The 57,671-nt window shown below is 38.1% G+C and carries 55 protein-coding genes and 1 riboswitch (1 of these 56 running past the window's edge); of the genes, 7 read left to right on the plus strand and 48 right to left on the minus strand.

Features of this window, described 5'->3' with window-relative positions:
- From ACQKNS_RS18750 to galU, 7 genes are all read right to left on the minus strand, one after another.
- Positions 1-1,769, minus strand: a 1,769-nt coding sequence (locus ACQKNS_RS18750; RefSeq protein WP_427644797.1) for a glycosyltransferase, incomplete at its 3' end; no start/stop codon positions are given.
- Positions 1,766-2,059 carry a hypothetical protein gene (locus ACQKNS_RS18755; RefSeq protein WP_427644798.1) on the minus strand — a complete coding sequence of 98 codons (294 nt, stop codon included), beginning with the start codon at positions 2,057-2,059 and terminating at the stop codon, positions 1,766-1,768. The genes ACQKNS_RS18755 and ACQKNS_RS18750, both read right to left, overlap by 4 nt.
- A 495-nt stretch (positions 2,060-2,554) precedes the next feature.
- Positions 2,555-3,559 (minus strand): NAD-dependent epimerase, encoded by a 1,005-nt coding sequence (locus ACQKNS_RS18760; RefSeq protein ID WP_427644799.1) that lies wholly within the window; start codon positions 3,557-3,559, stop codon positions 2,555-2,557.
- Between the two features lie 419 nt (positions 3,560-3,978).
- Positions 3,979-5,160: a hypothetical protein gene (locus tag ACQKNS_RS18765; protein ID WP_427644800.1), complete on the minus strand. Its 1,182-nt coding sequence runs from the start codon at positions 5,158-5,160 to the stop codon at positions 3,979-3,981.
- A complete protein-coding gene (locus ACQKNS_RS18770; protein ID WP_427644801.1) occupies positions 5,147-6,895 on the minus strand; it encodes a glycosyltransferase in 1,749 nt (582 codons plus the stop codon). Before ACQKNS_RS18770 ends, ACQKNS_RS18765 begins: the two co-directional genes overlap by 14 nt.
- Positions 6,896-7,217: 322 nt before the next feature.
- The gene (locus ACQKNS_RS18775) at positions 7,218-8,537 is read right to left on the minus strand and encodes a UDP-glucose dehydrogenase family protein (RefSeq protein ID WP_427645137.1); all 1,320 of its coding nucleotides are present in this window, start codon (positions 8,535-8,537) and stop codon (positions 7,218-7,220) included.
- A 1-nt stretch (position 8,538) separates the two neighbouring features.
- Complete coding sequence (gene galU / locus ACQKNS_RS18780) at positions 8,539-9,444, minus strand: UTP--glucose-1-phosphate uridylyltransferase GalU (protein ID WP_427644802.1); 906 nt, start codon at positions 9,442-9,444, stop codon at positions 8,539-8,541.
- 821 nt (positions 9,445-10,265) lie between these two features.
- Between galU and ACQKNS_RS18785 the strand changes: the two genes are divergently transcribed.
- Positions 10,266-10,457 carry a hypothetical protein gene (locus ACQKNS_RS18785; protein WP_427644803.1) on the plus strand — a complete coding sequence of 64 codons (192 nt, stop codon included), beginning with the start codon at positions 10,266-10,268 and terminating at the stop codon, positions 10,455-10,457.
- A 237-nt stretch (positions 10,458-10,694) separates the two neighbouring features.
- Here the strand turns inward: ACQKNS_RS18785 and ACQKNS_RS18790 are convergent, their stop codons facing one another.
- On the minus strand, positions 10,695-11,291 hold the full coding sequence (locus ACQKNS_RS18790) for a serine/threonine protein kinase (RefSeq protein WP_427644804.1): 597 nt from the start codon (positions 11,289-11,291) through the stop codon (positions 10,695-10,697).
- Positions 11,292-11,629: 338 nt separating this feature from the next.
- On the opposite strand from ACQKNS_RS18790, the gene ACQKNS_RS18795 reads away from it, so the two are divergent.
- From ACQKNS_RS18795 to ACQKNS_RS18810, 4 genes are all read left to right on the plus strand, one after another.
- Positions 11,630-12,097 carry an NUDIX hydrolase gene (locus tag ACQKNS_RS18795; RefSeq protein ID WP_427644805.1) on the plus strand — a complete coding sequence of 156 codons (468 nt, stop codon included), beginning with the start codon at positions 11,630-11,632 and terminating at the stop codon, positions 12,095-12,097.
- Positions 12,098-12,101: 4 nt separating this feature from the next.
- On the plus strand, positions 12,102-13,190 hold the full coding sequence (locus ACQKNS_RS18800) for a glycosyltransferase (protein ID WP_427644806.1): 1,089 nt from the start codon (positions 12,102-12,104) through the stop codon (positions 13,188-13,190).
- 545 nt (positions 13,191-13,735) lie between these two features.
- Entirely contained in the window at positions 13,736-14,524 is a 789-nt protein-coding gene (locus tag ACQKNS_RS18805; protein ID WP_427644807.1) for a HipA family kinase, read from the plus strand.
- A gap of 546 nt (positions 14,525-15,070) precedes the next feature.
- Positions 15,071-15,715 (plus strand): 2OG-Fe(II) oxygenase, encoded by a 645-nt coding sequence (locus ACQKNS_RS18810; protein WP_427644808.1) that lies wholly within the window; start codon positions 15,071-15,073, stop codon positions 15,713-15,715.
- Positions 15,716-15,907: 192 nt separating this feature from the next.
- Here ACQKNS_RS18810 and ACQKNS_RS18815 read toward each other — a convergent pair whose 3' ends face one another.
- From ACQKNS_RS18815 to ACQKNS_RS18850, 8 genes are all read right to left on the minus strand, one after another.
- The gene (locus tag ACQKNS_RS18815; protein WP_427644809.1) at positions 15,908-16,693 is read right to left on the minus strand and encodes a hypothetical protein; all 786 of its coding nucleotides are present in this window, start codon (positions 16,691-16,693) and stop codon (positions 15,908-15,910) included.
- Positions 16,694-17,317: 624 nt separating this feature from the next.
- Positions 17,318-17,740: a VOC family protein gene (locus ACQKNS_RS18820; protein WP_427644810.1), complete on the minus strand. Its 423-nt coding sequence runs from the start codon at positions 17,738-17,740 to the stop codon at positions 17,318-17,320.
- Positions 17,741-18,074: 334 nt separating this feature from the next.
- A complete protein-coding gene (locus ACQKNS_RS18825; protein ID WP_427644811.1) occupies positions 18,075-18,503 on the minus strand; it encodes a DoxX family protein in 429 nt (142 codons plus the stop codon).
- 69 nt (positions 18,504-18,572) lie between these two features.
- Positions 18,573-19,427, minus strand: coding sequence for a M56 family metallopeptidase (locus tag ACQKNS_RS18830; RefSeq protein WP_427644812.1), 855 nt, complete (start codon positions 19,425-19,427; stop codon positions 18,573-18,575).
- Entirely contained in the window at positions 19,427-19,843 is a 417-nt protein-coding gene (locus ACQKNS_RS18835) for a BlaI/MecI/CopY family transcriptional regulator (protein WP_427644813.1), read from the minus strand. The genes ACQKNS_RS18830 and ACQKNS_RS18835 overlap by 1 nt, the downstream gene beginning before the upstream one ends.
- Positions 19,844-20,081: 238 nt before the next feature.
- Positions 20,082-20,762 (minus strand): NAD(P)H-binding protein, encoded by a 681-nt coding sequence (locus ACQKNS_RS18840; protein ID WP_427644814.1) that lies wholly within the window; start codon positions 20,760-20,762, stop codon positions 20,082-20,084.
- A gap of 72 nt (positions 20,763-20,834) precedes the next feature.
- A complete protein-coding gene (locus ACQKNS_RS18845) occupies positions 20,835-21,404 on the minus strand; it encodes a histidine phosphatase family protein (RefSeq protein WP_427645138.1) in 570 nt (189 codons plus the stop codon).
- A 27-nt stretch (positions 21,405-21,431) separates the two neighbouring features.
- A complete protein-coding gene (locus tag ACQKNS_RS18850; protein WP_427644815.1) occupies positions 21,432-21,776 on the minus strand; it encodes a n-acetylglutamate synthase in 345 nt (114 codons plus the stop codon).
- Positions 21,777-22,017: 241 nt separating this feature from the next.
- Here ACQKNS_RS18850 and ACQKNS_RS18855 point away from each other — a divergent pair, with 241 nt between their 5' ends.
- Positions 22,018-22,539, plus strand: coding sequence for a DUF2179 domain-containing protein (locus ACQKNS_RS18855; RefSeq protein ID WP_427644816.1), 522 nt, complete (start codon positions 22,018-22,020; stop codon positions 22,537-22,539).
- Between the two features lie 41 nt (positions 22,540-22,580).
- Here the strand turns inward: ACQKNS_RS18855 and ACQKNS_RS18860 are convergent, their stop codons facing one another.
- From ACQKNS_RS18860 to pdxS, 27 genes are all read right to left on the minus strand, one after another.
- Positions 22,581-22,859 carry an HNH endonuclease gene (locus tag ACQKNS_RS18860; RefSeq protein ID WP_427644817.1) on the minus strand — a complete coding sequence of 93 codons (279 nt, stop codon included), beginning with the start codon at positions 22,857-22,859 and terminating at the stop codon, positions 22,581-22,583.
- 15 nt (positions 22,860-22,874) lie between these two features.
- Positions 22,875-23,279: a cytosolic protein gene (locus tag ACQKNS_RS18865; protein WP_427644818.1), complete on the minus strand. Its 405-nt coding sequence runs from the start codon at positions 23,277-23,279 to the stop codon at positions 22,875-22,877.
- A gap of 63 nt (positions 23,280-23,342) precedes the next feature.
- A complete protein-coding gene (locus tag ACQKNS_RS18870; RefSeq protein WP_427644819.1) occupies positions 23,343-24,098 on the minus strand; it encodes an exodeoxyribonuclease III in 756 nt (251 codons plus the stop codon).
- A gap of 75 nt (positions 24,099-24,173) precedes the next feature.
- Entirely contained in the window at positions 24,174-25,679 is a 1,506-nt protein-coding gene (gene cls, locus ACQKNS_RS18875; RefSeq protein WP_427644820.1) for a cardiolipin synthase, read from the minus strand.
- Positions 25,680-25,805: 126 nt separating this feature from the next.
- Positions 25,806-27,242 (minus strand): glycogen synthase GlgA, encoded by a 1,437-nt coding sequence (glgA, locus tag ACQKNS_RS18880; protein ID WP_427644821.1) that lies wholly within the window; start codon positions 27,240-27,242, stop codon positions 25,806-25,808.
- 16 nt (positions 27,243-27,258) lie between these two features.
- Positions 27,259-28,365, minus strand: a complete 1,107-nt coding sequence (gene glgD, locus ACQKNS_RS18885) for a glucose-1-phosphate adenylyltransferase subunit GlgD (protein ID WP_427644822.1) — start codon at positions 28,363-28,365, stop codon at positions 27,259-27,261.
- Positions 28,366-28,386: 21 nt separating this feature from the next.
- Positions 28,387-29,553, minus strand: a complete 1,167-nt coding sequence (locus tag ACQKNS_RS18890) for a glucose-1-phosphate adenylyltransferase (protein WP_098369561.1) — start codon at positions 29,551-29,553, stop codon at positions 28,387-28,389.
- Positions 29,553-31,493 carry a 1,4-alpha-glucan branching protein GlgB gene (glgB, locus tag ACQKNS_RS18895; protein WP_427644823.1) on the minus strand — a complete coding sequence of 647 codons (1,941 nt, stop codon included), beginning with the start codon at positions 31,491-31,493 and terminating at the stop codon, positions 29,553-29,555. Before glgB ends, ACQKNS_RS18890 begins: the two co-directional genes overlap by 1 nt.
- A 247-nt stretch (positions 31,494-31,740) precedes the next feature.
- On the minus strand, positions 31,741-32,754 hold the full coding sequence (locus ACQKNS_RS18900) for a glycoside hydrolase family 15 protein (RefSeq protein ID WP_427644824.1): 1,014 nt from the start codon (positions 32,752-32,754) through the stop codon (positions 31,741-31,743).
- Between the two features lie 327 nt (positions 32,755-33,081).
- Positions 33,082-33,408 (minus strand): AzlD domain-containing protein, encoded by a 327-nt coding sequence (locus tag ACQKNS_RS18905; protein WP_427644825.1) that lies wholly within the window; start codon positions 33,406-33,408, stop codon positions 33,082-33,084.
- Positions 33,399-34,139, minus strand: a complete 741-nt coding sequence (locus tag ACQKNS_RS18910) for an AzlC family ABC transporter permease (RefSeq protein WP_427644826.1) — start codon at positions 34,137-34,139, stop codon at positions 33,399-33,401. The genes ACQKNS_RS18905 and ACQKNS_RS18910 overlap by 10 nt, the downstream gene beginning before the upstream one ends.
- A gap of 30 nt (positions 34,140-34,169) precedes the next feature.
- Complete coding sequence (locus ACQKNS_RS18915; protein ID WP_427644827.1) at positions 34,170-34,688, minus strand: mismatch-specific DNA-glycosylase; 519 nt, start codon at positions 34,686-34,688, stop codon at positions 34,170-34,172.
- A gap of 741 nt (positions 34,689-35,429) precedes the next feature.
- On the minus strand, positions 35,430-36,329 hold the full coding sequence (locus ACQKNS_RS18920) for a sulfite exporter TauE/SafE family protein (RefSeq protein ID WP_427644828.1): 900 nt from the start codon (positions 36,327-36,329) through the stop codon (positions 35,430-35,432).
- A 154-nt stretch (positions 36,330-36,483) separates the two neighbouring features.
- On the minus strand, positions 36,484-37,116 hold the full coding sequence (locus tag ACQKNS_RS18925; protein ID WP_427644829.1) for an NAD(P)-binding protein: 633 nt from the start codon (positions 37,114-37,116) through the stop codon (positions 36,484-36,486).
- A complete protein-coding gene (locus ACQKNS_RS18930) occupies positions 37,097-37,858 on the minus strand; it encodes a sirohydrochlorin chelatase (RefSeq protein ID WP_427644830.1) in 762 nt (253 codons plus the stop codon). Before ACQKNS_RS18930 ends, ACQKNS_RS18925 begins: the two co-directional genes overlap by 20 nt.
- On the minus strand, positions 37,858-38,634 hold the full coding sequence (gene cobA, locus ACQKNS_RS18935; protein ID WP_427644831.1) for a uroporphyrinogen-III C-methyltransferase: 777 nt from the start codon (positions 38,632-38,634) through the stop codon (positions 37,858-37,860). The genes ACQKNS_RS18930 and cobA overlap by 1 nt, the downstream gene beginning before the upstream one ends.
- Positions 38,635-38,653: 19 nt before the next feature.
- The gene (locus tag ACQKNS_RS18940) at positions 38,654-38,869 is read right to left on the minus strand and encodes a DUF3906 family protein (RefSeq protein WP_260288293.1); all 216 of its coding nucleotides are present in this window, start codon (positions 38,867-38,869) and stop codon (positions 38,654-38,656) included.
- 20 nt (positions 38,870-38,889) lie between these two features.
- On the minus strand, positions 38,890-40,515 hold the full coding sequence (locus ACQKNS_RS18945; RefSeq protein ID WP_427644832.1) for a nitrite/sulfite reductase: 1,626 nt from the start codon (positions 40,513-40,515) through the stop codon (positions 38,890-38,892).
- Positions 40,516-40,531: 16 nt separating this feature from the next.
- Positions 40,532-41,131: an adenylyl-sulfate kinase gene (cysC, locus tag ACQKNS_RS18950; protein WP_427644833.1), complete on the minus strand. Its 600-nt coding sequence runs from the start codon at positions 41,129-41,131 to the stop codon at positions 40,532-40,534.
- Positions 41,132-41,174: 43 nt separating this feature from the next.
- A complete protein-coding gene (gene sat, locus ACQKNS_RS18955) occupies positions 41,175-42,323 on the minus strand; it encodes a sulfate adenylyltransferase (protein ID WP_427644834.1) in 1,149 nt (382 codons plus the stop codon).
- 29 nt (positions 42,324-42,352) lie between these two features.
- Complete coding sequence (locus tag ACQKNS_RS18960) at positions 42,353-43,057, minus strand: phosphoadenylyl-sulfate reductase (protein WP_427645139.1); 705 nt, start codon at positions 43,055-43,057, stop codon at positions 42,353-42,355.
- Positions 43,058-43,240: 183 nt separating this feature from the next.
- Entirely contained in the window at positions 43,241-43,384 is a 144-nt protein-coding gene (locus tag ACQKNS_RS18965) for a YezD family protein (RefSeq protein ID WP_082609336.1), read from the minus strand.
- Positions 43,385-43,554: 170 nt separating this feature from the next.
- A riboswitch (SAM riboswitch) is annotated at positions 43,555-43,663 on the minus strand.
- 268 nt (positions 43,664-43,931) lie between these two features.
- The gene (gene ssuE / locus ACQKNS_RS18970; RefSeq protein ID WP_427644835.1) at positions 43,932-44,465 is read right to left on the minus strand and encodes an NADPH-dependent FMN reductase; all 534 of its coding nucleotides are present in this window, start codon (positions 44,463-44,465) and stop codon (positions 43,932-43,934) included.
- Between the two features lie 208 nt (positions 44,466-44,673).
- A complete protein-coding gene (locus ACQKNS_RS18975) occupies positions 44,674-45,261 on the minus strand; it encodes a TetR/AcrR family transcriptional regulator (protein WP_427644836.1) in 588 nt (195 codons plus the stop codon).
- Positions 45,262-45,435: 174 nt separating this feature from the next.
- The gene (locus tag ACQKNS_RS18980) at positions 45,436-46,182 is read right to left on the minus strand and encodes an SDR family NAD(P)-dependent oxidoreductase (protein WP_427644837.1); all 747 of its coding nucleotides are present in this window, start codon (positions 46,180-46,182) and stop codon (positions 45,436-45,438) included.
- A gap of 154 nt (positions 46,183-46,336) precedes the next feature.
- Complete coding sequence (pdxT, locus tag ACQKNS_RS18985) at positions 46,337-46,933, minus strand: pyridoxal 5'-phosphate synthase glutaminase subunit PdxT (protein ID WP_427645140.1); 597 nt, start codon at positions 46,931-46,933, stop codon at positions 46,337-46,339.
- Positions 46,934-46,937: 4 nt separating this feature from the next.
- A complete protein-coding gene (pdxS, locus tag ACQKNS_RS18990) occupies positions 46,938-47,825 on the minus strand; it encodes a pyridoxal 5'-phosphate synthase subunit PdxS (protein WP_427644838.1) in 888 nt (295 codons plus the stop codon).
- Positions 47,826-47,959: 134 nt separating this feature from the next.
- On the opposite strand from pdxS, the gene ACQKNS_RS18995 reads away from it, so the two are divergent.
- Positions 47,960-49,354: a PLP-dependent aminotransferase family protein gene (locus tag ACQKNS_RS18995; RefSeq protein WP_427644839.1), complete on the plus strand. Its 1,395-nt coding sequence runs from the start codon at positions 47,960-47,962 to the stop codon at positions 49,352-49,354.
- Between the two features lie 269 nt (positions 49,355-49,623).
- On the opposite strand, the gene pabB is transcribed toward ACQKNS_RS18995, so the two are convergent.
- From pabB to pepF, 5 genes are all read right to left on the minus strand, one after another.
- On the minus strand, positions 49,624-51,372 hold the full coding sequence (pabB, locus tag ACQKNS_RS19000) for an aminodeoxychorismate synthase component I (RefSeq protein ID WP_427644840.1): 1,749 nt from the start codon (positions 51,370-51,372) through the stop codon (positions 49,624-49,626).
- A gap of 91 nt (positions 51,373-51,463) precedes the next feature.
- Positions 51,464-52,486 (minus strand): LLM class flavin-dependent oxidoreductase, encoded by a 1,023-nt coding sequence (locus ACQKNS_RS19005; protein WP_427644841.1) that lies wholly within the window; start codon positions 52,484-52,486, stop codon positions 51,464-51,466.
- Positions 52,487-52,579: 93 nt separating this feature from the next.
- Positions 52,580-53,578: an LLM class flavin-dependent oxidoreductase gene (locus ACQKNS_RS19010; protein WP_427644842.1), complete on the minus strand. Its 999-nt coding sequence runs from the start codon at positions 53,576-53,578 to the stop codon at positions 52,580-52,582.
- 278 nt (positions 53,579-53,856) lie between these two features.
- On the minus strand, positions 53,857-56,103 hold the full coding sequence (locus ACQKNS_RS19015; RefSeq protein WP_427644843.1) for an AAA domain-containing protein: 2,247 nt from the start codon (positions 56,101-56,103) through the stop codon (positions 53,857-53,859).
- A gap of 232 nt (positions 56,104-56,335) precedes the next feature.
- Positions 56,336-57,671, minus strand: the 3' portion of a protein-coding gene (pepF, locus tag ACQKNS_RS19020) for an oligoendopeptidase F (protein ID WP_427644844.1). The gene runs 461 nt beyond the window's last position; the window shows 1,336 of its 1,797 coding nt (coding positions 462-1,797); the start codon falls outside the window, past its right edge — the gene reads right to left on this strand; it ends in the stop codon at positions 56,336-56,338.

Here is a 57,671-nt window from a genome sequence, read left to right on the forward strand (position 1 = left end):
TTCTTTTCCGCTTTCTTTTTCTTTTCCGCTTCCTTTTCCTTTTCCATTTCCATTTTCTTTTTCTTTTCTGCTTCCTTTTCTATTTCCGCTTTCTTTTCCTTTTCCGCTTTCTTTTCCTTTTTCGTTTCCTTTTCCTTTTCTGTTTTCTTTTCCTTTTTCGTTTCCTTTTCTTTTTCTGTTTTCTTTTCCTTTTTCGTTTCCTTTTCCTTTTTCATTTTCTTTTCCGCTTTCTTTTTCTTTTCCGCTTCCTTTTCCTTTTCCATTTCCATTTTCTTTTTCTTTTCTGCTTCCTTTTCTATTTCCGCTTTCTTTTTCTTTTCTGCCTCCTTTTCCATTTCCGCTTTCTTTTCTATTTCAGCTTTCTTTTTCATTTCTGCTTCCTTTTTCTTTTCTGCTTCCTTTTCCATTTCCGCTTTCTTTTCTATTTCTGCTTCCTTTTCCATTTCTGCTTTCTTTTTCATTTCTGCTTCCTTTTCCATTTCCGCTTTCTTTTTCATTTCTGCTTCCTTTTCCATTTCTGCTTTCTTTTCTATTTCTGCTTCCTTCTCCATTTCTGCTTTCTTTTCTATTTCTGCTTCCTTTTCCAATTCTGCTTTCTTTTTCTTTTCTGCTTCCTTTTCCATTTCTGCTTTCTTTTCCATTTCCGCTTTCTTTTCCATTTCCGCTTTCTTTTCTATTTCCGCTTCCTTTTCCGTTTTCGATATATTAACAAGAGAATATAATCTTTGTTGCTCCATAATTTGTTTATTGATATCAAATTTTTCTTCAATGACTTTCCGTGCTCTTTCCGTATAGTCGTTCCAAATATCTGGGTGTTCTAAAAAGAATTGTATGCCTTTCGCTAACTCAATATCATTTTTTTCTGGTGCTAGGTATCCTGTTCTCTGGTGTTCTATTAATTCAGGGATTCCCGCATGTTGAGTGGAAACGACCGGTAAACCGCTGGCCATTGCTTCTTTTAAGGCATTTGGAATGCCTTCGATATCCCCATTTTTACCAGTCTGACTTGCAAGGCAAAAGATATGAGCTTTTTTCAATTCGTTTGAAACTTGTTTAGAATTCATAGCTCCTCTAAGAATCACAGCATCTTTAAGGTTAAATTCTGTAATGACCGATTTAATTTTATTTTCATCTTCACCCGCTCCAATAATATGCAGTCTAGCATTTGGATATTGAGTGTAAATCCTCTTAAATGCTTTTATAAGTGTAAAAAATCCTTTTTTGTCTACAAGTCTACCTACAGATAAAACCCTTATTTCGCCTTCTTTAGGTAGTGTGGGGGGAGAATAGGTGAAAAGATCTAATTCGATACCACCATATAACAAATGAATTTTATTGTCCGGAATTCCTAAATTTCTTAATCCTTGTGCAAGATATTGGCAAACAGAAAAAAAATGGGCACCATGTTTAATTAATGATGAATATCGCTGAGCATTTTTTTCAAAAATTTCTGGTCTGTCAGAACCATCGCGCCCTCTAATACTAACAATCAATGGGATATTATATTTTTCACATACTGGAAAAATATCTTGTCCGTGTTTTCCGTGATGAGCATGAATGGCTATGACCTCTTGTTCTTTGAAGAAACTTTCTAGATCTTTAATCTTGTTTAAATTATAGTAGTTTTCAAAGGGGAATTCCGTCTGGATGGTATTGTCGAATGGACCGATTACAATTGTACGGTAGCTACTTATTTTTACGATTTGATTATAGATAAAACGTTGGTGTGTTTTAATGTTTTCACTTACAAAATAAGCAATGGTTTTCATCCTGCCTCAGTCCCTTTAACAAGAAATTCATATTTACTCTTCTCGCGTTCTGCTAAAACTAATCGTTTTTGATGTTCCATTTGCTTGTGATATTCATGAGGGAACATGGAATAGGCTTTATAAATGTCTTTGTATGGTAGGACTTCGGAACAAACTATAAAATAGTTTTTAAACAGAGGATTTAATTTGAATGGAGGATTCTTTGTAGAATTACATGTAAAGCACTTCTTGGGAAAATCTAGATACTTCTTAAGAACTGCCAATGGTGTTTTCATATTTTCAGGTTTCAAATTACTTTCTCCTTTTATTAACTTACAAATTTTTAATTAATCTTTTTGCATGCATGTAATTTACCCTTCTCTTTTTTTATTTGGTTTTGGATTTTTACACATTATATTTTGATTTATATTGAACTGTACTGCCACGCACACTTCAAATATACTTATATCGAATCTGTCATTAAATGGTGTTAGATAGACATTTTCTAATTTTCAGAATTTGATTAACGACATTCATTAATTTGCCTTTTTCCAACACCAGGATTTTTTTAAAAAGATACATAAAATGGTGTCAAAGACAGCTATATTGAAGGTGAATGGTTTTCAACGTTATTGAATCTTCACCTATGCAGAAATATTTTTTCTAAGGGCCTGACGCCATTACCTTATCTCTTGTAATTCTTATCAAGTTGAGGAATTTGAATTTTTTTTACCTTTCCGACTGAAGCAGAGATTCATCATTATTTTTTATCCACAAAAACCCACTTAGTAAAAATTCACTACTTCTTATTTATTGTACTTTTTGTACCAATTCACAAAATGAGTTAAACCTTCTTCTATTGTTGTTGAAGGATGAAAGCCTACATCAGCATGCAAATCGGCAATATCTGCATATGTCTCCTTAACATCTCCCGGCTGCATTGGTAAGAATTCTATTTTTGCCTTTTTTCCGATTAGTTTCTCTAATGTGATAATAAAATCCATTAATTTTATGGGCTTATTGTTACCGATATTATAAATTTTGTATGGGGCATAGCTTGAACTTGGATCTGGTTTAGCTCGATCCCATCCAGTATTATAAACCGGTGGTTTATCAAGTAATCGAATTATTCCTTCAACAATATCATCGATATAAGTAAAGTCTCTTCTCATATCCCCATTATTAAAAACCTTTATTGTCTTCTCTTCAATAATATTTTTAGTAAAAGAATAATAAGCCATATCTGGTCTCCCCCATGGACCATACACCGTAAAGAATCGGAGCCCTGTGGTTGGAATATTATATAAATGACTATAAGTATGAGCCATTAATTCATTAGACTTTTTAGTTGCAGCATATAAACTTACTGGATGATCCACGGGGTCTTTGGTTGAGAAGGGGATATTTGTATTCGCCCCATATACAGAACTGGAGGATGCATAAATTAAGTGCTTTACATTATTTTGTCGACAGACCTCTAAGACATTTACAAACCCAACCAGGTTGGAATTAACATAAGAATCTGGGTTTTCTATGCTATAACGCACCCCAGCCTGTGCTGCTAAGTTGATAACTATATCGATGTTTCTGTCTTTAAATAATTGATTTAATTTTTCTTTATTAGACAAATCTAATTTATGGAATTCAAATTCAGGGTTTTCTTTTAATATCTCGATTCGATTGTTTTTTAAAATAACGTCATAATAATCATTAATATTGTCTACTCCTATAACATTGATATCTAGGGTTAACAAGCGTTTTGTTAAGTGGAAACCAATGAATCCTGCTGCCCCTGTTACTAATATATTCATAACTTTAATTCCAACCCTTTCTATTACAATGGGATTTTGACACTTTCCCGGATCACTGGGTAGCATTATTTATATATTTATGCTTTCGAACCTTTACAGCATCAGAACAATGTTCATTATGACGGATATAAAGAGGAAGGAAACTCAACCTCTTCATTGTGGAGAGGCTTACGTTTTATTCGTAATTCACGAATGTCATGACATCATTTTTCGCTTTATGCCTTATGAGTTTTCCACTCCAATACCCGCTGTGAACAAGAATTTACGAATGAAGTTTAAACGATAACGACCTTGGAAACCGTTGAAAGCAAAATCATCATAGATGTTTCTATGCTCCTGTTTCGTGATAGCTAAAACCCCAACAAATTAGGCGTAAACCTTTTACCTTTTTTCATTAGACTCCAATTACATAACCATGACTATACAAGCGTGTTATCATTTTCAGTTAACGGGATTGGTGTTTTAGTCCATTCAGCATACGTATCAGGATCTAACGCCTTCACTTGTTCCAAAAAAGAATCTAAAAAATTTCTTTCTCGCAGGTCTTTAAATAACTCGAGAGGCCTTTTTTGTTCACGTGAAAATGAGTACACATGATCGACTAATTTAAATCCTTTCCTGGTTATGATAATATGCCGTAATGGGGCATCAATTTGTTTGAAACCTGAGTTTTCCATTGTTTTTAATATATAGAGTAATCGTTTTGTTATGTCTTCAGAAAGTACGGATTGTTTTTTTAGAAACGTATTTAAATCTGGTCCTAATAGATATTCCATTAAAATATAATTGGGTCCTGTTTCAAAGACTTTCGGGATAAAAGGCAAGTCTTGACTTGATAAAAGAACCGTTTTTTCCTGATCTGCATGTTCAGTTTTCCCGTAAAGTTTAACGCATGCGTCTTCAGACACTCGATAAACAGCACCTTGATGCCCTTTTCCAATGAGTGTTTGTGTTATAGCGCTATCCACTTTTACTCCATTACCTGACCCTCCTGAAAGGACGGGAATGTTTCTAAAGTCCATACTATTTTGATTGAAATAATCCTCCCACTCATTGAATGTGTCCGGTTCGAGCTTTTTCACTTCGGCAAGGAACGATTCCTTTAAAAGGATAATATTTAAATCCCTTAATAATTTTAATGGTACAGGGTGCATCCTCTTAAAGGAATTTACATGGTCAATCACCTTAAGTTCCTCATTACCCATGACAAAAATATGACGTAGGGGGGCATCTACCATGGTGAATTTTGCTTGTTTTAATTCTTTTAATATATAGAGAAGTTTCTTTACTATCGTATGAGGGATATACGTACAATTTCTCAGATATTCTTTTAAGGTTGGCGCATTAAAATATTCCATGACTATATAGTTTGGTCCCGTTTCATACACCAATGGCATAAAGGGTAGATGTTTTCCGGCTCTAAGAGCTTCTTCCTCCATTTCCGCTTGTACTGGGTCTGAATAAATTTTTACACATTTATCTTCTGAAAGTTTAAATACTGCTCCTTGAGCCCCCATTCCAATCAGTGAATAGGTAGTGGGATTGTGAATTTCCAAAGATTTTTCACCTTTGGTTACAGTAATGGTTTTAAAATCCTCCATGGTCTCCTCCTAACTGCTCATCTATGGACTTATTTTGAAAATGTTGAATTTTATTAAGGGCTTTTTTGACTTTTTCGGCTTTTTGAGCCTTTTTTTCATTTTTACGAGATGCTATTTTTTCATCCTTACCTTTAGCCTTCTGAATTTTAGCTTTTTTGTCATTTTTATTAGATGCTACACGTTCATCTCTGACTTTATACTTAGTCTGCTGTTGAAGCTGTTGTAACTGTTGAAGCTGTTGTAACTGTTGAAGCTGTTGGAGCTGTTGGAACTGCTGAAGCTGTGGAGGCTCTTGAAGCTGCTGAAGTTGTTGGAGCTGTTGTAACTGTTGGAGCTGTTGTAATTGTTGGAGCTGTTGAAGCTGTTGAAGCTGTTGTAACTGTTGGAGCTGTGGGAGCTGTTGCAGCTGTTGAAGCTGTTGAAGCTGTTGAAGCTGTTGAAGCTGTTGGAGCTGTTGGAGCTGTTGCAGCTGTGGAAGCTCATGAAACTCTGGGAGCTCTTGGAGTTCTGGAAACTGATGGAGCTGTTGCATATAAATTAGGGCTTTTCTGGCTATATCGACTTTTTTTCTAGGCGTAATTGTTTCACCATCATCACCTTGTTGTTGAGGCCTTGGTGTATCTTTAAACGTTTTTTTATCAATTTGACGAGGTGTTACTGAATATTGTTTACATTTATAAGGGGCTACAAGTTCATCATAAAATTCAGCTTGTTGTTGAAGCTGATGGATGAGGTTAAAGTTTTGTTCGACTTTTTGGCGAGCTGCTACTGTATATATTTCCCATACCTCTCTGTTTGTCAGCATGAATTCAAGAGCATCTGCCAGTTCATCTACATTGTTTTCTTGTACTAAAACCCCTTCTTTGTTATTGGTTATTAATTCAGGAATGCCGGCATGATTGGTTGAAATTACTGGTACCCCAATCGCCATAGCTTCTTTTAATGTATTAGGTATCCCTTCTACATCTCCGTCCGAAGCTTCTAAGCTCGCGGCGCAGAATATATCTGCATTTGTCATTTGTTCCCGTACTTGATCTTTAGGGAGATGATTCAATAAACGAAAAGAATCACCTAAATTAAGTTGGTTTGCCAATGAAATGAGATGTTCTTCAAGCTCCCCCCTTCCGATAATCGTCAGGGTTGCATTTGGAAATTCACCTCTGATTTTTTGAAAAGCTTGCATTAAGATGTGATGTCCTTTTTTTTCCACCAACCTACCGATGGATAAAATATTTTGAGAGCCCCCTTTATGTGGAGGCCTGTAATTGAATTCGTTAAGGTCTACGCCCCCATAAAGCACTCTGATTTTTTCTGAAGGACAACCCCAATCAATTAGCCTATCTGCTAAATACTGACAAACTGGAAAAAAACGCTCACCTCGATCAAATAGCTTTTTCATGTTGTCTAGATAGCCAATGGGCTGATTGGCCAGAGTTGCATCCCTCCCTCTTATACTTGTTACCAACGGGAGGTTCGTTTCCTCTTTAAAAGGAAGTAATAACATCCCTAATTGGCCATGGTGAGCATGTAGGAGGGAGATATTATTACTTTTCACATACTCTTTCGGTGAGAAAATTTCATTAAGATAATGAACTTTCTCATTCAAAAGGGAAAGATCTATCATATACTTAGGTTGTCGCACCATATGGATATAATCATAATCAGGAACTTCTCGAATCTGTGAGATATATTGGGTCGGGTCGACTCTTAAATTCAAATGCATAACTGTGTGCAAATAAATGATCTCCTTTCATGCATAGTAGTCAAATTTCCTGGACCTTTTCAAGTATATTATGCAGGACTCTTTAGGTACGCATGGACTAATAACATACAGTAAAGCTAAATACAGAGAGTATGCGTTTGCCTCATGCAAGGTGGGGATTGAAGTAGTGCCATGACACTTTGCCAACAATTGATCGATGAAGATATTTCTTCCATTTAATGAAATAAAAAAAGCACCCAAGAGCTATCAAAGGTGCTGCATTGCCAGTTCGAACCTACTATATTTCTTAAAGAATCATGTTCGGGTTAATGAAGTGTTAGAAAATATTTTAGCTTTATGTCTTACCAATAACAATTGCTGGTCTTCCTATTGGATAATATTCAATTTTCTTGCACGCTCTAATTCGATCTTCTTCAAGACAATTTCTGCCATCATAAACAATCGGGTGTCTCATTGTATTCATCAATGTCTCCAGGTCTAAATGTTTAAACTCATTCCATTCGGTAACAATAAATACAGCATCCGCACCCACTGTCGCTTCACGGACGGAGTTGGCAAATCTAATTGTATCCCCCAATATCTTCTTCGCATTCTCTATTGCCACCGGATCATAAGCTACCACTTCTGCTCCAAGATTGGTTAATGAACGCGCAATTTTGATTGATGGAGCTTCCCTCATATCGTCTGTGTCTGGTTTGAAAGCAAGACCAAGCATTGCAACCTTTTTCCCTTTTAAATCCCCCAAGCGATTTATCGCTTTCGTTACAAGGAGTTCCTGCTGAAAATCATTAATCGCCACTGTTTCTTTTAACAGGGAAAAAGGTACTCCATTTAACTTGGCAGTATGAAGCAACGCTTTAACATCTTTTGGAAAACAAGATCCTCCATACCCAATACCGGGCTGTAAAAAAGCTTCACCAATCCTTTTATCTTTTCCCATTCCCTCTGCCACATCTTTAACATCTGCACCTACTACTCCGCATAAATTGGCAACTTCATTGATAAAGCTGATCTTAGTCGCCAAAAAGGCATTAGAAGCATACTTAATCATTTCAGCGCTTCTAATACTTGTTCGTATAAATGGTACATTTAACGGACGATACATTTCTTGCACTTTCTTGGCCGCCTCATCATTTTCAGAACCGATGATGATTCTATCTGCCTTCATCGTATCCATAACGGCTGATCCTTGTCTTAAAAATTCAGGATTTGAAACCATATTGAAAGTGACCCGATCGTTACAAAGTTCTTCCATAATTTTTTTAATAAAATCATTCGTACCAACTGGCACAGTACTCTTTATAACGACTACTGAACTCTGTACTAGGTTCGCAGCAATATCCTTCGCGGCTTGCACAATATACGATAAATCTGCTCCCCCATCCTCCATTTGCGGTGTACCTACGGCAATGATGATAATCTCGGCATCATTTAGCGCTTCTCGATGGGATGTAGTAAACAGCAGTCTGCCCGCTGCGGCATTTTGAGCAAGCAAACTTTCTAGACCCGGTTCATATATTGGAGAAATCCCTTGACGTAAACTTTTAATTTTCCTTTCATCTGTATCGATACAAATAACACTATGCCCGATTTCGGACAAACAAACACCAGTGGAAAGCCCGACATAACCTGTACCCAAAACGGCTATTTTCATATTATTCATGCTCTCTCTTTAAAATTTGAAGGTTTTCTTTCTTATTTACATCCATTAAATAGGAAAGTACCTCATCTCTTATATCATCCCTGCGTAAAGCAAAGTCGATTGTCGCTTTAATGAATCCGACTTTATCTCCAATATCATATCGGTTTCCTTCAAAGTTATATGCTAATACGGCCTGCTGCTTATTTAGCTCATTTATGGCATCAGTAAGTTGTAATTCATTACCATGTCCAACCGGAAGCTTGGATAGTGTTTCAAAAATCTCAGGTCTAAAAACATAACGCCCCATTATCGCATATCTGGAAGGTGCCTCTTCCCTTTTCGGTTTTTCCACCAAAGAATCGATATGAAAAAGGTTTGGCTCAATCATTGTCCCTTTTGGCTTAATAATTCCATATTTATTGACATCCGTTTCCGGTACATTCTGAACAGCTACGACGGAACTGTTGCAATACTCAAAAACACTGATGATTTGTTTCAGACAAGGTGTTTTAGACATAACGATGTCATCCCCTAACAAAACAGCAAAAGGTTCATTCCCAATGAAGCTTTTAGCACAGAGAATTGCGTGTCCTAGCCCCATCGGTTCCTTTTGGCGGACATAATAGATTTTTGCCAAACTTGATATTTTCTGAACTTCCTCTAAAATATCCAGCTGATTTTTTCTTAAAAGTGCATCTTCCAGCTCATAGGATTTATCAAAATGATCTTCTATTGATCTTTTGCCTCTACCGATTATGATAATAATTTCCTCTATACCCGAAGCTACTGCTTCTTCTACAATATATTGAATTGTTGGTTTATCAACAATCGGCAGCATTTCCTTGGCCTGAGCTTTTGTTGCAGGCAAAAATCGGGTCCCAAGGCCTGCGGCCGGAATAACGGCCTTTCGGATTTTCATAAGCTGCCTCCCTTTGTCATTCATTAATCCTTTATATGCAATAGGACAACTTCCGGTCTAGTTAGTAGCCCAATTAGGCCATTTTTATTTAACGGGACCGGTAGGCTATGCATGCAAGAATCCCAGATTGACTGTGGCCGAGCGTCGCAACCTGCCGGCTAGTGCCAAATTAAAAACTCCATTACACTTTTTATGTAATGGAGTTACCATGTTTTGTGTTAATGGTCATATCCGTTTGGATAAACTACTATGTGAGCTTTTTTACGGCTTTGTAGCCAAACGATTTCCCTTTTTCTTTCTTTGAAAAATTCCAGCTGCCAGAAATGAGGGCAATAATTTCTTGATTAATATTATGGGTATTGCAAATCCCGGTTTTAGTGACTAATTTATAAGGGGTTTTTAAACCTTGCCGTCCCCCTTTATATCAAAATATATGATGGTCTGCATTCATGATTTTGAGAAGGGATATTTTCACTATTGAATTCTCGATCTAATTTATGAGAAGACAATATGAAGGGATGGTTTATTCCCCCTCCATTTTTAATTAAAAGGTTTTAAGGTGTAACTTAGTGTACGAAATATGCTGAAATGAATATAGTTTAGGTATTTTATCAGCTATCTCCTAAAGCAACAACCCTTCATCTTTGTAAGGGTTAAGTCAAAATGGAGAAAATTCGTGACATGAATATCACGAATTGCTTTCAGGAGGTCCATGCCTATAAAAACGTCTAGAGTCCAAACTTATTCCCATTTCACACATTACCCTTCTCTGGCCTAGCATTAGTTAAATAAGGCCATAAAGTTTGTTGGGGCGGAACATATTGGCAACCATAGCTTTCGGAAAAAGGGGAGGCTATTGGTTTTATAAAGCCACTAAGGATTACCATGCAGCAGCAGAGCCTGCATCAGTCGCATCCATTTGTCAATACGCTACATATGTATTTCCGAAGAAGTTCATTTTTAAAATTAACAATGGCTGTTCAGAAGAAACGCCTCCGTACCCGAATGAGTGAACGGATTCGGAGGCTATACTGCCCATTTCGCAACTATTAAAGTCTAAGAGAATCAATCCTAAAAAATTGATCTCCTTTACGTTAGAAATGACTTTATTCTTTTAGCTTTCCCTGCTTGTACAACATAATTGGTTTAGTTATGAATTCACCATGAATTTTTTTACATAGGCCTTACCTGCACAGGTTAGAGCCTTTGCGGTAACCAATTCCATTTTGTCCTATTATCGGATAGGTATACTATATTGCATTGAAATCGATGTTTTTCTGCCAGTCTTCATATGATTCAGGATCGATTTTCTTTGCTTGTTCCAGGAATGTATCCAATAACCCCAATTTCTTTAGATCACGAAACATCTTCGGATTATATGGATCATTCATTGTGAGTCCATCTGAATGATCGATTGCTTTCAGCACATTTCCCTCTGTTACAACAAAGTGCCCGATTGAGGTTTTGATTCTACTAAATCCAACTCTCTTTAGTTCCTTTCGAATCATTATGATTTGTTCTGTAAACGATTCGGGAATTTCTTGCTTTCCTTTCAAATAATCTTTTAGATTGGGACCTTTTAAATACTCCATAATTACATAGTTTGGTCCGACTTCATATAACTTCGGAACAATATGAGTATCCTTTGCTGCTTCAAGAGCTTTTCCCTCTTTAGTTGCTGCATTTGGATTGACATAAATTTTTACGCAAAGATCTTCATCAAGCTGAAAAACTGCACCTTGACTTCCTTCACCAATTAGTTTTAATGTGGTTGGATTATGAATAATAAGTCCCTTTTTACCGTTCTTTTCTATTCTTTCAACCTTTATTGTTTTAAAATCATTCATCTGATCTTTCACCTCTTTTCTTCTTTTTATAACCATAATCTATGATATGAAATTATCGATTAGTTGCTTTAGGTTAATAACACTTTTTCACATAATAAGGTCATACCCTCTTTACTGGTGGACAAGAAGGAACCTTAAGCAGTTGATGCCCAATTCGATTCGCATTATGAACGATTTCCAGCAATTCTTCAGTGTCTTATGCTCATAAACGTATAATTTAAAAGAATTTCACAAAAAAACACTGAAATATATGTGCTTGTCCGTTTCAAAATTTTCCATTTTGAATTTAATAAAAAAAGGAATAATCAGAAAGTACATGATCAGAAAGGAGAGTTGAGATGGGATACATTGAAGACTTACGTGCTCTTGTTGGGACCAGAGCATTGATACTTACTGGGGTTACCGTTTTGGTTATCGATCAGAACAGCCGTTTTCTGATGGTACAATCCGATAAAATATGGAAATTGCCTGGCGGCTTTATCGAATTAGGAGAATCTGCAGAAGAGGCTTGCAGACGTGAAATTTTGGAGGAAACGGGAATTAACATCGGGAACCTTCAATTAATTGGCGTCTTCTCAGGGAAGGACTATTTCACGAAGCTGCCTAATGGTGATCAATACTTTCCAGTCAACATTGCTTACGTGACCGAAGACATACTCAGCGGAGATTTAAAACCTGATGACATAGAAATACAAAAGGTGCAATTTTTTAAATGGTCCGCCTTTCCTAAAGAATTAACTGAACGAGATCGACAAATATTTCAAAGTTTTATCGAAAACTTGATTTTAGAGGGAAGGAAGGGTTGAAGTAGTGAAGACAATCGCATTTTACATTAGAGAACCTATTAAAATAAATCAAGGATTTATGTACAATCAGATTATAATGTTGGATCAATATCGGCCTATTGTAATAGGACCTTACCCAAATAGCCACAATGTTCAATATCAGTTTGAACATTATTTTAATTTGAACGAAATTCAAGACCTTGGAACCTTCCTTAAAGAGCAAAATGTCGTGGCGATTCATGCCCATCAAGGGAAACATTCCATAGATATTTTACCAACAGCTATAGAGTATGATATTCCTTTGATTGTGCATTTTCGGGGACGTGATTCATCCACTCAAACATATAAGAGATTTCGCAAGAATGTCCTCCGATATCAGAATTTAGTAAAACATGGAGCTGGTTGTTTTGCTGTTTGCCATTTTCTTGCAGAAGAGCTGAAAAAATTAGGATTTAATGACGATAAAATACATGTATTATATGGAGGTCTAGATTTAGATTTATACCCATATGTCCAACGTTCCCTACCTAAAGAAGGTGAAATCCGAATCTTGTCTGTAGCAAGGCTTGTAGAGAAAAAAGGATTTTTCACGCTATTGAAGGCTTTTCAACGGATTCATCAAGAATACCCTAGAACGACACTACACATCATTGGGACAGGCGAAGGTGAAGAGAAGCTAAAGGTTTTCATTGATGAAAACCAATTAAACGAACACGTTTTTCTTAGGGGTCCAATGGATTCCAACCAAATTTCTAAGGAATTAAGAGATTCCCATCTCTTTTGCCTTGCCAGTGAAACGGGTGAAGATGGCGATGTAGAAGGAGTCCCAAATGCATTAAAAGAAGCCATGGCAAGCGGTTTACCAGTCATCTCCACCTTTCATGGAGGGATCCCGGAATTGATTGAGCATAAAAAAACAGGATACCTTGTCCCTGAGAAAGATGATATCAAATTGGCTCAAGGCATAAAATATTTCCTTAGTCATCCAAGAGTATGGAAGAGATATACAAGAAGTGCAAGACAGATTATTGATGAAAATTTTGATTTAAAAAAACAAATCATTGAACAACAAAGGTTATACAGCTTAATTGAAAAAAATAATGGAGTTAATTGATAAAGGCAAACTAAATAAGTACGTGGTCAATAAACTAGCGATGTTCCGTTCCTCTTTTCCCCCCTCGGAGTAGTATATATCCTAAGTCGATTCATAAAAAGCACTCCTAAATCACATTACCAAAAATACAATTCAGTTCAGAATGCCAATACGCGAGATTCGACCATAAGCATTTTCACTGTAGTACAGGAGGGCGGTGATTATGTCCATATGATTGATCATGGAACATCTTTTCCTGGTGGATATCATTGGCCCGAAAAAAAGATCCGGAAACTGAACTATGTTGGGGCTCCTCCATGCTAAAAAATTTTACCGCTTTCAAACGAATTAACTATGAAGTTACCCAACCATCCATATAGATGGTGGAATCCGGAAGAAGTAAAGTGAAGCGCTGTACAAATTTCTTTTCTTTTAGAACAAAAAAATGGTTAACCGAATCTTATAACCAATTTCATCAAACAATGCACGGGCAATATGGTAAATAAAAAAGATAAGTTGAAAAAGAAATAGAGCTAGACAAATATATTAAAAGGAGACAAAGTGATATGACGATATATCCTGTTCGCTATGTACAAACATTAAGGGGCGGAACCGCACATGTCATTCAATTCAACGATGGTAAAGAATATGTCGTGAAGTGGTTCGATATTAAGAAAGATAGAGAAAAAGAAGTGGTCAACGAATACCTGATCGGCAAATTGGCAGAACTCCTTTCACTTCCAGTAATTCCATTTGATCTTGTATATATACCGGAAGAATTTATCAAGAAAACTCCTGAATTACAATCCACTAAACTCAACTATAGTTCTGGATACCAATATGGCTGTGTTTATATTAAAAACAGTACAGTTTTCGAAAATGTTAGAGAGAATCCTCCCACTAAGACGGATGTTAAAAACCGAGATATGTTAGCCGGTATAACGGTATTCGACCAATGGGTAAATAACTCTGATCGAGGTACGATGAATGTCATTTTGGAAAATCTCAGTGATGGTGGCTATTATGTCCATATGATTGATCATGGCAGGGTTTTTCCCGGACGTTACCAATGGTCAGCCCAGACACTAAGTGAAACACCGGTATATAACTTCCATTGGCCTTTTTATAAATGGGCCTTCTCTCTTCTTGATGATCACACAGAGCTTACATCGTTTATAGAAAAAATAGTGAACTTGCCGGACAAGTCGATCTATCAAGTGATTGAATCGATCCCAAAAGAGTGGAATGTGAGTACAAAGGATAGAGATGCTCTCTACAAGTTTCTTTTAGAACAGAAAATTAACTTGCCAGATATCGTTGACCGTATTATCCAGCATCATAGTAATCCAAGATAACGCTGGTTTTTTCCACAGAATGACGTAACTCCTTATTAACTATAAAGGAGTTACTTTTTTTATCCATAAATCTTTCCATTCCATACTTTTTTCTTTTCCCTAGTTTCTTGAACAAGCTCTTTACGAAGTGAATTATCCCCCATTAATGTTTAATGGGTAGATAGAATAGCTGATATAAATTGAAGAAGAAGGATAAAATTTGCGCGAAAATGTGTACAAGAAAGTTTCAATTTTACTCTTTTTTAAACGGAAGAAAATAAGTTCACGTATGAATTGTGGTGAAAATACACACATGATTATCATCCACAGAGACTTGTTCATATTTTGAGCTTACTATATTTTATGTAAAAGATTTAGAGTTTGCTATAGTCAATCACCAGGTCACCAGTAACTTTTAACGGTACACCTCATATACGGAGCACTGTTAACATGAAATATGAAAAGGTTATATTACAACGTTCATGGTATAATTAACGTAGTAAACGCTTACAGCAGCATTTTAATCAGATTCTTCGGAAAATTCATTCTATTAGGAGTCGATGAAAGTTGACAGTGGAAAATAAAATAAGTAAAGAACAAACTATTTTTAATCATATTGGAAATAAAATCAAAACGGAAGACCGAGAAATAAGTGTAATTGCTAGATTAGATGAGCCACTAATTGTAATACTAGGGAATGTTTTGAGTGAGGAAGAATGTGACGGACTTATTGAATTGTCAAAAGACAGAATGAATCGTTCCAAAATTGGAATTAAGCATGAAGTAAATGAAATAAGAACGAGCAGCAGTATGTTTTTTCAAGAAAATGAAAATGACATCATTACCAAAATTGAAAAAAGGATTTCAACAATCATGAATATACCCATTGAACATGGAGATGGTATTCAAATTCTTAAATATACTCCTGGGCAAGAGTATAAAGCTCATTTTGATTTTTTTACATCCTCAAGTATAGCAGCAAAAAATAATAGAATTAGCACAATCATCATGTACTTAAATGATGTAGAGCATGGAGGTGAAACTTTCTTTCCTAAACTGAATTTTTCAGTGTCCCCGCGAAAGGGAATGGCTGTGTATTTCGAATATTTCTATAGCGACAAAAATCTAAACGAACTAACTCTACACGGTGGGGCACCCGTTATCACTGGGGAAAAATGGGTTGCAACACAATGGATGCGGAGACAAAAATAAGTCTGCACCTGATAATGTGTAAACGATAGACTTTAAGGCTTCAGTTTTAGGTGCCTTTGTTCATTAGGCACCTATTTGTTCAACTGGATTCTGTTCATTAAAAATGGCAAACGATGAAAGCAAAAAAAGAATGCTCAATAATAAATTAACACTGGTTGGTTTCTTTGAACTCCAAAATATCTGGGCATACTATTATGTACCTTTCGTACTTTTTCTAAAATTATCGTAATCGGTCTTAATGTAATGAAATACTTTCGCGTTGCCATTATGGTCTGGATGAGATATTTTTAATAATCCTTTATATTCTGCTAATACTTCTTTATTGCTCGCCGTTTTAGAAAGCCCTAATTTTTCACTATAATCATTTGATTGTGTAGTGGAATCAATATTGTAATTGTTTCTAATGTTTTCTTTTAATTTTATCAATTCATTACGTAATTCAATATTTTCTTTTAATAAATCCTTTGCTTCATTTTGTAATTCACTTTTCTCATTCTTTAGAATGGCAACATCCTTTTTGAACATATCCCTCTGCTGAATCAATATTCTTTTTGCAGTCTCATGGAGTTCTTCAATACCTTCTATATGCTTTTCTTGAGCTTGTATTTTTAATTTTAATCGGTGTATGATTTCGTCCTTATTTTGATCTATGCTATCATTTATAGCCAGCTTAGAAGCAGAGCCAGAGCCATCGATTATGTATTCATTGGTCCTCTTTCCGTTTCCAGAGTATTTAATCTTACCTTCGCGAAGCCAACGACTAACAGTTTGTACACTATTGCTTTCTGTTACTCCTGCATCTTTCAACATTTCAAACGCTTGATCTGTACCGTCCATTATGTATCCAGTCTTTCTATTCTTGTTTCCTCCCTCATATTTAATCTTACCTTCACGAAGCCAGCGCCTAACAGTTTGTATACTGCTACTTTCTGTTACTCCTGCATCTTTCAACAGGTCGAAAGCTTGATCTGTGTTCACATCGTTCCCCTTTCCCCTTATTACGCAATGTAATGTTACTTCGAATGATAGTAGCCTATTAAAAGGAATATATTTTACAACAAATGCGACTAATTTATATGTCAATGTTTTAAATAATAGCATAGCCGTTTTCCAAACAAAGAACAAATAGATGAAGAATGTATGACGAATATCACAGAGATATAACGATAAGGTATCAAATTAAAAGGGTGAAACGAGATAAAATTCCCGGTAACTACTAATGTCATGATATCAATGGAGGAGTTTTGGTTTCGAAGAGCAATAAATACATTAAGATTGAATCCAGGATCTTGAAAGTGAAATTGAAAGAAAATGAACGCTATATGATTCATAAACAAGATGTCAATATGCTACCGTACGTGACGATTTTTGGCGGAAATGAAAAGAGACTAAGAATATTACCAATAATCCCATAAGGAGTACCATAAGCAAAACGTGGATTTAAAATGTTAAGGAAATCCCAATATCAAAAATCCCAATCTCTCATTGATAACAATGAGAAATTGAGATGTATTTATTCATCAATTACGATGAAAGTTGCAACTAAAAGACACTAAAACGGCCGCTATTTCACTATTGAAATTATTTAACTAGTGAAAATTATCATTGATTCTCTGTATAAATTTGGAAGGTTACGCCGAATTTGTCTGATACAATCCCATAAGCAGGGCTGAAAAAGGCTTCCTGCAGCGGCATTTTCACTTCTCCACCTTGCGACAAAGTTTCAAAGATTCGTTTTGATTTTTCAATATCATTAATTGAAATACAGATCGTGACTTGATCTCCAGATTGACTTGTTTGACCTGGAAACGAATCGGAAAACATGAGATCCGTTTCCCCAACCTTTAACATTGCGTGTGCCACTAGATCCTTTGCTTCTTCTGGCAGAGGAAATTCTGGGTTTTCTGGCATTTCTCCAAAAGTTTGATTAAAAACGACTTTTGCATCCAATGCTTTTTCGTAAAATTGAATCGCTTCCTTTGCATTTCCGTTCATCATTAAATATGGAGATAAACGCATCGTCATAATTAAATAGCTCCTTTTGCTTTGATTTATTTCCAAGCTTCCTTTTTACAATGTGTCAGGAGCAATAACTACCATACCATTATTACCCATGTTTGTATTTTATAATACAGAACGTGCGTTCGTCAAGGAGTTTTGCTGAAAACTATCAATTTTTTTGTGTTAGCGGTTGAAGAAAATTCCGAGGTGTTTAGTCCAGACTATTTATTATCCGTTTTTCAAACCATGTACCATTTCAAAAAAGCAAAGAGAATAGAAAAAGGCATGACCCCAGTAAATTGCCGGTTTCATGCCTCAAGACTGTTTAAATATTTTTTGGGGCTATCGCTTATTCTAATTAACTTGCTATCATTTCTGAACCTTGTCCTTTTTTAAGGTTTGGTAATTTAGAATCTATAGATAGGAATCGGCTTCCATTCATTACTAGGTGAAGTGCAATAATCATAAGAATGAGATCCAGTTCGTAGCCTGCACCTTCTCCATTCCCCATAAAACCTGCTGGAAATTTCACATAAACAATCGCACCAGCCATGATGAAAACAAGGAGGGCAGAAATTATTCTCGTTCCAAGACCTATAATTAAGGCAATACCTCCCACTAATTCAATAATACCTACTACATAAGCCATAAATCCTGGAATGCCAATACTTTGAAACCATCCTGCAGTGTTATCCAATCCACCTTTGAATTTTGACAAACCATGCAAGAAAAATGAAATTCCCAACATAACCCTTAATAAAAAGGTACCGATCTCGTGTTTATTCATGACACATCTCCTTTATTTTATTTTACACTACAAAGTGTAGTGTAAAGTGGTAAAAAAATCAAGTGAAAGTCATCCGACAATCACTATAGTCATTCCCAGAAGTAAAACCAAAACATAAATTGATACGCAAATGGTGGTGGTTTCAGCCCTCAAAGGAATTGATTTATGGGGATCAATTAATTGCTGAAGTCTATAGTTAACTGAATCATTGGAGAAGTGGACAAGGACAGGAGAGGATTTATCAGTGCAACCATGTTTAATTAACTTCAATAAAGCCGCACTTATGCCTAATTCAGTCCCCATTTTATTAATGGCATTTTCATCGGCTGATAATTCACTTAATATTTTGTAATTTTTATGGCACCATTTTGTCAGTGGAACAAACCATAACCCATCTGAGATCAACTGTAAAATAAAGATTACAAGCGGATCATATTTTTTTTGGTGAAAGGCTTCATGCTCCACTACCGCTTCAAGCTCATCAAAGTCCAATAATCGAATTAAACCAGTACTGAACACAATGAAAGGCCGTCTGAAACCAAGCGTAAACGCAAGAGGCTGTTCAGCGTTCACAACTAAGATATCATTGTTGACCCGATTGAATGTTTCATTAATGGACCTTGTCATATCAACGTTTTTTGAAAGAAAAAGCTTTTGTTTAAATCTTCTGGATAAGAAATATTGCTCTGCAATTTTGAACAATGTGCTTAATATACTATAGGATATTATTATACTGAGCAGTGTGACGACCACAAAGTAGTATACTGAATCTTCCTTGAATAAACTAAAACAAAATTTAAAAAAGTTGGCTTTAATGTTCACTCCAAAAAAGATATGTACTAAAAACGCCCCCATTTGGCACCATACTACACAGGCAATTAAAAGACTCAGGCCTATCACAAAATAAGACTTTCTCTTCCACATTATAATTTATCCTTTTTTAACGCTTGGATTTTTTGTTCCAATTTTTCAATCAAACCTTGGTCAGCGTCTTTCATGGCGTCCAGCATATGGCTTATGACTGACCCACCAAATTCATCGAGCAAATTCTCAGTCAGTTTCTTTGACTGTTCTTCTAAAAACTCCGCTTTGGTCTGCACCGGGCGAAATAATGAAAGTCTCCCTTCAGACCTCTTTTCAAGTATGCCTTTTTCTACTAAACGATTCATGACGGTCATTACTGTATTGAAATTGATAGGTTTGTCAAGTTCCAATGATTGCTGAACCGATTTTATGCTCTCTTCGTCTTTATTCCATAAATATTCCATGATATTAGCTTCCAATGGACCAAAGAAACGATTCAAACCAACTTCATCATATTTAAAATTTTTAATATTCATCTTTACCACCTCCCACTACAAATTGTAGTGGAAATCCTTGTTACAATCAAGTTTCGGCCGGAAGGTTTGTATAACGATTTTCTATAGATTGACCCTTCAGATGCCTATTTACTTGCTTTACTCGTTATCTAACGCACTCCACTCCTTTTTCAGCAGCAAATGTCCATCCGTTCCTTTTTCCTTATAATCAGGGATCAAAATTTGTAAGAAATAAAAAACGAGCTTTTGGAGGCTCGTTTCATTGATTAATAGTTCCTCTTTGTGCAAGTTTCTCTATTTCATAAGAATGATAAAAATGGTATCCTTTTCCGGTCATTTGGGCCGCAGTGTACATTGCAGCGGCTACTTTGTTTGCTTCTATTGCACGATACGGGCGCATGGGGCCAACAAAGACATATTTAGCAAAAGTGCTTATCAGCCCAGAAATCTTTTCACCTGCCCTGAATTCCTTGCGTTCTCCAAGAAGTAAGGAAGGGCGGAATATATGTACAGTATTCAATTCCAAGTGCTGCAGTGTTCCTTCTACATCGCCCTTAACACGACTGTAGAAAAACTTTGATTTGGAATTGGCTCCCATTGCTGTTATGACGAGTAACTTCTCAGCATTCGCTGACTTTGCCATCTTGGTTGCTTCGATAACATAGTCATAATCCACTTTGCGGAAAGCTTCCTTCGATCTAGCCTTTTTAATCGTAGTACCCAAACAAATGAAAACATCGCTGACTTTGAACAAGTCGGCATACTTGGATAAATTATCGAAATCCACCACATGTCCTATGCACTTGGGCTCGTTGAATTTCTTTTCGCTTCTTGTCAGCAAATGGATTTCACTATAAATTTTGCTGTTGCTTAGCTCTTTCACCAACTGCGTGCCGACCAAACCTGTAGCCCCTAAAACCAATGCCGTCTTATTATTCATGATTCCCTTCTTTCCATGATCAGTACCTTACTTTCGCCCATATCCTCTTTACTCTAAGCAAGCTCAATAGGACTAAGATAAATGTTTTACTTGATTGAAATCATCAATGATCCATGAGTCGACTTCGAATCTAATTGTACTCAAACATGCATTGAACAATCGCATTTCGTTGGATACGATTGACTCGTTTGACATCAAGCGTAAAATAAAATGAATGACGGCACCATGTGCAACAAGTATAGCTTTCTTCCCAGGATACTCGTTCTGAATTTCCTGGAGACCATTCATCAGCCTTTTTCGTAAAGCATCCTGATTTTCTTGACCAGGATATTCTTTATTCACGAATGCTGCCTCCCTTTCAGCTGCTGTCATTCCTTCAGCGACGCCAAAGTTCTTTTCAATAAATTCCACTTTTTCAATAACCGGGACTTCCATATAATGCGAAATGATATCGGCCGTTTCCCTTGCCCTTTTTAGAGGGCTTGAAATAATTACATCCCATTCATCTTTTGACAAGAATTCACCGCATTGCCGTGCCTGTAACTTTCCAAGTTCATTTAATGGAATATCAGTCTGTCCCTGCAGTTTCCCTAGTGCATTCCAATCTGTTTGACCATGCCGCACTAAACAAATAGTAGTAATTGTCCTCAAACCCCTCTAAGTAAATTGTTATTTTTTCACTTCTTCAATGATGGAATGTCCTTCAGTCTGTTCGAGATCTGACCATTTCCATTTTTCATGCAAACGTATCCTTCCATCAGGCAGCATTTCAGGGGTGGAAAGGCAGCTGCCTCCTCTAATTTCCCCTTTTTCATTGATATGATTATACCTGAATTCCAGAGATCCATCCAGATTGACAAGCCCTATTAATGTCCCTTTTACAATCTCTCCGCCCTGATAACTTGCTGAAAGAATTGAGCCATCTTGTGAATAGTGGAAAGAAGTATTTCCCGACACTTCTCCATTTTCAGAATTGACTTTAGCTTTGAATATCCGACCATCATAATTAAACATAATCATTCCCCCATATGATTTAATAAGGATAATGATACCAAATTAACAAAAAAAAGAATATTGAAAAACCTTAAGGGATTTTAATTCTGTGTCGGTGTGAATGACACAAAAAATACATAATATTCCCCATTGAATTCCGCTATTAGATTGTGGTTAGATTATGGAAGATGTTACTTATGGAATGAACAATCCCCAAGTTGAAACGTCTAATCAAACAAGAAGATGTTGGTGAGGTGCTCAAGTGAAAGAAATACTTCTGATTCTATTATTACAACTTATTTATGTTCCGATTTACACGTTGCGAACCATTTTCTTAGTGAAAAATATTACCATACTTGCCTCGATACTTGGTATAGCAGAAATGTTAATATACGTTTTTGGTTTATCCCTGGTATTTGGCGGTGACCAAAGCATACTCGCCATGGTTGTATATGCAGTCGGTTTTGGAATCGGAATAATTTTTGGTACGAAAATTGAGCAAAAACTTGCTATCGGTTTTATTAATGTAACCGTTAATACGCAAACCAAAAATGAACATTTGGTAGATACACTGAGGAACAACGGATTTGGTGTAACTCTTTATACGGGCGAGGGCAGGGATAGCAACCGTTATCGCATGGAAATTTTGACAAAACGCAATCGGGAACAAGAATTGATAGCAACCGTAGAAAAGTTTGAACCTAAAGCTTTCATCATTTCATATGAACCTCGTTTTTTTAAAGGTGGGTTTTTGTTGGACCGGTTGAAAAATAAAGCAAGCTGAATGAAATGCAAAAGCCCATCTTTAAAAGATGGGCTTTTGCATTATTTCGTTTTTGATTTCCTAATTTTCACTGCCCTCGTTACCGGTTGTTTTTTAATCCACTTTAAGTATTTTTTTAATGCTTCATCATCTTTCAGCAAAAGCACGGAATATAGCCGGATAGCCAGCTCTCGGTTTGAATACAGGGCGTGAATCTGTTTGTGACAAGATTTACAGAGATAGGCAATGGGTAAATGGCTGCCGCCTAATTCTCTAGGTGTTAAATGATGGATGGTCAGTTCTATCTCATCCCTATCACAAAGCTCACAAGTACCTTTCATCTCATTATTCGCCCGTTAAGGCTTTACGGATTTTCCTTCTTCAACAATATGAAACATCAAATGGGCAAGATGGTGGATAGGTCCATACTCTTCATTGTCATCATCTTCTTCATCCTCCACTTCCACTTCATCCATCCCTTGTAAATAAAGTGCCATGAACTCATAAAAATCATTTTTAGTAAAGGAGTAACAATCACTTGGTTCCTGACTATCTTCTTCATATTGTAAAACAAGATGGGATAAATCACCCTCATCATCTTCAGCATCAAAAAAAACGAAATACCCGATATTTGTATCCAGTTCAAATAATCTGCGAAAACCGCGTGATGTTGATTTTTCAAACTCGGCCGACGTCAATTTTTGCACTTGCATGCTGTCTACATTATCTTCCTGATGAAAGCCTACGATAAATGTGTTCATAATCTAACCTCCTGATGAATATGGATAACCATTAGTATCCCCATTTAACCGAATTTATTCGATTTAGAGGTTTGTTTCCAAGACAACAGGACAATGATCGCTGCCCATGACATCGCAGTGAATGTTAGCCTCTATTAAAGAATCCGCCATACGTTGTGAAACAATGAAATAATCGATTCTCCACCCGATATTCCGCTCTCTCACTTTAGCCATATATGACCACCAACTATAGGCATCTTCCCGGTCCGGATAAAAATGGCGAAAAGTATCGATAAACCCTGCATCAAGTAATTCAGTCATTTTTCCTCGCTCTTCGTTAGTGAAACCGGAATTCCCTATATTGGTTTTTGGGTTTTTTAAGTCTATTTCCCGATGCGCGACATTAAGGTCCCCACAAAAGATAACCGGCTTCACCAAGTCCAGTTCTTTAAGATAATTTATCATCTCATCTTCCCATTCAAGACGGTAATTCAGCCTGGATAGATCCCTTTTTGCATTGGGTGTATAAACATTCACCATATAAAATTTCTCGAATTCCAGTGTTATGATCCTGCCTTCCGGCTCCTCGTCCAGCTCCCCTACACCATATTTAACGGAAAGCGGTTTTTCCTTCGTGAAAATTGCCGTACCGGAATATCCTTTTTTCAATGCATAATTCCAATATTGATGGTACCCTTCCAACTCAAGTGAAATCTGCCCTTCTTGTAGCTTAGTTTCTTGAAGGCAAAAAATATCTGCATCCACATCTTTAAAGTAATCTAAAAATCCTTTTTTTACACAAGCCCTTATTCCATTCACATTCCAGGAAACCAATTTCATATTTTCTTTAATTCTCCTTATGGCCAATTAATTTCTTTACATTTCAACTATACTATTTATCTGCTATTTTTCCCATTAGAGTACATTAGAAAACAATCTGGCAAATGATTCTTTTGAACGTTCCAGTAAACCACGCTTGTTATACCCGATAGGATCTAGTTTGTCACTATCCATCATATCCACTTTGTAATGAATGATGAGATCTTCAATGGAACGGCTGCCCATAAGAAAGACATTGACTTCAAAATTCAGATGAAAACTTCTCATATCCATATTTGCCGTTCCTATGGAAGCCATATCACCATCAACGATAATAAGTTTCTGATGTAGGAAACCCTTTTTATACAAATAAACCTCTACACCGAATTGTAGAAGCTCCCCGAAATAAGAGCGACTCCCATATTGGGTTAAAAACCCATCATTTATTGCCGGAACCATAAGCCTTACCTGTATCCCCTTAATTGCGGCGTGTTTAATGGCTGCCCTGATCGCTTGATTTGGTACGAAGTATGGACTTGCAATCCAGATTGAATCAGTTGCATTTGTGATAAGTGAATAGTAATAATCACTCATGATTCCCTGTTGTGTATCAGGTCCGCTTGCTACCACCTGAACAGCTCCATCCCCTTGTTCCACTTTATTCTTGAATTCTGGACGTTCTTGCAATACATCTTCCCCGCTGACATATTCCCAATCCAAAAGGAAAACAGTATGAAGCATAAATACCGCTTCACCTTTAAGTACCATATGTGTATCTCTCCAAAAACCAATGTTTTTATTTCGGCCTAAATATTCCTCTCCTACGTTTAAACCTCCAACAAAGCCAACTTCCCCATCTATGATGATGATTTTACGGTGATTCCTGAAATTAAACTTTTGATTGAAGAATCCGTGTTTCAGTGGCGAAAAAGGATATGCTTTTATCCCCGCATTTTTCATCCGTTTAACTTCATTCTTTGCAAGGCTTAAACTTCCGGCTGCATCAAAAATGAATAAAACTTCCACACCATTTTTTGCTTTTTCAATAAGGATATCAATAATTTCAGTACCAAGCCTGTCGGATCGAAAAATATAATATTCAATATGGATGAATTTCTCAGCTTTTTTTAACTGTTTTATGATTTCTGTAAACGTTTCATTACCATTTTTCAATACTTCCGTTTGCGATGATGTACTAATGATGGTCTCAGAAGCATTTTTGGCAAAAGCTGCGAATGATTGCTGATGATTATTCAAGAACGATAAATCTGGAGATGATACCTGTGTGACAAGACTCTTCCATTCTTCACGATCTTTTTTCCTTTTACTTCGAAATAAATATCCCTTTATATAGAGCTGACCTGAGAATAGATAAAATACATATCCAAATACCGGGAAAAACAAAAGCACATACATCCACAAAAGGGTCTCGTGGGCAAATCTATTTTCAAGCATCAGTGAAAATATAGTAATAAACATGACCAAAATATATAATCCAATAAAAAATAGCTTCACGTCGAAGCTAACTTGAGTGAACAGGATCATATAGAGTGAAGCGATTAAAATAAATAAAAATACAAATTCCATTCTTCTTCTTTTCATCTTTTCATTCTCCTACACAACAATATTTATATATATCTATACATATACCCATATATGATGGTAAAAGAAACAAAACACTTACGAAAATAATATTCGCAAGTGCTTTGTGTATTACCTATACAATTATCACTTCATGACAGGAATCAAACTATCATACAGCTCAATGTACTTTAAGGAAGATGATGTCCAACTGAAGTCTAACTTCATTGCACTTTCGGCCATTTTCCTCCATCTTTTCGGCTGGAATTTGTATAGTCCAACAGATTGCTCAATGGTATGAAGCATATCGTGTGCATTATAATTCGTAAAACTGAAGCCATTGCCTTCACCAGTAAATTGATTATACGGTATGACCGTATCACGTAGTCCGCCAGTTTCCCTCACTAAAGGCAGAGTACCATAACGCAACGCCAAAAGCTGCCCGATACCACATGGTTCGAATTGTGACGGCATAAGGAATAAATCAGAGCCTGCATATATCCTTCTTGCTAAACCCTCATCAAAATATGTATTGACTGATACCTGATTTGGATATTGGTCAGCTAAATGGCGAAATGCCGATTCATATTGCTCATCACCCGTACCTAAAAGAATGAATTGAACTCCTTGGTTCATCATTTGATGAAAAACATGGAGAATAAGATCAATTCCTTTTTGATCAACAAGCCTGGTTACCATGGATAGAACCGGGACCCGATCATTTACAGGTAGATCCAGCGATTCCTGTAGCTGACGCTTATTCTCCATTTTGCCCTCATAGGAATCAAATGGAACAGCAAGATGTTCATCTTCCGCCGGATTATATTCCTCATAATCGATTCCGTTGATAATTCCTTTAAGGTCGCCATTTCTCTTGCGTAAAAACCCATCAAGATTTTCCCCGAAATAAGGACTTTGTATTTCTTCTGCATAACTTGGGCTTACAGTTGTGACAATGTTAGAAAAAGCTAGGCCGGCTTTCAAATAGCTTACATTTCCATGAAATTCAAGACCATCGATATTAAAATATAACTCACTCAAATCGAGTAATTCAGCTAAAACAGCTTTAGGATAAACTCCTTGATAGCGTAAATTATGTATAGTAAATATCGTTTTAATGTCCCGATAGAATGGATGATTACTATAATGAGCTTTCAGCAAAACGCTGACAAGGCCGGTTTGCCAATCATGACAATGTATGACATCCGGCTTTACTTCTAAATAAGGTAAAGCCTCTAAAATTGCACGGGAAAAGAAGGCGAACCTTTCGCCATCATCAAAGAAACCATAACTACCATGTCTTTTGAAGTAATATTCATTATCCAGAAAATAATATGTAATTCCATTAGCAACAAGTTTTTCGATGCCACAGAATTGCTGGCGCCAACCAACAGGAACTTCAATACTCGTCATATGTTCCAATTCCTGTTTGAATTGGTTAGGAAGATCCCCATATTTAGGAAGGATGACACTTACATGGACTCCCTGTTTTTTCAGCGCTTTCGGGAGCGCGCCTATAACGTCTCCGAGCCCTCCCGTTTTTATAAAAGGGGCGCATTCTGAAGCAGCAAATACAACATTCATTGCCGCACCTCCTCTATTAAATTATTTCCGCTTTTTTTATTACAGTAGGCTGTTTTAATCCAATTACTGATTTTTCAGTAGTAATTCTCACTTCTTTATCAGTTATGACATTTTCAACGATGGCCCCTTCTTCAATCACGCCTTTTTGCATGATGATGCTATTTCTTATAATAGCACCCTTTTTCACCTTTACCCCACGGAAGAGTATACTGTTTTCGACAGTCCCTTCAATATCACAACCGTTGGCAATCAATGAATTAGTCACCTTCGAAGAACTTGAATATTTGGTTGGTGCCTCATGTTTGATTTTTGTATAAACATCCCAAGTATCCCCAAAGAAAGAACGGATTACCGAAGGGTTCAGGAAATTCATATTACTGGAATGAAAGCTTTCAATGGAATGGATGAATGGCATATCTCCAGTAAAATTATAGCCTTTGACTGTAAAGCGATGAAGATTTGCTTTCACAGCGTCTTTCAAAAAGTCATATTCCCCACTGGCAACACAGCTTTTGATCAAGTTCACCAATAGCGTTTTACTTATGACGAAGGTTTCTAGACAAACATGGTCACCAGGTCTAGGGATGGTATAAAAGCTAATGTCGGTAATGTCTTCATCCGTATTCACCGAGCAAGTGTGATAGATTGGTTTTTCTATCAATTCCCCTACATAATCCTTATATACGACTGTGATATCCGCTTTTTGTTTTTTGTGATAATCAAGCACTTCATTAAAATCCAATTTACATACATGGCTTCCAGGTGAAATGATGACAGTATCTGCCTCTGCACGTTCGAAAAATTTAAGATGATCATGAAATTGTTTCATATCACCCGTTACCGTTTCATCCGGATGGATAGGGGGCAGGATGTATAAGCCTCCTGAACGCCGTGCCAAGTTCCATTCTTTACCTGAGCCAAGATGATCCATAACAGAAAGATACTTTTCTTTTGGAAAAACGGCTACTTTTGATACATCTGCATTAATGAGATTCGACATCGTGAAGTCAATCAAACGGTAGCGTCCACCAAATGGCACGGATGCTACATTTCGGTGCGCAGTCAGATCTTTTAAATGTTGTCTTTCGTTGATTAAGTTAATAATACCCAACACATTTTCCATAGCATCTTCCCCTTTTTCTAGTTAAGAGTGAGTGATCTTTTTCTTGTTTGGATTGATAATGGTCTGATTTTCACCAATTAAGGTAATATCGGATGTAATCGCTGAATTGCCAACTATGGCACCATCTTCTATAACACAATTGCTGGCTATGATGCTTCTTTCTATATGAACGTTTTCACCAATCGTGACATTAGGCATGATGACTGAATCTTTTATGGTTGACCCATAGCCAACCTGAACATTATAGGATAATACCGAATGTTCAATTTTCCCATGTATCATGCAGCCTTCATTGATAAGCGACTGACTGACCTCGGCATCCGGCGATATATATTGCGGCGGATGATTTGCATTGCGGGCAAAAATTTTCCATTGCTGATCATCCAACTGGAAATTTGGCGTGTCCTCCAATAAGTCCATATGTGCCTGCCAAAGGCTTTCGACCGTTCCAACATCTTTCCAATAATCATTAAAACGATAGGCATATAGCTTTTTTCGGTCTTCAAGCATCTTTGGAATGATGTTGCTGCCGAAATCATTGGAAGAATTTTCATCCTTTTCATCATTTATTAAATACTTTCTTAGGGTTTTCCACTTGAAAAGGTAAACTCCCATTGAAGCAAGGTTACTCTTTGGATACTTTGGTTTTTCATCGAATTGAGTGATCTTATCATCATCATTGGTATTCATGATCCCGAAACGACTTGCTTCCTGCCATGGGACTTGAATCACAGCTATAGTTGCCTCTGCATTTTTTTCGATGTGATAATCCAGCATTTTACTGTAATCCATCTTATAAATATGGTCACCAGAGAGAATCAGTACATGTTCCGGATCATAGTTATCAATATATTGGATATTTTGATAAACGGCGTTTGCCGTCCCTTTATACCATTCACCGCCTTCTTTCCCTTGATAAGGGGGAAGTACGGAAACTCCGCCAACATCCAGATCAAGGTCCCAAGCTTTGCCATTACCAACATAATCATTTAGAATCAATGGCTGGTATTGGGTCAGTACCCCAACCGTATCAATACCAGAATGAGTGCAGTTACTTAATGGAAAATCGATGATTCTATATTTACCGCCAAAGGGAACAGCTGGTTTTGCCAAACCGATTGTCAATTCACCTAACCTTGAACCCTGGCCTCCTGCCAATAACATTGCTATCCATTTTTTCGCTCCCATTATTCGTTCACTCTCCCCCGTCTTTTTTTTGTTTGCTTCATAAAAATAGAAATGCCTAATGGAGGTACTGTTATTTCCATGCTGAATGGTTGATTATGGTATGGTTCCTTTTTGACATTAATGGGTTCTTCATTGATCTTACCCGATCCTCCGAAAGCTGCTGAATCACTGCTGAAAACCTCTATATATTTTCCCTGGGATGGTACCCCTATTTGATATTGAGCATGAGCCTCCGCGGAAAAATTACAGACAACAATGCAATAATCGCCTTTGCGTTTCCCTTTTCTCATAAAGGTAATGATACTCTGTTTACTATTGTTAGGATCAATCCACTCAAATCCCTCCTGGACATGATCCAGTCTCCATAGTGAGGATGATTGCCTATAGAAATCCTGAAGGGTACGGAAGTAATAGGCCAGCTTTTCGTGGGATTCATATTCCAAAAGTAGCCAATCCAATTGTTCCTCATCTTTCCATTCTATGAACTGGCCAAATTCACCGCCCATAAATAGAAGCTTCTTTCCAGGATGTGTCATGAAATACCCAAAGAGTAAGCGTAGATTGGCGAATTTCTGCCAATAGTCACCTGGCATCTTATTCAATAAAGACTTCTTGCCATGAACCACTTCATCATGTGAAAAGGGCAATACGAAATTTTCTGAAAAAGCATAGAAAAAAGAAAATGTTAAGAGACTATGATGATTTGGCCTTTCCCCCGTTTCAAGTTTCATATAACGAAGGATATCGTTAGTCCATCCCATATTCCATTTGTAATTAAAGCCCAAGCCGCCTATATCGGTAGGAGATGTTATAAGTGGCCGGTCTGTTGCTTCTTCAGCCATCATTAATGCATTGGGATATTTCTTGAAAACCACTTCGTTAAGTTTTTGCAAAAATTGTATGGCTTCCAGGTTTTCCTCACCGCCAAACTGGTTTTTCAGCTTGATCGGCAATGGATTATCATGATTTAAGTAAACCATTGAAGATACCGCATCGACACGGATCCCATCAATATGGTATACATCCATCCAAAACATAACATTTGATATAAGGAAACTGATTACTTCCGGTTTGGTGAAATCAAAGTTGTATGTCCCCCATAAAGGGCGATCTGCTCTAGTATGATCAATTGGTTCATAGAGAGGCGTACCATCGAAACGGGAAAGTCCATGCGCGTCTTTACAAAAATGGGCGGGAACCCAGTCAAGAATTACACCTATGCCCTTTTGGTGGCAAAGGTTAATTAAATATTTAAAATCTTCCGGTGAGCCGTAACGACTGGTTACAGAATAATAGCCCGTGACTTGGTATCCCCACGATTTATCAAATGGGTGTTCCATTATGGCCATGATTTCAATATGTGTAAAACTATTATCAATCACATAATCAATCAATCTATCAGCCAATTCACGGTACGAATAAAACTCGCCATCTTCTTTCTGTTTCCATGTTCCTGGGTGCACTTCATAAATAGACATGGGTTTATGATAAATATTTTCCTTTTTCCTATCAGCTATCCACTTCGAATCTTGCCATTCAAAATTATCCAGCCTTTTAATGACCGAGGCTGTATTTGGTCTGACTTCCGAATAAAAGGCATATGGATCGGCTTTTAGGATTCGTTTATTTCCAGGTGTATGTATTTCGTATTTATAGAGTTCCCCTTCTTGTAGTCCTGGTACGAACAACACCCAGATACCTGATCGCTCGATCCGTTTCATCGCATGATCTTTTCCGTCCCAATTATTAAAATTACCGACTACTGAAACTTGCTTGGCATGGGGGGCCCAAACGGCGAAGCGTACTCCTTCTTTACCTAATGATGTTACAATGTGTGCCCCAAGCATTTTATAGCTTTCATAAAGGGTGCCTTCATGAAACAAATACAAATCGAAATCGCTTGGATAAATCTCTTGTAGCTGGTCAATAATTGTACTCAATAAAACCCCTCCATCAGTATTAACTCGATAGTTTTTTACCTATCCTTCCCCAGTTATTATATATATTCGCTGAAAATGATATTAATCCTTCAAATGGAGGTGAAGATATTGTTATAAATAGCCGTTTTTTTGTAGATTAAAACATTTTTTAAAGAAAAATATACATTTATTGTAAAAATATTATTATACCAATAAAAGCTCTCCCCATTTTTTTGGAAAGAGCTTTAAGGTATCATGTATGAATGCTTCATGTTATTTGTTCAGTTCGAATCATGGAAGTCTTCGTCAAAAATAAATAGGACAATGAAACTGACCATGCCAAAGGAGTATTCTTATTTGGAATATTACTGCCCCCTATATATAATTCTGGTACTTCCCAATTATCCGGTATGATCATTTTCGTTTTATCTATATATTCCTTAACTTTATTCATCATTCCAAGTTCAAGGTAGCATAAGCCCAACCACGGAAGCCCGAAACACCATTCCGCTTCTTGACCGGCATTATAATAAAGGTCCATTTCATATCTTATACAACCATTTGTTCTTTCAAGGCGCTCTGTGACATTCTTCAATATTTTAAGTGCTATTTCACGGTCTACCAGCCGATAAGGATAAATTAAGGATAAAAGGGCTAAATCCGTCTCTTTTGAATAGCTTTCCCTTGGAAGCAAGAAACGAAGGGTTTCTTCTCCTTTTTTAATCAGTTCTTCCTTAACGTTGACCAGCATTTTGACAGAATTCAAACCAGCAACACATGCACCTATGCTTGAAGCGTGGATTTCTATATTTTCTTCCCACATCCCGTTATCTTCCGACTGCCAATAATGCAGGCATTCCAAGTAATTGACCAACTTTTGAACAATTTGTAAATCACGTTGATTTCTAATCACCTTTTTACCATTCCTATATCCTTCACCGACACCCCATAAAAAGGCCCCTATCGCATCATTCTGGGCATGGCCCCACTCATCGGGCAGTTCTTTAAGCTCAGTGGAATACCTTGAATGGATATGTTCAAATAGAAACTGGGGTTTTTGTTCCGTATGAATATCTATCTTCCACTCATAGGATTGAAATAAGTCGAATAAAGCATGATATGCTTTCTCGTAACGATTGGATGGATCATTTATAAAAGGCATTACTGTATAAACGACATCCCTAATCCAGACATAATTATAATCATCGGAAACGCTTGCTGTATATGCGCCATTAGGAAGCCGCATGCGATCAAGAACCTCTAGTGCACCATTCACATTCATTTATTGAGCACCTCCATAGTTATTTTGCTTATTCCCATTGTTGACAGACTCCCATTTTCTAAACATTTGCTGTTGCAATTTCAATTAGAAGCGCTTTCAATTCAGCTGACCAAAATCATTTTTCAGAAGTACATTCACCATAGTTTATGTAACCACTGCCCTTTTTGATAATCAAGCTTACACTGTTCATTAAAAAGCGTCATTTGCCTATCCGAAACCAGTTCAAAAAGCTGCCGGTCATGACAAATGTTCTTTGGAAAACAAAAACCCAGTAATGGCAATCCATTACTGGTTATATCGGCCTATCATTTAAATGTTTAGTACTTATTAAAAGAAAAATCGTAATATCATCAAAGATAGAACACCAATCATAACCGTCCCCAAAAGACTCCTCGTAAAAATGGCAACCAGGAACGCCGGTAAAGCCGCGGCCAAATTCAACGCATTATCCTTAATTGAAAAGATCTGTTCCGATAATAGAAGTTCTTGTGCCAACAACGCCGCCAATACAGCCACTGGCACATGCTTTAGCCAATCGATGCCCCACTTTGGAATCTCCATTTTACTAAGAAGAACCAAAGGAACGACTCTAGGTATGAAAGTTACAATCGAAACCCCTACAATGACAGCAAGAATATATCCGCTTATTTCCACCTGCCGATCACCATCCCTATCGTTGAAGCTAAAACAGTCGCCACTATGACGCCAGTACTGCCTGGAAAGAAGAAACTTACTGCAACAACGAGTAATACGCTGCTAAAAGCGACTGTGAGATCTTTAAAAACGTCCTTTTTACTTAATATTTGCAAAACTAAAAGGCCGATAAACATCGCTGGCAGGGCGAAGTCCAGCCCATATTTTTCTGGATCAGGAATCCATTGGCCAAAGAAAGCGCCGGCCATATTAGCAATGAACCAATTTAAATAGGCTGCAAGATTCAGACCAAGCATCCATTGAAAATCAAGTTGGTTTCTCTTTTGTGCCGACGTGACGGCCACTCCAAACGCTTCATCAGTTAATAAGGCTCCGGTTATCAGGTTTTGTTTCAAACTGTGCTGCCTGAAATATGGAGCCAATGCAGCACTAAGTAATAGATGACGACTGTTAACAAAAAAAATCGTGAAAATTATAGCCGATACTGGATGACTTGCAGCTATCATCCCCGCAGCTATGAATTGACCAGAACCTGCATAAAGTAAAAGCGACATAAGTGCCACTTCAATCATACTTAACCCTGACGTTTTTTCGACGACCCCTGCAGCAAAACCGATACTTAGGTATCCCAATAATGAAGGAATGCAATCCTTTACTCCTTGCCAAAAGCCTTCCCCATTATTGGCCTCGGAATATCCATCGCTTTTCCATTCAGCACTATCTTGACTCATATATTTCCACCCTTGTTTTAATAAGTTCCTTCAATTGCTTTTCAGCTTGCTAAGCAAAATTGGCAACTCACTATATATTTCGATGATCTCTTCCATCGGCATTCTAACTAAACCGCTGGAAGAAGGGGCAACGAATTCAATGGTCTCATTCAATGAAGGCTCTTCTTGCAGGCCCCAAGAGATTTTTCGTAATTGACGATATTCCTGATAGACACCCTTGCCTACAAAACAGACGAGTTTAGGTTTAAACTTTTCAATTTTGCTTTTTAATTGCTTCCTTCCTATTATGTACTCTTCTTTAGTGATTTCGTCCGCACCTTTTGTAGGCCTGGAAACGATATTCGTAAAACCATAGCCTAAATCAAGTAAAGACGAGTCTTCAGTTGGTTCGTATTTCCTTGGAGTCAACCCGGACTCGAATAGGATTTTCCAAAAGCGATTGTTTGGATTGGCATAATGATGGCCAGTCTCGCCTGAACGAATGCTTGGATTGAAACCTACGAACAAAATATCCAAATCTTCCTTTAAATGATCAGAGATGCCCTCCATATTAAAACTCCTTTTTTAAATTTGCTATTTAATCATTGTACAAAACTAAAAAATATTTAACTACCTTTTCCGGCATTTCCACAAATAAAAACGTTTTGAAAAAATGAATGGTGATAGCTAAATAATATAGGTGAAAACCTGACAAACTGAATATTAAAAAACTATTGTTCCTAAAAATCCCTTTCGTAACTCTTCACGGGACACACTCCCGTTACAGTTTACTAATGCCGCGGTATCAGCTAGTGAACCGGAAAAAACATATACAAACATTTTCCCCAATGAATATTTCAGTAAAGGACGGTGAATAAACCTCCATCAACCAAATCCGGATGGATTTAAATTCAATAGTAAAAAAATATATACAAACGCTTATATATTATATGAATGTACAATTCAACCATTTGAACTAAAGACAGGCCGTAAATTATGGATTTGCTGCTGTTCTAAAATTATTAAAACACTTACGATCGCTGACTTTTTTTTGGGAAACTATGATTCTTTTGTTAGGAGAATAGACTGGGGGCTTAAATCTCTCGTTAATTAAGAAAGTTAAAAAAATGGGGCCGGAAAATAAATGAATCTATTACATAGGATCAAGAACCCTCATTAAAACAGCATCAACTTAAAAGGGGGAATCGAATCGGGCAAATGACTTTACTCGTAGGTATATATGTACCTACGAGTTTTGAGTTACGTTTCTGAATAACCTTTTGTGTATACTGCTTCTTTCAAGCCCGGGAATCAGGAAACATTCTGCCGTTGTTCGATATGAGCATGTTTTCTCGCATTGGACATCTTATTGAAGGTAAGAAGAATTCCAGAAAGCCATATTAACACTATGCCTGTATATATATAGATATGGGCTTCAATCGGAATCCATGTAGTTAATAATGTTCTTACATTGATTAAGATAATGAAACCACCCACTAAAACACCCATTAATTGAGCAGGAAGCATTCTTACGAGCCAGGCTGCAATTGGTGCGGCAACCACGCCACCAATTATCAATGCTACAACCCAAAGCCAATTGACAGCCTCCCATCCAAGCGAAATGATAAAACCAAGACTTCCGAAAAATGCAATGGCAAATTCACTCGTATCTACAGTCCCTACGGCTTTCCTTGCCGTCATTCCCTTTTTTGACAATAAAATCGGCGTTGCAATCGGTCCCCAACCGCCTCCGCCTGTTGCATCACAAAAGCCTGCAAAAAGGCCTAACGGGATGGATTGTTTCGCGGTCAATGGCTTTACGATTTCATTTTCCTTCGACGGTTTAAAAATAAATAAAAAGCGGAATAAAACGTATACACCCAGACCAAATAAAAATATGGCAATATACGGTTTTGCTAATTCCGCTGGTAGGTTGCTCAGGAAACATGCACCTACAAATGCACCAACAGAACCTGGAATGATCAAGCGATAGACCATATTTCTATCCACGTTCCCAAATTTTATATGCGAAGCTCCGGATACTGCTGTTGTCACTACTTCCGATAAATGAACGGATGCGGATGCTACTGCAGGGGCAATCCCGAATGTCAACAATAAGGAAGTGGAACTCACTCCATACCCCATTCCAAGCGAACCATCGATTAATTGGGCTAAAAACCCGATAAAGGCTAAAACGATTAACTTTTTCATGACATTCCCCTTTTTTTACTAAAATAGAACCTAAATAACACCGACCCGACGATACCGTTTGCGTATATAAATCATTTAGATTTCCGTTAAGACACAAAGAGGCACCTAACCAAAATGAAATGACATGTTGGTTAGGTGCCTTCAGTTTTTCTGATCAGCCCAATGATATATTTTCTTCAGCTTCTACTGGTAAAAGCCTAGCTAAAAAACGATATCTTTCTTTTAGGGAATATTTATAAATATCCTCTATTGAATCTTTCAATAACTTGGATTTTTCCTCTTTTGTAAATGAACCATTCTTTATTATCATCCTTGCTTCAAAAAGGAATTCAAGATATTCTTCATAGGATTCATCATATACTTTACCTAAGTCATTCCGAATTTTTTTTGCGAGCGTTGGACTTGCTCCATTGGTAGAGACACTTATGGAAAGCATGCCCCTATTCAAAGTCGCAGGAATATGAAAATTACCCAGCTCATGATTACTGATTACGTTCACCAGCTGGCTTTCGGATGCATTCTCGTAAACTCGTTCATTAACTTCAGTAGAGTTTGTTGCAACAATGATTAAAAACGCATCTTTATAGTCTGTTTCATCCACTTCTTTAAGTAAAACCCGAATCTTGCCTTCTTTCTCCAACAGTTGAAACCCTGGGCATATCTCGGGGCTTACGACTGTCACTTCAGCACCAGCTTCCAATAATGGGCCCGCTTTAAAGTAACCTATTTTACCACCGCCGATGATGACACACTTTCTGTTCTCGATATTAAGCGTAATTGGATACATAAGCTCCCTCCCCACTCACTTCATGAATTCGTTCCGATATGGCTTTTTCAATCTTTGGGTGATAACCTAGGTATCGGCAAAGTATGAATTTCTGCTTCCCCTTTTTTTTGATCATTTTTATACTATTTTCGATGGACTGCATTAAGAGACCGGTAAACAATAGGTAAGGAATGATAAATACTTGGTTTGAGCTTGATCCCTGTGCAAATTCCAATGCTTCTCCAAAACTTGGTGTAGCAGCTGTCAAATAACACTCTTGCACACAGATTTTTGGAAACCTATTCCTTAGCAAATCGGCCAATCGGGACAAATCCCTTTTCACGTCTGGATCACTGCTTCCCCTTCCAACCAATAAAACCAAGGAATCCTCCGTAATCTTTACCTTTGTTTCCTCCAACCGCTCCACTAGAATGTCAACCATTTTATCACTGACACCAATCGGCCTTCCGTATTTCAAGTCAATGGCAGGGTACCGGTCTTTCATTTTGTTCAATATGACTGGAATATCATGTTTTGCATGTACAGCTGTTAGCAATAGAACTGGAATGGCAATGATTCTCGTCGCACCTTTTTGCACACATCGTTCGTAGGCTTCTTCAATCGTAGGAGTTTCCAATTCCAAGAAGCAATACTCTTGAATGGAATTGGGCTGCGCTTGCATACAAACTTTAATAAAATCAATGGCTTGGGCTGACGCTTCTTTAACCCGGCTTCCATGGCAAATATATAAAATGGCTTCCATTAAAAGGCCTCATTCGCCAACAAATTTTCAGTTTGTTTTCCTTCAAACCATTTGATTTTTTCTCGCAAATTAACAACATCGCCCACGACTATCATGCAAGGATTCGAAATCTGTTCGTTATTGGCGGTTTCAACTACATTAGCCAACGTACTGACAGCTGTTTTTTGCGTTTTTAATGTCCCCCAGTGAATAAGGGCTACCGGAGTCTCAGGACTTTTTCCATGCTCCAAAAGTTTTCCTTGAATATATGGCAGGTTTTTAACGCCCATGTAAATGGCTAATGTATCGATTCCTTTTGCAAGGGATTCCCATTGGATATTATCCTCTTCATCCTTTTTCCGATGACCGGTAACAATTGCAAATGATGAAGCGTGGTCCCTATGTGTAACTGGAATTCCCGCATAAGCTGTAGCGGCAATTCCAGCCGTAATTCCTGGTACGATTTCAAAGCTCACGCCACTTTTGGCAAGGGCTTCCGCTTCCTCCCCGCCTCTCCCAAAGACGAAAGGATCCCCGCCTTTCAACCGAGTGACTATTTTTCCCTTTTTTGCATATTTGACAAGGAATCGATTGATGGTATCCTGCTGCAACAAATGATAATCCGGCAGTTTACCGCAATTAATTAGCTCTACACCGTCTTTTGCATGATTCAATAGTTCTTTATTGACAAGTCGATCATATAAAATGACATCAGCTTCTTGGATGCATTTTAATCCTTTTAATGTAATTAAATCTGGATCTCCGGGACCGGCTCCTACTAGATATACTTTCCCCATTTTTGCAACCTGCCTTCCCTTAGAGAATTGTTTCGAATTCCGATAAAACGAAACCTGCTCCATTTTTAATTTTCCTTTTTTCATATAATGAGATGTCATCCACTTCGGGCAATTTCAAATAATGCTTTTCCAGTTCGATATCAACAAGTTCAAACGCCTTTTCATCTGAATCGGCAACAATGATGACATGGATTGGTTTTTCCTTGATAGTGACTTCAAAACGGTATAGATTCATGGAATACTTACCTTCCCCTATTAAACGGCCACTCCCGCTAATATATCATCAAGTTTACTTTGTAACTCGTCTACCCCTACCCTTTCCACAAAATCGAGAAAGGTTTCTGAAGGTAGTTTTGTTTCTTTGAAATATAGGATCATTTCTTTCAGAACATGATAGAGCTGCTCTGCTTCCACTTTTCCTTTAAGTTTTTCATTGAACTTCCCGCCCTCGTCCAGCGTTCCTCCAACGTATATTTCAAAAGCTTCGACCATCTTTTTGTCCTGGTTTTTCATTTTTATGCCTTGCAGCCCTATTTCGGCGATGGCTCTTTGACCGCAATTATTCGGACAACCGACCATGTGCATCCTTACAGGTACATCAAGATCTATTTCCTTGTCCAGTGATTCAGAAATGGTCCTCATTCGGTTTTTTGTTTCAACAAGCGCCAGGTTGCAATACTCGATGCCTGTACAAGAAACGGAATATCCAATGAATTTCTTTGGTTGATATGGAAATCTTTCAAAAATGGATTCCTGCTTTAATTCCTCAAGTTTTGCATCCGGCACATTTGGAATGATCAGATTTTGAGAATTACAGTTACGGATTTCACCAGTTCCATATTTTTTCGCAAGTTCGGCAAACTCGATCACTTCGTCTGGATTTAGACGACCAACTGGTATATTGACGCCAACATAGTTAAGACCATCTTGTTTTTGTTTATGGATGCCATAGAAATAACCTGCATTCCATCCCTTCACCGCACTATCTCCCTTTTCAGGTAGCGGTCCGGTGTATTCCAGCAATTTTTCCTTGAATTGTTCAGGACCCCAGTCAGCGACTAGGAATTTCAATCGCGAGCGATGACGCTTTTCACGGTAACCAAAGTCACGGAATATCGTCGTGATGGCTGCCGCTACTTCCACTGTTTTTTCAGGTAAAATGAATAAATCAAGTTCTTCTGCCAGCATCGGGACGGAGGAAAGCCCCCCGCCTACTTTCACGTGAAAACCAACTTCCGTTACTCCATCGATTTCTTTAGTTGCTGGATTGAATGAAACACAGTTGATTTCAGCATTTGAAGCATTCTGGATATTAGCACTGATGGACATTTTATATTTCCTCGGAAGGTTCGAATAGTCTTCGTTAAGGCGGAAATACTCAAATACATCATAAAGGACCTCGCGTGTATCAAAAAGTTCATCAGGATCGATGCCTGCCAATGCATTCCCGATGATATTACGTGTGATATCACCACAAGCACCAGCCGTAGTCAGTCCAACCTTTTCCAAACGATTTAAGATATCCGGGACTTGTTCGATAGTCAGCCAGTGGAATTGAATGGCTTGACGGGTTGTAATGTCATATACATCCCTCCCGTAATCTTTAGCGATGTTAGCTAGAGTTATTTGTTGATCATACGTCAGGATACCTCCAGGAATCACGACACGCATCATCCAGTAACCAGCTTCTTTTGGCCGTTGCAGGTATAGACCTGCCCACTTGAACATATCCCAATTCTCTTTAGGGATGGAATCAAAACCATTTGCTGCGTAATGTGGAATATCATCGAATATCTTCAATCCGTCTTTTTCCAATTTCCAGATTTCCGTTTTATTTTTAGCGATTAGTGGATTCTCCGACCAAAATTTCTCGTAAACCATTACTTTTCCTCCTTGATTAAATCGCTTTCTTTGCTGTCAAATAGCCGATAACCTGTTCAACGCACTCTTCAATGCTGTACTGGTCGGAATCTAAAATGATTTCCGGTTGTTCTGGTTCTTCATATGGAGAATCGATTCCGGTAAAATCTTTAATGATTCCTTTACGCGCTTTGTCATAAAGACCTTTTGGATCACGCACTTCGCACTCTTCGATAGGACACTTTATGTATACTTCAATAAACTCCCCTTCTTCGAGTAAATCACGTACAATCTGCCGATCTGCCCTGAACGGGGATATGAAGGCTGTCAATACGAACTGCCCACTATCCACGAATAACTTGGAAACCTCACCGATCCGCCTAATGTTCTCGGTTCGATCCTCTTCAGAAAAACCTAAATCATTATTTAAACCGTGACGGATATTATCACCATCCAAAACATAACTTCGAATATTTCGATTATATAACTCTTTAGCCACCGCATTCGCAATCGATGATTTTCCGGATCCCGAGAGCCCTGTAAACCATAACACTGTGCTTTCATGCCCGTTTTGCTTCCGGCGGAGCTCCTTGGTCAATGACGTTTCATGCCAAGTGACATTCGTACTTTTACTCATATAATAATCCCCCTCTTCTCGTGTCCCTTCCATTTATGTCCAATCAATTAAAAACTTCATTCTTTTTTAGACCTTCGATCAGCACCTCGATGACCTCTTTACGGCTAAAGGTAGCTGGAGGAATTTCTCCATTACGCAACATTTCCCTTACCTTCGTTCCAGACAGGATGACATGGTCTTCCTTGCCGTGCGGACAAGTTTTAGCGGAGGCCATATTGCCACATGCTTTACAGTAAAAACTATGCTCAAAGAATAATAACGTGATCCCTAACTCATCGGCGTTAAAATTCCCAAAGATTTTTTGGGCATCATATGTGCCATAATAATCGCCCACACCCGCATGATCACGTCCGACGATAAAATGGGTGCAACCATAATTTTTACGGACCATCGCATGGAAAATGGCTTCCCTAGGTCCTGCATAACGCATGGCAGCAGGGAAAACTGCAAGGGAGACGCGATCCTTAGGATAATATTTTTCAAGCAGCACTTTATAGCTTTCCATTCTTACATCTGCTGGAATGTCATCGGATTTAGTGGCACCTACGAGAGGATTTAAGAATAAGCCGTCGACAATCTCCAATGCTGTCTTTTGAATGTATTCATGTGCACGGTGTACAGGGTTCCTCGTTTGGAAACCGACAACTGTTTCCCATCCTTTTTCAGCAAAAGCTTTCCTTGTCTCGGCAGGGTCCAGATAATTAGCTTGAAATAGCGGACGTTCTATTCTCTTGATTAATTTTATTTCCCCGCCGACATATACATCACCGCGGTTATATAAATTTTTTACTCCGGGATGCTTCTCATCATCCGTTTGATATACTAATGTAGCTTCCAATTGCTTATCTGGAGTGTAAATATCGGAAACGGTGAGAACCCCGTAAGTTTCACCTTCATGTGTCAACGTTACTTCTTCACCTATAGTAAGGGTTGCTGCAGTTTCTTCAGTCAAAGGCAACGTAATCGGGATGCTCCATACATGCCCGCTGCTAAGCCTCATATCCTTGACCACTGCCTCATAGTCACTTTTTGTAAAGAATCCTTTAATCGGACTGTAGGCACCAGTGCCTATCAATTCAAGATCACTTAAAGCAATTTCATCGATTTCGATTGATTTTGTTATTTTACTAAAATCATATTTTGGTTCCCAAAGATCGATTAATGTTCCTCCGTGCGGTAAACTGATTGTCATGCTATTTTCCCCCTATGGTTTCTATTTATTTAAGATAAGTGTAATCCGCATTCCGTTTTTTGGGCTCCTTGCCAACGGCCTGAGCGTAAATCATCTGCATTGAATGCAGGTGCTGTACACGTTTTACATCCAATGCTCGGATATCCATTATCATGCAGGATATTATATGGAAGTCCGTTTTTGTGGGCGTAGCGCCAAACATCTTTCCATGTCCAATGTATGAGTGGACATATTTTAACTGACTTGAACTTATTATCCTTATTGATATACTCGGTCTTAGCCCTTGTTTCGGATTGCTCCCTCCGAAGTCCCGAAAGCCATGCTGTTGCCGTTGAAAGCACATCGGTAAGCGGAATGATTTTACGGATGTTACAGCATTTATTGGAATCACTAAGCCATAATTCATCCCCATATTCCTCTGCCTGTTCCTCAAGCGTCAAGGCAGGTTTCTTCATTTCAATCGAAAGCTTTGGATAGCGCTTTTTCACTTGCTCGATCAATTGGTAAGTCTCCTCAAAATGAACATCCGTATCAAGGAAAACAATTTTTGCCGAAGGGTTGACCTTCGCCAATAAATCCGTTAGCACGATGCCTTCGATACCAAAACTGCAAGCATAAATCAGTTTGTTTCCATAATGGTCATTCGCCCATTGCAATACTTCCAAAGCCCCTTTTGTGTCACTGTCTTCAGGAAATGCAGGGAATTCCCCTGTATTGAAATTTTCATAGTTTATTAATCCAGCCAACTTTTGTAGCCCCCTCTAAAAACTTGCTGTATCAGGTTAGAGTAACTGATGATCAATTCCCGTTTTAATCTTCCCCAGTTTATTTGATTCTAGGAAAAAAGAGACGAATCTAACCAATACTCTCTTTATATCAGTTAAACCCGCCTCTAGTTTTTCTAGTCAGCAGATACCTTATTTAATTCTTAATTTTTCATTTCTTTCCATTTGAATGATTTTACCATCCTGGACAATAAGTGTAATGGATCCATATTTCATTGAGTTAAGCATTTCTTGAAGTCGTTCAAATATTTCTTCAAGCTGATTCTCTTTATTCAAACCAGTTCCTCCTTTAAGAAAATCCGCGAATATTTTATTTTCAACGCTGATTAAATGAATTTCTAAGTTTTATATAATTCCATACAACCTTACATTGTTATGGTTTGCTTGCAATTTTTCCAAAAACAAAAATCTTTCCATGATGGAAAGATCCCAAGGTAAATATCATTACCTTATCTTCCAAAATGATCAACATTTTGTTGGAGGTAGCACCTTGCATCCATCATGCAGGTTGCTGGACTTCAAAGGGCCAATTCCCTCCGTCGCTCTGGATAAGTTTTATTATTTTAAATATTAACATATATTTAATCCTTGTCAATGGAGTTTTCTTATAAAATAACTTGGTTTAATATTATGGATGAACTGCTATTTTTATACACACTATTCAATTAATGATTTTTTGTTCATTTAAATACGAAAATAGACTCGTTTTTTTAGATAATGTCTCCAAAAAAATGAGTCTATTTTCATTATTGATGCCTGTAATTACTTTAAAAAACATTTTCTAGAATTCCAGTCCTTTTTTATTAAGGCTTACTTGAAGTCATTAATTTCTTAACTGTATCGCTTCTACAAATTCTTGAACTTGACTCTGGACGCGATCAATTAATTGCGAATCATTAATCGGATTTTCTGAATTCTGTTTATCTATTTCCTTATCAACAAAATAAATGCCCTGCAGCGGCTCGCCTTTCAATATTGAGATCAATGGTTTAAGCGCATAGTCAATCGCCAATAGATGCCTGTTACTTCCACCAATCATGATCGGCAGAACCGGCTTACCCTTAAAGGCACCTTCAGGCAGCAAATCAATCAAGGCTTTTAATACACCTGTATAGGAAGCCTTATAAACCGGTGAACCAATGATGATTCCTCTAGCTGCTTGAATTCGCTCTGAAAGTTTTAAGATATCTTCGCTATTATATTTCCCTTGGAATAAATCATCCGCTGAGAAATCCGTAATTGAGAAATAAGCTGTTGTGAATCCTTCTTTTTCAACTAATGATTGAATATGTTTTAATGAAATGTCCGTTCTTGATGGTATAGCCGGACTTCCTGATAAAATGACGATATCGCTCATTTAATACCCCTCCATTGTTCATGATTTCCAGATAAAATCTTCGTAAAGCATTTCGTCCAGTATGCATTTATCGTAATAGTCTGAAAAATATAAGTCAAATGTTACACTCTGGTTTAATGAATTCACAAGTTGACTTCATCGATCCTAAAAAATATAAAAAGGCCATATTTCCGGCTTGATGCTCATGCCTTCCAATATGACCTTTTCATTATGTATGATTTTGTTTACCATGAATGCCATATACCAAAAGTTGTGCAATGCTCTTAATTCGTTCCGCAGTAAAATATGGTTCCTTTTTTTGTTGATGGATCTCATAATGTGTCGATAATGCCAATGTAAAAGAAATGATTCCTACATTAAATAGGATAATGTCAGAGATATATTGTATCTCTCCGCTATCTATTCTCTTTTGTATTTCAATATGCTTGGCATTTGGCTTGAAAATCTGCTCTATATATTGCTTTGAAATATCTTGATCGAATTGTGTTTCCCTAAATAATATCGAAAACTGTTCTTTATTTTCAAGAATTTTTTTTATCATGGTGCAAACATGATTCTCCACTAGTTCGTCCGTGGGCAAATGGCTAGCCCCGTCTTCGGATTCGTCTTTTTCATTAGGGGTGATTGTAGCCAAAAGCAAATCTTTTTTGCTGTCAAAGTATTTGTAAATAGTAGCTTCGGAAACATTGCATGCAGAGGCAATTTCATTCGTCCTTGTCATGTCAAAACCTTTAGTGGCAAAAAGAGTCCGGGCTACATTTATGATTCGTTCTTTGGTTTGCTGCCCTTTTTTCAAAAATATCAACCTTCTTTTATAAAGATAAGACCGGTTTCACCAATCTATTTTCCATGATATCTCGATGGTATCAATCGGTCAATATTACCTTTGATTTATTAAAATTAATATTCCCATATATCATAAATGGAAAACATCGTCTGATCGGGACGATGTTTTCTTTATTAAAGAAAATCACTTAAAAGATGCATAGCCATCATCGACCATGACTACACTTCCATTGATCGCATCCGCTTCCTCTAACGATAATAGATAGACGGCATTTGCAATCGCTTCAGGCTTAATTAATTTACCGCGCATTTGACTTGCATTCAATTTATCAATGATACCCATATCTTTATAGCCTTGTATGATAGGCGTGTCGACCCCGCCTGGCGCAATGCCCACTACGCGTATTCCATAAGCACCCAATTCCAAGGCTGCTGTCTGTGTCATCATTCTTACAGCCCCTTTAGTCGCCTGATAGGCAAAAGTCCCATGGGAAGCTAAGTAGCCAAACACGGAAGCGGTATTTATAATGACGCCCTTGTTACCCAGCTCCTTCATTTTTCGGCCTGCTGCCATGATTCCAAAGGCAACTCCGTGCTGGTTCACTCCAATCGTTTTGAAGTAACCATCCATGTCTTGATCAAGGATCATACCGCCTGCACCAATGCCGGCATTATTAAACATAATATCGATCCTTCCGTATGTTTGCACTGCTTTATTGATTAACGATTCAACATCTTCCTGCTTAGAAACATCCGTTTTAACAAAAATGGCCTCTCCACCATCCGCTGTTATCTGTTCAACAGTTTCCTGTCCCATTTCTTCATTAAAATCCGCAACAACGACCTTGTCCCCTTTTGATGCGAATTTATTGCATGTTGCTCGGCCGATTCCACTTGCTCCTCCTGTGATAACTGCAACTCTTGCTGTCATATTCATTCCCCTTTCACCACTAAAAGTATGTAAGTAATTACTTACTTTTTTCATTATAAAAGTAAAGAATATGGAATTCAAGCAATATGTATTTATATAGTGTTAGGAGCATTCAAAAGTGAAGCTGTCCTTTTAATAGGACAGCTTCATTTGTTTAGCAGGTTTTTAATTCGGCTTTACTTATGGATGTCTTCACCATTTCAATGAAAAGTTGCAGAAAACGATTATCACCTGTTAATTCTGGATGAAACGCACTGACAAGAACATGGTCTTGTCTTGCAGCCACTACGTTCTCTTCATAAACTGCCAATACTTCTACACCTTCTCCAATTCCATCAGCAAATGGCGCCCGGATGAATACTGCCTTATAAGGGTCTTCCATTCCTTTGATTGATAGTTCAGCCTCGAAACTATCCCGTTGACGTCCAAACCCGTTCCTTTTCACGGAAATGTCCATTAGTCCAAGATATGCCTTCTCATCGCCAGTCAATTCATTGGCTGCCAATACCATCCCTGCACATGTACCGAAAATGGGTTTTTTACCTTCGAAGAAAGTTTTAATCGGTTCCATAAATCCATAACGATCCATTAGCTTCCTCATCGTAGTGCTTTCTCCGCCTGGAATGATCAAACCATCGATTTCCAGCAACTGCTCCGGTTTTTTTACGATAATTGCTTGTTCGCCGGCAGCTTTGATTTGGTTCAAGTGTTCTTCAACTGCTCCCTGTAATCCCAATACACCGATCGTTATCATATTACCATCCACGTTCCTGCATCCGTTCTGCAGGAGCTAGTTTGGAAATATCAATTCCTTTCATTGCACTGCCCAATTCTTTTGATAACCGGCCGATCAATTCATAATCGGTGAAATATGTAGTAGCTTGAACGATTGCCGATGCGAATTTTTCAGGATTCTCAGATTTAAAAATACCAGAACCCACGAAAACGCCATCTGCTCCCAATTCCATCATCAGTGCTGCATCTGCTGGAGTGGCAATTCCGCCAGCTGCAAAGTTAACTACAGGCAACTTACCTGTGCGTTTGATTTCTCTTAAAATTTCATAAGGGGCTCCAATGATTTTTGCCTCTGTCATTAATTCATCATCACTCATGATGCTCACTTTACGAATTTGAGACTGTACCTTTCTCATATGACGCACAGCTTCCACAATATTACCGGTACCTGGTTCTCCTTTTGTACGAAGCATTGATGCGCCTTCTCCAATACGGCGGGCAGCTTCGCCTAAATCACGGCATCCGCAAACGAAAGGTACGGTGAAATCACTTTTTAGAATATGGTATTCTTCATCAGCAGGAGTCAGCACTTCACTTTCATCGATATAATCCACTCCCATGGATTCAAGTACTCTTGATTCAACGATATGGCCAATCCTTGCTTTAGCCATGACCGGGATGGACACTGCATTCATTACTTCCTCGACAATTCGCGGATCTGCCATTCTGGCTACCCCGCCAGCCGCACGGATGTCGGAAGGAACCCTTTCTAATGCCATGACAGCGACAGCACCGGATGCTTCTGCGATTTTTGCTTGTTCAGCGTTAATGACATCCATAATAACGCCACCCTTTTGCATTTGTGCCATTCCTCTTTTTACTGTTTCAGTTCCTAATAATTTTTCCATTTCTCTTCCCCCTAATATTTGCATTTTTTAGATTTGTTAGATTTAGTATAAAAAATAGTTGACCGCATTGAAAGTGTCAGTTTTAATAAATTTAATAGGTTCAGTATTATTTTTTTATAAAAGGTGGAAAAAAAATGAATATGCTTTCTTGTGATTTAAATCGGTTAAGTGACATACCCTTGTACGAACAATTATATTCACATATTAAAAAAGAAATCATTGATGGCCGCCTTCTTTACGGCACAAAGTTGCCTTCCAAACGGAAATTGGCAGAGTTCCTTCAAATAAGTCAAAATACTGTCGAGACTGCATATGAACAATTGACTGCTGAAGGATACGTTGAAGTCATACCAAGAAAAGGGTATTATATTCAAACATTCGAGGATTTAGAGTATACCCAAAATAACCAAGTATCCTTGGAAAAAAACAATCATAATGAAAGAAAATTGCTGTATCATTTTCACCCCAGCCAAATAGACACGGAACATTTCCCGTTTGAAAAATGGAGAAAATACACGAAAAGCAAAATCGATGAATCACATCAAGATCTTCTTTTACTGGGGGATTCTCAAGGGGAATATGAATTACGATGTGAAATTGCCCATTATTTGTATCATGCACGTGGTGTACAATGTGTTCCCGAACAAATCATCATTGGTGCAGGAATGGAAATTTTATTGCAGCAGCTTGTCCTTCTATTCGATAAAAATGCCATTTATGGTGTTGAAGATCCTGGGTATCACTTGATTCACCGGATTTTACGAAGCTACCCGAATGAAGTCCATCCCCTGCAAATTGATGAAGAAGGCGTAAAGGTTAACCAAATTGAAGAATCAAAGATCGACGTCGTGTATGTCACTCCCTCACATCACTTCCCCAATGGGACGATCCTATCCGTTAACAGACGGACGCGATTGTTGAACTGGTCCCAAGGGGCAACAAACCGCTATATTATCGAAGACGATTATGATAGTGAATTTCGTTATAGTGGAAAAACAATTCCTTCCTTACAAAGTATGGATGCTGGTGATAAGGTGATATATTTAGGGTCGTTTTCCAAATCATTGATGCCTTCGATACGGATCAGTTATATGGTTCTTCCCGCTCCATTGTTACAAATGCATCAACGTGAATTATCTTTTTACCATTCCACCGTTTCCCGGATTGATCAGCATGTGTTGACACAGTTCATGAAGGAAGGGGATTTCGAAAAGCATTTGAATCGAATGAGGAAAGTTTACCGTCGCAAGTTGGATAAAGTGATCGATCTGTTTAAACCACATAAACAAATAAAGATCATTGGTGAACGGTCAGGGTTGCATATCGTCCTCATCGTTAAGAACGGCATGGATGAAGAGACACTTATTCAAAAGGCAAACGAAAATCATATTAAAATTTATGGACTATCGACATATTCTATTGAAAAAATCGATGAAAACCCTCCAAAAATCATATTGGGCTTTGCAGGGATCCCTGAATCCGAATTGGAAAAGGCCATCGATCTTTTATTGACTTCATGGGGGTTATAAACAAAAAAGAAGTTCACTTTCGTGAACTTCTTTTTTGTTTGTCGAACGAAATGAGGTTCGCAATGCTCTCATCACGATTCCCTTACATGCTATTAATACAAGACTTTTATTTGTGATCAAACCACATATGGTTGAAGAAATTTGCGACACTCCTGCCGCATGACTGGAACCGAATATTATTTTAATACTTATTCCTAAATGGCCGGTTGAATCGATAGAAATTCATAAACTGCATTAAATTTCAATTTTCACTTTTTCGAATAAACAGCTTAGAAAGTTAAATTCACTTTCAATTTCCCTCGCACGCTATTAATAAACCAAATTTCCTCAGCATTATTTAGATCATCCTTTGAAATGGGTTTTTCTTTGATTTCCTTCTTCCTGATCAAGTCTTGACGGAATGTTCCTGCAAGGAGACCTGAGTCCACAGGAGGGGTATAGAGGTCACCATTTATCTTCACCACTACATTTCCGTTGGTGAATTCCGTAATGAATCCTTCTTCATTCCAAAGCAGAACATCCTGGAAGTCGGGATTATTCAATTGAAAGCCTTCATATACATCACGATTGGTGGTCTTATGAAATAGAAATGGATTTGCACTTGATATTGGAGTTTCAGCCAAGATGGCCGCAAATTCTGAATCAAGGGGCTTGATTGCTTGGCCGGAAACTTCAATTTCACCATTTTCATTAAGTAGTACCCTTACCTTTTGCAACGTCCCATGGTTTAATTCCGCATACTTTTGGAGTCGATCTCTTAAAGACGATTCAGAAAATCGGTAATCGAAGTAATTAGCGGATTGTTTCATCCGATCGATATGGTCATTTAACAAATAATATTCGCCATCCTTGAGTTTCAACGATTCCAAAAGTTTGTATGCTGGCCTTTCCACCGTCAATAATTTGGCTTTTAAAAAGGCTTCGTCATATTCTTCCGATAACTCGGAATCCCAAGTGATTCCCCCGCCTACCCCATACTCAGCTTTCCCTGTTGCCTTTTCGATCACGACTGTACGAATCGGCACATTAAAAACGGCTTCGGATTCTGGGGTGATAAACCCAATTGCACCGCAATAAACTTCACGTGGTGAATTCTCGATATCAGCAATGATCTCCATCGTTTTTATTTTAGGTGCACCTGTTATCGATCCACATGGAAAAAGGGCTTTGAATATATCAATGATTGTTGTTTTAGGATTCGTATCGGCTGTTATCGTGGAGGTCATTTGCCAAACGGTCGGGTATTTTTCAATTGCCTTAAGCTGTGGAACATTGACGCTTCCAGGTTCTGCAATCATTCCCAAATCATTTCTCAGCAAATCCACAATCATGTAATTTTCAGCTTGATTCTTTTCCGAGGCTGCTAACCAGTCTGCATTGAGCTGATCCATTTTCAGTGTCACTCCACGTTTTACCGTTCCTTTCATTGGACGAGTAATCAGATGACCATCTTCCCAACGGAAAAACAACTCGGGTGAAGCTGATAGGATTCGATGTGTACCCACATTCAAATATGCACTATAATTCGAGCGTTGGGCTCTCTTCAAGCGATCAAAGAAAGCGATGTCATCTCCTTCGAACTGGGATTGCAAACGCATCGTATAATTGACTTGATACGTATTGCCTTTCTCGATTTCGGATTTTATTCTTTGAAACCCGTTATGATAGGTATTTGAATCCGTTTCCGATTGCCATTCAGCTAATTTAAAAGCCCCTGTCATTTTTTCAGGTAATTCTTCCTCCGGTTTATCAAAAATCCCGAACCATAATAATGGCATTTTGGCTCCATCTCTTACTTTAAAAGATTTTTCAAAAGCAGGTGCCGCTTCATAGGAAACATATCCCGCTGCATAATGCCCCTGTTGAATCGCTTCCTGTACTTTTTGGAATTGGGGAAGGACATCCCCAATTGAATGGGCGCTGAACACTTTTTTCGGGTTCGTAAAATAAAGTGGCCGGATGTCACCTTGTTTATCCGTGAAGTGAAATAATAAAGATAAAGGTTCTTCTCGTTTCATTCTTCTCTCCTAACTTTGTTTATGAAGACAATCGGTATGTATTTTTAAAAAAGCTTGCAGACAAGTCATCTGCAAGCTCATTCTTTTACACTTATTTCATTCCAGTAACTTCTGCAATGATTTCATAAGAACGAAGGCGTGCATCCTGATCATAAATGGCAGAGTTTATAATCATTTCATCCGCCTGTGTTTCATTTAAAAATGCTTGCAACTGCTCTTTAACCTCTTTTGGATTTCCTATAATGGAAGCGTTCAGCTGCTTCATGACAATGGCCTTTTCGTATTCTGTCCAAAGACCTTCCATCGTATCAACTGGCGGGGCAAGTTGACCAGGCGTATTCCGTATCAAATTCAAGAACTGCTGTTGATAAGATGTAGCAATCCTTTGCGCTTCTTCCGTAGTATCAGCTGCAAATACATTGATACCAACCATGACATAAGGTTTATCGAGAACGTCGGATGGTTGGAAATTATTGCGGTAACGTGCTAAAGCCGGTTGAGTATTTTCAGGGGAAAAATGGCTTGCAAATGAAAATGGCAATCCCAACTGTGCTGATAACGCTGCACTGAATCCGCTTGAACCAAGCAGCCAAATGGGGATATCCTGTCCTTCTCCAGGGATGGCGCGAACACGATTATGTTTAGAATCCGCATCTAAAAAGCTGCGGAGCTGTGCCAATTGTTCAGGGAAATCCTGACCGTTATTACGTAAATCACCCCTGAGTGCCATGGCTGTGAATTGGTCGCTTCCCGGAGCACGCCCCAGTCCTAAATCTATTCTACCAGGATACATTGCTTCCAATGTTCCAAATTGTTCTGCGATAACCAGCGGTGCATGATTCGGTAGCATTATGCCTCCAGAACCCACACGAATTCTTTCCGTCCTACCTGCTACATAACCAATAAGCACAGACGTTGCAGAGCTTGCAATCCCAGGCATGCTATGGTGTTCCGCAACCCAGAAACGGTTGTAATTCCAATGCTCCGCATGTTTAGCTAATTCTACTGTATTTTTAAAAGCTCCCGAAACTGTACCACCCTCAACGATAGAAGCCAGATCCAGAACGGAAAAAGAAATGTCGCTAAGTTTTTTGGAATGTTGATCAGCATTCATATCTTCATCTTCTTTCTTTCAATTATGATTAATTGGACGCAAAGCCATCATATAGAAAATGCACACAAAATGCACATAAAATGCTCGAACGGATTAACTGTTAAGAATTTCCCTGGCAATCAAACGAAACGAATTAAGCCGATCCTCCAACTTATGAGTGATGGTTATCAGCATGATTTCATCTGCTTGATATTTCTCCTGAATCTCCAAAAGCCGATACTTCACTTGTGAAGGGGTACCAAAAATCAGCTTTTTATCCATGGTTTCCATCAGTGCTTTTTCTTTATCAGTCCAAACATGGTTCCTTACCTCTTCTAAACTTGGAACCTGCTTTCTTTCCCCTTGTCCACTTTGAATTTTCCATAGAATGTTGCTAAGAGCGATTTCTTTCGCACGTTCCTCTGTTTCTGCGCATATCGCCGAAACCGTAAGGATTGTTTTAGGTGCATTAAGTAACCCTTTTGATTGAAAGTCCTCACGGTAGCGGAGAAAACTCTGCACGCCATCACTTTCACTCATGAATTCGCCAAACGCGTAGGCAATTCCATTCTCAGCGGCAAGTTTTGCACTTTTCCCGCTTGTTCCCAATATCCATGGTTCAGGAGGCATTATTGGGATAGGAGCAGCAGAGACATTTGAAAAAGGATGTTCTTTTGGAAATTCATCTCTTAGAAAATACATCAGTTCTTGAACAAGTTCTGGCATTTTGTATACATTCTGAAGAAAATTATCGGATAATGCCATCGTTGCTTCGGCAGATCCACCAGGTGCACGCCCCAGTCCTATATCAATCCGTCCTGGAAAAAGTGTTGCAAGCATATTATAAGTCTCTGCTATCCTATATGGCTTATAATGCGGAAGCAGCACAGCACCTGATCCAATCCGGATATTTTTTGTTTGTGCACCAATATAGCTTATCAAAACCTCTGGAACGGAACAGGCCAACCCTGGCAGATCATGATGTTCAGTTAACCAGATTCTGCTATAACCAAGTCTATCCCCTTCTTGCGCTAGTTGTAATGATGCCTGTAATGCTTCTTGTGCGGACTGTCCGGATGAAATGGGGGATTGATCCAAAATGCTCAGTTTCATTTTGTTACCGCCTTTCTTGGCTTTCGTAACTTAATGGTAAATCATTACTAGTTGAAAGTCGCATGAAATGCTTCCTTTGTTATTTTAGTTTGCTGCCTTTAACGGATATTATAAGGAATTGAAGCCAAATTTGGGATTGGAGGTAATTAATATATTCTAGCGAGGTATTTGATTAAATATATTAATTGCGTAGTTGACTTAAGGTTATTTATTCTGGCGAGGTCACTTTAGGAATATATGTAAATGGAGAAAGGCCCTTTTTAAGGGCCTTTCCTAAGCTATTCACTTTTTTTGAACTGAGATAGTAATTCATCTGCCATTATTTCCGAATCCAACCGGGCCGCTATAAATGGGGGCTGGACCCGATTATTGGCCTCTACTGGCAAACCTAGCCAGACAACTTTTTTATCAAAAATGATAAAAGAAAAGGAAACAGGTGAATAAATAAAATGATCAGAGTTGATATCAGGGTTTCTTTTTGCTGAAATGATCGTCAATTTAACTGCAGGGTTTCTTTTCGTTAAATATTGCTGCCATTCTTCTGATAAACTGTTCAAATCCGGAACGGCGATAACCATCTCTCGTATTGCTGATTCAATATCTTCCTGAAAGGCACCCAATTTACGGGCATGCATCCATTGCAATTTCGGGTGCTGGTGTTTAACCCATTTTCCAATGTCTTTCTTAGATACAAACTGATCATTTTGAATTTGATGATCGACAAGTTGACGAAGTGTTTTGCTGCGATAAACGTGTTTGTTAACAAATGAAGTGTCACATACATGTACGAACTTACCCTTGGTCCTTGTTATGGCCACGTTAATGAGCCTTTCACTTTCTCTCCCTGTCAATAACATACCAGCCCTGTTTTGCGGATAACTATCAACAGTATCAAAGATCATCATTTCACGTTCACTTCCCTGGAAACGATGTACAGTTGCAGCGATGATATCTCCCGTTTGCCGTTCTTTCCCATATAAGTCATCCAAAAGTTTTTCCATCAAGTCTGCCTGAGCACGATAAGGGGCAACATAACCAATTGACCTCGATCCGCCCACATAAGCTTCATGAATCAGTTGAAAAGATAAAAGCAATTGCCATACATTCATTCTCGAGTGGGATGTCCGTTCAGAGATGCAATATTCCCCTGCTAAGCTAGTATCGAGAAGTGTTGATGCCTTATTGGCAAACGGTTCCGACAGCATAATGCCCTCCCTGCTAGTCGCAACACTTTTATGATCGCCAACAAAATTGTTATAGACTACACGATTAGTGAATGCTGAAATATCCGGATGCATGCGGCGCTGTTCCTTTAATAGGAATAAATGAGGATGGAGTTCCCCTTCTTCAACAGACTGAGCGACACCGGCCCGATGAAATATGTCTTCCTTCAACCAAAGTTTCACGAGGGAATCACGAGCTGAAGCTATAGGTGGCAATTGTTTGAAATCACCACAAACGATAATATGCTTGGCTAATGCTGCAGCAAAAGCAACCTGAGGTACGTAAGCCATACTCGCTTCGTCCAAAATAACCAGATCATACTCTTTTTGATAAACCGTTTCATCATTTGCGGCTTTAGCTAAGGTCGTCCCTATGACTTTTGCTTCTTTTACGAATTGAATTTCTTTTTGGCGGATTTTCTCCAATACTTTGGCCAGCTTTTTCTCTATCTCGATTAATTGATCTGTATCCCTTTTACTGAAGGACCCTGCCAAGTCATACTTTAATAGACGTTTTTCTTCGCCAAGATCTTCTTTTTCTTTAATTAATGCCGGTTCATGTTTACCTAATAATTGTCCTGTAACAATATCATCATGGATGGCTAGCGATTCACCGATTTGAGATCCATAGCGAAGCATATCGCCTTCTTTGAAACGATCTTTCTTCTTAATGAATGACGAAATTTCAGCCATCAAAACATCGACAGCCTGGTTGCTATGGGACAAGACCAGAACTTTTTTATCTTGTAAATAATGATTGGCTACTGTACGAGCCAATGTATAGGTTTTTCCTGTACCAGGGGGGCCCCAAACAAAAGTGACAGGATTGAACTTCGAGCGCGCATATAATTCTTTCACACTGCTTTGTTTTTCATTTAAAGAAAGTTTTTGCGGCATGGACGGATCCATCAGGCGCTTGATCCGAAGTCTTTTCCTTTTGCTTCTCTTGATTTCATCCAAGCGGACAATCAATTGTTCCAGCAATTCCCAAGGATCATGGAATAAAAAGGCTTCATCGATCATGTCCCCTAACGAACGATCAAAAACAATGATTATACTTTTCCCCTCTGATGAAAGGATTCTTCCATCCTGTTTAATCCCTCCCCATTCAAGTCGAACGAGCGAACCGACAGGGATTTTTATCGATGAACCTGTTTCAAAATAATAATTGAAAGAACCGTCACTTGAAAGCAGATGGCCGTTTGAAATCAGGTATTTCGTGCTGCCATATTTTTTCAAATGCAGGATTTCAAGTTGAAGTGCCTGCTGCCATTCTTTTATATAATTTACTGTAGAATTCATTTTTCACTTTCCTCACAAAATATGCCATTGAAATACAAAGAAACTGGCCCAGTGGCTAGGCACCGATGTTTAAAATAACGCTGTCACCATGACTTTTATCTCGAATTACCTGTTTCTTCAGCATATAAAATAAGGCCCAATCTATTGATTGGGCCTTTCCTACGCCAATGTTTTAACTATAGCATTTTTTATAACATCATACCATGGGCTCTTTTGGAAGAAATGGTCTAGATTAGCCTTCTGTCAAATCAGTGAATTGGTCGACTAAATCGCTGAAAATCTTCATTGCATTTTCGATTGGTTCAGGTTTAGTTAAATCTACCCCTGTTTTCTTAAGAAGCTCCAATGGGAAATCAGAACTCCCGCTTTTCAAGAAAGTCAAATAACTTTCAAGTGTTTTTTTGTCCCCGGAAAGGATTTTATCAGCGATAGTAATGGCTGAAACGTAACCAGTCGCATATTTGTAGACATAAAACGGACGATAAAAGTGCGGGATGCGTGACCAGCCATACTTCACTTCTTCATCGAAAATTATTTCATCTCCATTATAAGCACGAAATATCGATTCATAGGCTGTATTAAAAACATCGGCATTCAAAGGTTCATCATTTTCAGCTTTTTCATGTACGATCTTTTCAAACTCCGCAAACATCACCTGTGTGAAGAAAGTTCCTTTAAAACTATCTATGAAATGGTTAAGTAAGTGTTTTTTCTTCTGTACGTCTTTTGTAGTCTTAATTAAATGGCGGATCAAAAGGATTTCATTTACAGTGGAAGCAACTTCAGCGACAAAAATGGAATACCCGGCACTGATTTGCGGTTGGTATTTTGAACTATAATATGAATGCATGCCATGTCCAGATTCATGTGCAAGTGTAAATACACTATCTAAATCATCACGGTGATTTAATAAGATGAAAGGGTGAACACCATAAAGACCTAAATTGTAAGCACCTGAACGTTTTCCAGGTGTTTCCCTGACGTCGATATATCTTTTTTCCTTAAAGGTTTTCAGGATTGTGATATACTCTTCGCCAAGAGGTGTCAGTGCCTCCACCATCAAAGAAAAACCATCCTCGTAAGAAATCTCCTCTTTAGCGCCTTCGACTAATGGTACACTTAAATCATAGGCACGTAATTCTTCCACACCCAGCAATTTTTTTCTTAAATGAATGTATTTATGCATCGGTCCGATATTTTGCTTAGTAGACATAATCAAATTATCATAAACCTCTTTTGGAACTTGATCCCCAAATAATGATTTTTCCAAGGCAGATGGATAATTTCTTAGTTTTGACAGATTCACATTATTCTTGATTGCTGTGGAAAGTGTGGAAGCAATTGTATTCTTCAATTGTACATATGGCTGATAATAGGCGAAATAGGCCTCTTTTCTTTTATCACGATCATCGTCTTCAATTAATTTGGAATACATTCCTCGCGTCAGCTCTACCCTCTCGCCGTCATCATCCGTAACTTCCCCAAATTTAATATCAGCATTGTTGATCATCCCGAACGTTTTTTGTGGTGCAGAAAATGCTTCGCCTATTTGGGAAAGCACCTCTTCT

The organism is Peribacillus sp. NPDC094092, assembly GCF_050279365.1.
Taxonomy (GTDB): Bacteria; Bacillota; Bacilli; order Bacillales; family DSM-1321; genus Peribacillus.

What these genes read in the sequence shown, in the direction of transcription:
- ACQKNS_RS18860 (WP_427644817.1), bottom strand. Translation starts at nt 22,859, where the DNA reads ATGAAAGGTACTTGTGAGCTTTGTGATAGGGATGAGATAGAACTGACC.
- ACQKNS_RS18995 (WP_427644839.1), top strand. Translation starts at nt 47,960, where the DNA reads ATGAATATGCTTTCTTGTGATTTAAATCGGTTAAGTGACATACCCTTG.
- ACQKNS_RS18835 (WP_427644813.1), bottom strand. Translation starts at nt 19,843, where the DNA reads ATGAATATTAAAAATTTTAAATATGATGAAGTTGGTTTGAATCGTTTC.
- glgD (WP_427644822.1), bottom strand. Translation starts at nt 28,365, where the DNA reads ATGGAAAATGTGTTGGGTATTATTAACTTAATCAACGAAAGACAACAT.
- cysC (WP_427644833.1), bottom strand. Translation starts at nt 41,131, where the DNA reads ATGAGTAAAAGTACGAATGTCACTTGGCATGAAACGTCATTGACCAAG.
- pdxS (WP_427644838.1), bottom strand. Translation starts at nt 47,825, where the DNA reads ATGGAAAAATTATTAGGAACTGAAACAGTAAAAAGAGGAATGGCACAA.
- ACQKNS_RS19005 (WP_427644841.1), bottom strand. Translation starts at nt 52,486, where the DNA reads ATGAATGCTGATCAACATTCCAAAAAACTTAGCGACATTTCTTTTTCC.
- ACQKNS_RS18930 (WP_427644830.1), bottom strand. Translation starts at nt 37,858, where the DNA reads ATGGAAGCCATTTTATATATTTGCCATGGAAGCCGGGTTAAAGAAGCG.
- ACQKNS_RS18760 (WP_427644799.1), bottom strand. Translation starts at nt 3,559, where the DNA reads ATGAATATATTAGTAACAGGGGCAGCAGGATTCATTGGTTTCCACTTA.
- cobA (WP_427644831.1), bottom strand. Translation starts at nt 38,634, where the DNA reads ATGGGGAAAGTATATCTAGTAGGAGCCGGTCCCGGAGATCCAGATTTA.
- ACQKNS_RS18915 (WP_427644827.1), bottom strand. Translation starts at nt 34,688, where the DNA reads ATGGAGGGCATCTCTGATCATTTAAAGGAAGATTTGGATATTTTGTTC.
- ACQKNS_RS18940 (WP_260288293.1), bottom strand. Translation starts at nt 38,869, where the DNA reads ATGAATCTATACCGTTTTGAAGTCACTATCAAGGAAAAACCAATCCAT.
- ACQKNS_RS18825 (WP_427644811.1), bottom strand. Translation starts at nt 18,503, where the DNA reads ATGAATAAACACGAGATCGGTACCTTTTTATTAAGGGTTATGTTGGGA.
- ACQKNS_RS18945 (WP_427644832.1), bottom strand. Translation starts at nt 40,515, where the DNA reads ATGGTTTACGAGAAATTTTGGTCGGAGAATCCACTAATCGCTAAAAAT.
- ACQKNS_RS19015 (WP_427644843.1), bottom strand. Translation starts at nt 56,103, where the DNA reads ATGAATTCTACAGTAAATTATATAAAAGAATGGCAGCAGGCACTTCAA.
- galU (WP_427644802.1), bottom strand. Translation starts at nt 9,444, where the DNA reads ATGAAAATCCGAAAGGCCGTTATTCCGGCCGCAGGCCTTGGGACCCGA.
- cls (WP_427644820.1), bottom strand. Translation starts at nt 25,679, where the DNA reads ATGAAAAGAAGAAGAATGGAATTTGTATTTTTATTTATTTTAATCGCT.
- ACQKNS_RS18850 (WP_427644815.1), bottom strand. Translation starts at nt 21,776, where the DNA reads ATGTTTAATTATGATGGTCGGATATTCAAAGCTAAAGTCAATTCTGAA.
- ACQKNS_RS18795 (WP_427644805.1), top strand. Translation starts at nt 11,630, where the DNA reads ATGGGATACATTGAAGACTTACGTGCTCTTGTTGGGACCAGAGCATTG.
- ACQKNS_RS18865 (WP_427644818.1), bottom strand. Translation starts at nt 23,279, where the DNA reads ATGAACACATTTATCGTAGGCTTTCATCAGGAAGATAATGTAGACAGC.
- ACQKNS_RS18925 (WP_427644829.1), bottom strand. Translation starts at nt 37,116, where the DNA reads ATGTATCCAATTACGCTTAATATCGAGAACAGAAAGTGTGTCATCATC.
- ACQKNS_RS18805 (WP_427644807.1), top strand. Translation starts at nt 13,736, where the DNA reads ATGACGATATATCCTGTTCGCTATGTACAAACATTAAGGGGCGGAACC.
- ACQKNS_RS18790 (WP_427644804.1), bottom strand. Translation starts at nt 11,291, where the DNA reads ATGAATGATTTTAAAACAATAAAGGTTGAAAGAATAGAAAAGAACGGT.
- ACQKNS_RS18830 (WP_427644812.1), bottom strand. Translation starts at nt 19,427, where the DNA reads ATGTGGAAGAGAAAGTCTTATTTTGTGATAGGCCTGAGTCTTTTAATT.
- ACQKNS_RS18910 (WP_427644826.1), bottom strand. Translation starts at nt 34,139, where the DNA reads ATGAGTCAAGATAGTGCTGAATGGAAAAGCGATGGATATTCCGAGGCC.
- glgA (WP_427644821.1), bottom strand. Translation starts at nt 27,242, where the DNA reads ATGAATGTTGTATTTGCTGCTTCAGAATGCGCCCCTTTTATAAAAACG.
- ACQKNS_RS18890 (WP_098369561.1), bottom strand. Translation starts at nt 29,553, where the DNA reads ATGGGAGCGAAAAAATGGATAGCAATGTTATTGGCAGGAGGCCAGGGT.
- ACQKNS_RS18840 (WP_427644814.1), bottom strand. Translation starts at nt 20,762, where the DNA reads ATGAATAATAAGACGGCATTGGTTTTAGGGGCTACAGGTTTGGTCGGC.
- ACQKNS_RS18920 (WP_427644828.1), bottom strand. Translation starts at nt 36,329, where the DNA reads ATGAAAAAGTTAATCGTTTTAGCCTTTATCGGGTTTTTAGCCCAATTA.
- ACQKNS_RS18900 (WP_427644824.1), bottom strand. Translation starts at nt 32,754, where the DNA reads ATGAATGTGAATGGTGCACTAGAGGTTCTTGATCGCATGCGGCTTCCT.
- ACQKNS_RS19010 (WP_427644842.1), bottom strand. Translation starts at nt 53,578, where the DNA reads ATGAAACTGAGCATTTTGGATCAATCCCCCATTTCATCCGGACAGTCC.
- ACQKNS_RS18765 (WP_427644800.1), bottom strand. Translation starts at nt 5,160, where the DNA reads ATGGAGGATTTTAAAACCATTACTGTAACCAAAGGTGAAAAATCTTTG.
- ACQKNS_RS18820 (WP_427644810.1), bottom strand. Translation starts at nt 17,740, where the DNA reads ATGACGATGCGTTTATCTCCATATTTAATGATGAACGGAAATGCAAAG.
- pabB (WP_427644840.1), bottom strand. Translation starts at nt 51,372, where the DNA reads ATGAAACGAGAAGAACCTTTATCTTTATTATTTCACTTCACGGATAAA.
- ACQKNS_RS18775 (WP_427645137.1), bottom strand. Translation starts at nt 8,537, where the DNA reads ATGAAAATAGCCGTTTTGGGTACAGGTTATGTCGGGCTTTCCACTGGT.
- ACQKNS_RS18980 (WP_427644837.1), bottom strand. Translation starts at nt 46,182, where the DNA reads ATGACAGCAAGAGTTGCAGTTATCACAGGAGGAGCAAGTGGAATCGGC.
- ACQKNS_RS18870 (WP_427644819.1), bottom strand. Translation starts at nt 24,098, where the DNA reads ATGAAATTGGTTTCCTGGAATGTGAATGGAATAAGGGCTTGTGTAAAA.
- sat (WP_427644834.1), bottom strand. Translation starts at nt 42,323, where the DNA reads ATGACAATCAGTTTACCGCACGGAGGAACATTAATCGATCTTTGGGAA.
- ssuE (WP_427644835.1), bottom strand. Translation starts at nt 44,465, where the DNA reads ATGAGCGATATCGTCATTTTATCAGGAAGTCCGGCTATACCATCAAGA.